Here is a 57,671-nt window from a genome sequence, read left to right as displayed (position 1 = left end):
GAAACGGGTATCGGACTGTACGACTCGGGCAACAGGCCCGGGTCCTTTTCGATGACGTCGGCGAAAAATCGCTGCGAACAGATGAACGCGATCATCCGGCCGGATTCCGCGAACGCGTCCTTCGCCTGTTGCGCGTCCAGAATGCGGAAAGCGATGTCGACCGCTTCCCCGACCCATCCGTTGCCGTCGTCGATCACCTCGCCGGAGTTGAAGCTCACCCGGAGCCGCATCTGCGCCTGCGGCGTCCGCGTGTGGTTGTACCGGCGGAGGGCGACCGCGATGCGATCCGGGAACAGGTCGGCGACCAGGCTTTTGGTCGTTCCGGGCGGCAGAAGGACCAGCACACCGTCGCCGCGGTCCTCGTGCGCGCAGGAATCGAAATCGATACCGCTTTCGGCGAAGGCCGTCTTCAGCACCTCGTACATGCCTTGGTGGACGGCGAGTCTGTCGAGCCGGTTGCGGTCCGGCGCGGTGAACCCCACGACGTCCACCACGACGATCGTGCGGTCGAGAGCCCGCGTCGGTCGCGCCACTGGCCCCCTCCCAAGGTCCACGGCGCCGCCCCACCGGCGCCGACCGCCACATTATCGCGTCGATCGGCCCTGAGGGTGAGTGTCAATTGACAAATAGGGGGCGGCGGGAGCGTGCTAGGGCTCGTGAGCGGTAAGGACGGTTCTAACCGTCCTTACCGCTCACGAGGCGGTCAGACGCCGGCGACCTGCTGGATCCAGCTGCGGTAACGGGTGATGTTGGTGTAGGCGGTGTTGTTCGACCGGTCGCTGGTCGAGGCGACGCCGACCTGGCGGCCGCCGGAGAACATCGGGCCGCCCGAGTCACCGCCGGCGGTGATGCCGTCGACGCGGTTCGCGCAGACCGCGACCCCGCCGTGGTAGTCACCGCAGTTGACCGAGTTGACCCGGACGGTGGCGACTTTCAGGTAGCGGGACTGGCAGTTGATCTCCGAACCGCACTGGCTGGTCGCGCCCCAGCCGTAGACCTGGACGTTCTGGCCGACCGCGACGTTGCTCGTGGTGCCGAGCGGCGCGTAGGTGGCGTTGACCGAACTCGTCAGCCGGACGATGGCGAGGTCCGCGCCCGAGTGGCGGGTGATGCTCGCCGCCGTGGCCATCGTGCCGCCGCTCTGCTGGTCGAGGCTGCCGATCCGGAACGTGTAGCTGCCACTGCTGGCGACACAGTGCTTCGCGGTGAGGATGTACTGCGGCGCGATGATCGTCGCGCTGCAGTTCTGCTGGCCGTTCACGAACAGCCGGGCCGCCCAGGGAGCGTTCTGCGCGTACTGACCACCGATGATCATCGGCTGCACGCCCGAGGGCTCGGCGGCGGTCGCGGTGGGGGCGGTCGAGCCGAGCAACGCCATGAAGGCGGTACCGGCCAGCAGGACAAGAGAGCGCAGTCGCATGTTCCGACTCATTTCTGCGGCGGGTTCCGGCCGCTTCAGTGGGGACGAACGCGCTGATTCTGTGTCGTGCCAAGGGAACCCGGAAACCGACGAAAGTTCGCGTCGGCTACCTATTTATTTCCATGACGCGCGGCGAAGGTTTTTGAGTATGCGCCGAAGATCATTAGGTAGTCACTCGCCGAGCAGCCGCCACGCGGTGAGGGCGAGCCTCGCCCTGGTCAGCCCGAACGGGTCGGTCAGGTCGACGGCCAGGCTCTTGCCGATCTGGGTCAGCCGTCGCGCGACGCTGCTGTGGTGCAGGTGCAGGGAATCGGCGGCCTGGCGTACCGAACCCGTGGCGCAGTAGGCGTCCAGCGTCCGCAGATCCTCGGGATCCGCCGCCAGCTTCGTGATCGCGACGACGTCGGCGTTGGCCCGCGTGTCCTCCTCCGGGATCCGCGCGAGCAGGGCCAGCGCTCCGAGGTCGTCGTAGTGGATCACCGGACGGCGCGCGGTCGTGAAACGCAAGGCCGTCTTGGCGTCCTGCCAGGACCGATGCGGGCAGCCGGTCTCCCCGATCCCCGCCCGGACGTCCTCCGGAAAGCGGTCCGGGTCCACCGCGGTGGCGAGGATGATGCCGACGTCGGTGAGCGACGCGGCCTTGACCGGGCGGCCGGGGCAGATCAGGTTCCCGATCTTCTCGAGCGGGAGCCCCGACCGGACGGCGACCACCCTGATCGACGCGTCGGCGGGGAAACCCAGCAGCCGCAGGGCCCGGCTCCTCGCGGCGTCGTCGCCGGCGGCACTGATCACGAGCTCCACCAGCGCCGGATCGGCCATGGTGGTACGGGCCGGTCCGTACCTTTCGACGACCGTCGCCACGGCGATCGCGAGCCGGTCCAGCACCGCTTCGTCGAGGGCGACGGGCGTTCCCTCGCGTTCCAGCCACACCGTGCCGATCTCCTCGTCGTCGAGGGTGACCGCCTCCGTGATGGGCGCGGGCGCGGCGGTCGGCGCGGCTTCGCGGCCGTCGGGTGCCATGCGGATGGTGCGTCCCGTGCTGTGGAGCCGGATGCCCGCCACGCATTCCGCCAAGCCCGCGGTGGCGCGAGCGAGCGCGGGGAGGTCGACCCGCCGCCGCATCAGGGTGTCGTAGAACATCACGACCCGGATCGCGCCTTCGACGTCGGGATCCAGATGCGACAACCGCGCGGCCAGTGCCTCCATGTCCGCGAGCGTACGCGGCGATCGTCGCACGAAGGGGCGATCACACGCGACGGATGGCGGCCGCCCTCCGGCCCCGGAGCCGGAAGGATCGTGGTCATGGATCCCGAACTCGAAGCCTTCATCGCCCTGTTCCCGCAGGCGAAACTCGACGACCCGGTCGCGGACCGCGTGAGCTTCGCGAAACTCGCCACGTCCGTGCCGCAGCCCGACACGTCGGACCTGGAGGTCGAAGACCGGACGGTGCCCGGTGAACCCGGCGTCCCGATCCGGATCTACCGGCCGCGTGAGGCACAGGGCGCCATCATCTGGCTGCACGGCGGCGGCTGGGTCATGGGCAACCTGGAGACCGAACATCCTTGGGCGGCGCGGCTCGCCGAAGCCTCCGACGCGACAGTGATCTCGGTCGAGTACCGGCTGGCACCGGAAAATCCGTTCCCGGCCGCGTTCGACGACGTCTACGCGGTGCTGAACTGGACGGCCGAGCACGCGGCCGAACTCGGCGTCGACCCCGACCGGATCGCGGTCGGCGGGCACAGCGCGGGCGGCGGGCTCGCGGCCGCGACGGCACTGCGAGCTCGCGACGAAGGCGGCCCCCGGATCTGCTTCCAGCTGCTCAACCAGCCGGGGCTCGACGACCGGCAGGAGTCCTGGTCGGCGCGGAACTTCACCGACACGCCATGGATGAACCGCGCCAAGATCACCGCAGCGTGGGGGCACTACCTGGACGGAAAGCCCGCGCCTTCGCCGTATGCCGCCCCTTCGCGGGCCACCGATCTCTCCGGGCTGCCACCCGCGTACGTGGCCTCCGCCGAGTTTTGCCCCAATCGCGACGAGAACATCGAGTACGCGCTCCGTCTGCTGCAGGCGGGGGTTTCGGTCGAGCTGCACCAGTGGGCGGGCACCTTCCACGGGTCGCAGGCCATCCTGTCCGCCGAGGTGTCCCGCCGTCAGATCGACGAACTCGGCGGCGTCCTGCGCCGCGCGCTGGCCTCGTCATGACCGCACCCACCGCGACACCCACGACGGCCGGGCTGCTGCGTCCGTTCGCCGGGAGTTTCGCCGCTGTCGTCGTCCTGCAGATCATCGGTGCCATCTCGGGGTTGGCGCCGCTGCTGGCGGTCGTCGAACTGGGCAGGGCGCTGCTGGTGCCCGGCCCGGCCGACGAGAGCCGGGTGTGGACGGCGGTGGCCGTCGGCGCGGCCGGGCTGTTCGTCCGGCTGGTGCTCACGGCCGCGTCGTCCGGGATCGGGCATCTGCTCGACGGCCGGGTCCAGCTCACGTTCCGCCGTCTGCTGGCCGCACGTCTGGGACGGGTGCCGATCGGCTGGTTCTCGAACCGCCGCACCGGTGAACTGGCCAAGGTCGTCGGCGAGGACGTCGGCGCCGTGCACCCGTTCATCGCCCACACCCCCGGCGAACTCGTGTCGGCCTTCGTCGTCCCGCTGGTGTCGCTGGTCTACCTGCTCACCATCGACTGGCGGCTCACCTTGATCACGCTGATCCCGGTGGTGCTGGCGGTGGCGCTGGTCCCGCTGATGATGACGCCCTCCCGCCTGCGCGAGCAGGAGGAGTTCGACCGGGGAATGGCGGGGATCTCGGATTCGGTCGTCGAGTTCGTCCAGGGCATCGCCGTGGTCAAGGCGTTCGGCGGCGCGGGCCGTGCCCATCGCAGGTTCCGCACCGCCGCGGACGCCTTCGTCGCCACCTTCACCCGGTGGGTGCACGGTATGGCCGGGCCGGCGGCGGGGATGCAACTGGCGCTGTCGCCGCCGTTCGTCCTGCTGGTGGTCCTGATCGGCGGCACGCTCCTGATCACCGGTGGCGGCCTCGCCCCGGTCGATCTCCTGCCGTTCCTGGTGCTCGGCCTGGGCTTGACCGCGCCTGTGGCCGCGCTCGGCCACGGCTTCGACGAACTCCAGGCCGCCCGTCGCGCCACCGGCCGGATCCGCGAAGTGCTCGCGGTGCCGTCGCTGCCGGAGCCGTCGAAGCCGGTCGCGCCGCGAGGCCATCGGGTGGAACTGCGCGGCGTCCGCTTCGGCTACGAGGCGGAGCGCGAGGTCCTGCGCGGGATCGATCTGGTGCTCGAACCGGGGACGGTCACCGCGCTCGTCGGGCCGTCGGGCGGCGGGAAGTCCACTTTGGTCACTCTGCTGCCGCGGTTCTTCGACCCGGCGGACGGTTCCGTGCTGCTGGGCGGCGTCGATCTGCGCGAGATCGGCAGCCGGGAGCTGTACCGCAAGGTCTCCTTCGTGTTCCAGGACGTCCGCCTGCTGCGCGCGTCGGTCGCGGACAACATCGCGCTCGCCGTGCCACACGCCGAGCTCGACGACATCGTGCGCGCGGCCCGGCTCGCGCAGATCCACGACCGCGTCCTCGAACTACCGCACGGCTACGAAACGGTGCTGCACGAGGAAACCGGGTTGTCGGGCGGCGAAGCGCAGCGGATCTCGCTGGCTCGTGCGCTGCTCGCCGACACTCCCGTCCTGGTGCTCGACGAGGCCACCGCGTTCGCCGACCCGCGGACCGAACTGGCCGTGCGCCGGGCACTGACGGCGGGGCGCGCCGACCGGACGGTCCTGGTCATCGCCCATCGCCTGGAGACGGTCGTCGACGCCGACACCGTCGTACTGCTGGAGAACGGCACCATCACCGAACGCGGGAAACCCGCGGAGCTGCTGGCGCGGAACGGGAGGTTCGCCGCCTTCTGGCGTTCCCACCGCTCCGCCGAACCACTGGGGGAACCTCGATGATCCGGATGTTGCTGAGCGTCCTCGGCCCCGACCACGCCCCGCCGGTGCGGCGCACCGTGGCGCTGATGACGGCGACCGCGATCGTCGAGGGCCTGTCGTACGCGCTGCTGGTCCCCCTGCTGCGGGCGCTGCTCGGGAGCACTCCGGGCGACGCCGTCCCGTGGCTGATCGCGTTCGGCGCGGCCTTCTCGGTGTTCGCGATCCTGCGTTACCGCGCCGATCTTTCCGGATTCCGCGCCGGGACGACGTTGCTGCGCGGGATGTACCACCGGCTCGGCGACCATCTCGCCCGGCTGCCGATGGGCTGGTACAGCGGGAAACGGGTCGGTGAGGTGTCGTCGCTGGCCGGACCCGGTGTCCTGCGGGCGATGGGCGTGATCGCGCATCTGCTGGCGCCGTTCATCGCCGCGTGTGTCACCCCGCTGACGATCGTGTTCGTGATCCTCGTCTTCGACTGGCGGCTGGGGCTGGCCGCGCTGATCGCGGCTCCGGTCGTGGCGGCCATCCAGGTCTGGACGGGTCGTTCGATGGCCGCCGCCGACGAGGAGACCGCGGAACGCGGGAACGAGGCCACCGGGCGGGTCATCGAGTATCTGCAGGCGCAGCCGGTGCTGCGCGCGGGTGGCCGAGCCGCGGAACGATTCCGGTTGCTCGACGACTCGCTGCGAGACCTTCAGCGAGCGAACCACCGGTCCACGCTGTCGGCGCTGCCCGGTGTCGTGGGGCTGACGTTCACGGTGCAGGCGATGTTCACCGGCCTCCTGGTACTGGGCGCGTTCCTCGCGCTCGGCGGGGGCATCGGGGCACCCGAGGTGCTGACGATCCTCGTCCTGGCCGCGCGCTGCGCGGATCCGCTGCTCTCGCTGACCGACATCGGCGGCAAGCTCCGCGGCGCGCGTACGGTGCTGACGAGGCTCGACGCGCTGCTGCGGACCGAACCGCTGCCGGAGCCGCCGGACCCCGTCCGGCCGGAGCGGCACGACCTCGAATTCGAGTCCGTCGTCTTCACCCGCGGCGGCCGCACGGTGCTCGACGGCCTCTCGCTGACCGTCCACGAAGGACAGAAGCTGGCCGTCGCCGGGCCTTCGGGCGCCGGGAAGAGCACGGTGCTGCAGCTGCTCGCCCGGTTCCACGACGTGGATTCGGGAGCGGTGCGCGTCGGCGGGGTGGACGTCCGCGCGATGAGCACCGAGGACCTGATGGCGCGGATCGCGATCGTCTTCCAGGACGTCCACCTCTTCGACGGCACGATCGAGGAGAACATCCGGCTCGGCCGCCCGGACGCCGGCGACGCCGAGGTGCGCGCCGCCGCGACGGCGGCCCGGCTGGACGAGGTGATCGAACGGCTGCCCGGCGGCTGGTCCGCGAACGTCGGCGAAGGCGGGGCGCTGCTGTCCGGCGGGGAACGCCAGCGGGTCTCGATCGCGCGTGCCCTGCTGAAGGACGCGCCGATCGTGGTGCTCGACGAGGTGACGTCGGCTCTGGATCCGGTCAACGAAACGGCCGTCCACGAAGGGATCGAGCGCCTCATGGCGGGCCGGACCGTGGTGATGGTGGCGCATCGGCTGCGGACCGTCGAACGTGCCGATCACGTGGTCTTCCTGGACGGCGGCCGGATCGTGGAGGAGGGAAGCCACGACGAGCTGGCCCGGCTCGGTGGCCGGTACGCCGGGTTCCTCGAACTGCAAATCGCTTGACGCCACGCGCGAACGGCAATGCACTGTGGCGATGAAGATCCGTTCCACGACCGCCGAGGACCGCGACGTCTTCGTCGACACGATGTTCACCGCGTTCGCGCGTTTCCCGGACACCGCGGGCGAGACCTGGTCCGCGCTCGAACTGGACCGCGGCCTGCTCGCGGTGACGGAGGACGGGCGGCCCGTCGGCACGGCCGCCGCGTATTCCTTCGAGCTCACCCTGCCCGGTGAGGTCGTCGTCCCGGCCGCCGGGGTGACCGCCGTCGGTGTCCTGCCCTCGCACCGGCGGCGGGGTGTGCTCAGCGCGATGATGCGGCATCAGCTCGCCGAGTTCCGGGAGCGGGGCGAGTTCCTCTCCGTCCTGCTGGCGTCGGAGGCGCTGATCTACCGGCGGTTCGGCTACGGCCCGGCGACCTACACCCGGCGTCTGACGGTGCAGCGCCATCGGGCCGCCTTCGCCGGCGGGACGGCCGGTGGCTCGATCGAGGTGCTGCGCCGGGCCGAGTGCGGCGAGCTCCTGGAGGAGGTCTACGACCGGTATCGCCGTGCCCGGCCCGGCGCGCTGTCGCGGCCGCACCGCTGGTGGTCCTTGGGCGCCGGGCAGCCGCCGATCTCCCGGGCATCGCGCCACATCGCCGTCCACCGCGACGCCGACGGTGTCCCGGACGGGTACGCCTCGTACTCGCTCACCGAACCGAGCACCTTGACCGTCGACGAGACCGTCGCCGTCGACGACGAGGTGTCCACGGCGCTGGCCCGGTTCGTGCTCGAACACGACCTGATCACCGAGGTCGTGTTCGAGCACTGCCCGCCCGACCATCCGCTGCGGTGGCAGCTCGAGGACTTCCGCGCCGGCGAAGTCGGCGGTGACACGGACTGGCTCTGGGTGCGGCTGCTGGACGTGCCCCGCGCGCTCACCGCACGCGGCTGGTCCACCGACGGCGAGCTCGTCCTCGACGTCGACGACCCGGCGCTCGGCGAGCACGGCCGGTACCTGCTCACCGTCCGGGGCGGTGAGGCGGACTGCGTGCCGACCGACAGCGAACCCGACCTCTCCTTGGACGTGAGCGACCTGGGCTCGATCTATCTCGGCGGCACCACCCCGAGCCTGCTCGTGCGGGCCGGACGCGTCCGAGCCCATCACCCGGGTGCGGCCGCGCTCGCCGACGCTCTCTTCCGTACCGAGCGTTCGCCGCACTGCCTGCACTGGTTCTGATCAGGTCCGGCGGGTGCCGACCGTGAACAGCAGCGACGCCGCGGTCAGCACCACGCCGAACCACACCACGCTGGTGATCCCGGCGTGGTCCGCGAGCAATCCCGCGAACAACGCGCCCAGTGCGATGGAAGTGTTGTACGCCAAGGTGTTGAGCGACATGGCGGCCTCGAACGTGTCGGGTGCGGACCGCTGCGTCATGGTGAGCTGGCTCAGCTGCACCACGCCGTAGGACAGTCCCCAGAGCACGAGCGCGATCATCGCCCCCGCCTGCCCGTGGCCGATCGCGAGTAGCAGCAACAGTGACGCCACGAGCCCGGCCGCTCCGACCGCGAAGCTGACGAGCACGTTCTTCGCCACGAAATACCCGGCGACGAAGTTCCCCGCGGCTCCCCCGGCACCGAAGACGATCAGGCACACCGTGACGAAGGCGGGCGACGCCGACGAAGTGCCTTCCAGGAAAGGCCGGATGAAGGTGTAGACACCGAAGTGCCCGAGCACGAACAGGACCACCGTGATCAGGACCGATCGCAGGCGCGCGTTCACCCGCGGCAGGCCGAAGACCTCACGGACCGGGACCGCGTTCGCCGACGGCAGGGACGGGACCAGGACGAGCACGGCGAGGAAGACCAGGACGCTGAGCCCGCTCCAGATCAGGAACGTGGCCTGCCAGCCGACGAGACGCTCCAGGACGGTGCCCAGCGGCATCCCCAGCACGGTGGCGACGGAGATACCGGACATCACGACCGCCGCCGCCCGGTTCGCGTGGCGGCCGGGGACGATCCGCATCGCCATCCCCACGCCGATGGCCCAGAACGCGCCGTTGGCGAAGCCCATGACGAGCCGGGTCGCCAGTACCAGCGGATAGCCGGGCGCGAGGGCGGTGATCAGGTTGCCCGCGGTCAGGATCGCGAGCAACGCGGAGAGCAGGACGCGCCGGTTGATCCGCCGCGTCCACGCGACCACGAACGGCACGCCGAGCCCGGCCGAGACGCCGTAGAGCGTGACCATCAGGCCGGCGGCGCCCACCGAGATGTCCAGGCTGGAACTCACCGGGGTGAGCAGGCCGACGGGCATCAGTTCGGTGGTGAGGAAGACGAACAGGCTGGCGGTGATGGCGGCGACCCCGGCCCAGCCTTTCAGGGTCGAGTGCGCGTTTTCGGTTCGGGTGACCATTTCTTCTCTCTCGATTCACGAGCATGACGAAGAAACCCCTGCGGGCACGGCGATTCCGCCCTGGGGTGCTTCGCTCCAGAAGGATCGACGGCGCGCGGGACGACCCGCGAACCTCTTAGCACTAAGCTATTCGATGCTTAGCGCTAAGTCAAACTAGTACCCGAGAAGGTTCGCGCGTCAGTCGTCGAGGGCGACATCTCCCAGTGACCGCAACAGGTTTCGCAGCAAGGCGGCCAACTCGTCCCGTTCCTCGGCGCTGACCGCGCTCAGGAGCCGGTGCTCGGTGTCCACGTGATCGGGCAGGGCACGGTCGATGAGCTCGCGCCCTTCCTCCGTGAGGTCGACCAGCACGCGGCGGCCGTTCGTCTCGTCGGGCGCGCGGACCACCAGTCCGCGTTGTTCGAGCCGGTCGAGCCGCTGGGTGACCGCGCCGGAGGTGATCATCGCCGAACGCATCAGGTCGGCGGGGGTCAGCGTGCCCGCCCGGCGCAGGGTCGCCAGGACGTCGAACGACGACCGGTCGAGGTCGTGGCGGGCGAACGTCTTGCGCAGTTCGCCTTCCAGGACCCGGGTCAGCCTGGTCAGCCGCCCGATGACCGCCATCGGGGAGACGTCCAGGTCGGGACGGGCTTCGGCCCACTGGCGAAGAATGTGATCAACGTGATCCGGCACGACCGGAGATTACCCCGGTCCCAGAGCGCGGACGTTCGTTGACACCCCCGTAGTGCCACTGCTCTACTCGGACGCATGCTCCGTACGGCCTGAATCAGTGTCCGCCCAATTCGGTGAAGACCCGGGAATTCCGGGCGCTCCGTCCTGCCCGGAAACCCCGTTCGCCCTCGCACAGAACGGAATTCGCCCATGACCACGACCGAGAACCGGATCCGATCAGCCAGTGAATGGCTGGCGGCCGCGAAAGACGTCGCCGCCGAACTCGCGGTGGACGCCGCCGAGCGGGACCGTGAGAACGAGACGCCCTACGCGGAAGTACGACTACTCAAGGATTCCGGCCTGGTGACCCTGCTCGGCCCGGTCGAACACGGCGGTGGCGGCCAGAGCTGGGAGATCGCCTACCGCGTGATCCGCGAGGTCGCGCGCGGCGACGGCTCGATCGGCCAGCTGCTCGGCTACCACTACCTCTGGGCGTGGGCCGCCCGGCTGGTGGCGACCGACGAGCAGATCGCCGCGGTCGAAGAACTGTACACGCGGAACAACTTCGTCTTCGGCGGCGCGGTCAATCCCCGTGACTCCGATCTGAAGATCACCGAAGACGGCGACGAGATCGTCTACAACGGACACAAGTCGTTCTCCACCGGCAGCAAGGTCTCCGACCTGACCGTGCTCGAAGGTGTCCTCGAAGGCACCGAGGACCATGTCTTCGCCATCGTTCCGTCCGAACAGGACGGTATCGTCTTCCACGACGACTGGGACAACATCGGCCAGCGGCTCACCGAATCGGGCAGCGTGACCATCTCCGGCGTGCGCGTCCCGTGGGCGAGCGCGGCGGGCTACGTCGACAAGAAGTTCCGTCCCTTGACCTACAACACGCTCAACGTCCCGGCGATCCAGCTGGTGTTCACCAACTTCTACCTGGGCATCGCGCAAGGGGCGCTGGAAACCGCGCTGGCGTACACGCGCGAACACACCCGCGCGTGGCCGTACGGCGGCGACAACAAGACCTCCGCCGGCGAGGAGTGGTACATCCTCGACGGCTACGGCGATCTCCAGTCGAAGCTGTGGGCGGCCGAGGCACTGGCGGACAAGGCCGGAACCGCGATTTCCGCCGTGCTGCACGCACCGCGCGAAGACCTGACACCCGGGGCCCGCGGCGAGGTCGCGGTCCTCGTCGCGGCCGCCAAACAGCGCGCGATCGAAACCGGCCTCGAAATCGGCACGAAGATCTTCGAGCTGACCGGCGCGCGGGCGAGCGCCACGAAATACGGCCTGGACCGCTTCTGGCGGAACCTGCGCACGCACTCGCTGCACGATCCGGTGGCCTACAAGCGCCGCGAAGTCGGTGCGTACGCGCTGCTGAACGAACTCCCGGAACCCACCTGGTACACCTGACCCCGGGCGGCCGGCTAACGCGCGACGGCGTAGGTGAGCAGCAGCGCGCCCGAAGCGAACCGTCGGTCATCGACGAGCGTGAGCGCCGTCTCGGCGTACTCGCCATCGAACAGCCGCGTCCCGCCGCCGAGGAGCACCGGGTTCATCACGAGCCGCACTTCGTCGAACAGCCCGAGCCCGGCGGCGGACGTCGCGGCCCCTCCCCCGGCGAAGAGCGCGATGTCACCTTCGAGACCGGCGAGCGCCGAGGCGTCTTCGATCACGTGGGAGTTGTGCCAGTTCGTGGCTCGGAGAGTGCGCGAGAGGACATACTTCGGCAGTTCGTGCATCCGGCGCCGCTGCGTGGCCGAGACCTCGTCCCCGGCGGCCGGCCAATAGCCGGCGAGTTCCTCATAGGCCTTGCGACCGAAGGCCATGCCGTCGATCGACTCCAGCAGCTCGTCGATATGCCCCTGGAACTCGTCGTCGGCGAACCGCCAGTCGATGTCGCCCGCGGCGTCGGCGATGTACCCGTCGAGCGAAACGTTGATGTGCAGGAAGAGCCGCCCCATGTGAACTCCTCGGTTGACTTCTTGAACGCATGAACAAGAAGTCAAGGTACACTTCTTGAACGCACTGTCAAGAAGTCGTACGATGACGCCATGCCACGCACGGGACGGCCGCGCTCCTTCGACGAAGACCAGGTGATCGGGGATGCGCTCGACGTCTTCTGGCGGCGGGGTTACGCGGCCACGTCGATGCGCGACCTGAAGGAGGACCTCGGCATCCTGCCGGGAAGCCTGTACGCCGCGTATGGCGACAAGCACGCCCTCTTCCTGCGAGCACTGGAACGCTACGCGGGCGGCGCCGCGAACCAGGCGGACACTCTCGCCGAAGGACCGGTCCTCGCGCATCTGCGTGAGCTTCTGCTCAGCGTCCTCGAAGCGGCGCGGGAAACCCCGGGACGCGGATGCCTGCTGGGCAACACCGCCGCCGAACTGCTACCCGCAGACGAAGCCGCGGGAAAGATCGTCCACAGTGGATTCGAAGCACTGGAAACCGGTATCACGCAAGGACTCGAAGCCGCCCAGCGGTCCGGCGAGGTCCGCGCGGACATCGACTGCGGGGCGCAGGCACGGCTCCTGCTCATCGTCATGCAGGGCCTGCACGTGGTGGCCAGGGCGGAGGCCGATCCGCGCCGGCTCACCGACGCGGTCGACGCCGCTTTGGCGCCCTTGACCGCGAAGTGACCCCTGGGCACACCGGCGCCGGCGTGCCCAGGAGCCGGATCACTCCTCGAAGCCTTCGTCGCCGCCGTCGAAGGCGTCCTCCATGACCTCGCCGAGGATCATGCCGCCGACCACGCCTGCCGCGGCACCGGCGACCACGCCGCCCATCCCCGGTCCACGCCTGCCGTGGTGCCCGTGGTGGTCGTAGTCGTGGCCGTAGTGCTCCTGGTGCCCGCCGAACATGGCGTGCCCGCCGCCGGACTCGGCGACCTTGGCCAGCCAGCCGTCGATGGCCGCCGCCCAGTCGGTGCGCAGGGCCTCCTCGTGCGAAACGTGGAAGCGGCCGAAGGAGTCGCCGCCGGAGCGGAACATGCCACCGCGCCGATCGGCCTCCAGCACCACCACGAGGTCGTCCGGGCCGGCGACGAAGGTCAGCTCCACCTGGCTGACGCGGCCCGCGTAGCGCGACGGCGGGAAGAACTCGATCTCCTGGAAGAACCCGAGCTCCTGCCGGACGCCGTGCAGCCGGCCGGCTTCGACGTCGGCGCTGCGGAACGAGAAGCCCAGCTCGCCGAACGCCTCCAGCACCCGATCCTGCGATTCCAGCGGCCCGACCAGCACCGGGTCGAGGTCGCCCTTGTCCGGCGCTCCGGCGATGACCAGTTCGGTCCGCACACCGACGACCATACCCGGCAGTTCACGTCCGCCGACCGCGCTGATCGGCGTCTCCCAAGGCAGCGCGATCTGGAACGGAACGGTGGTCAGCTGTCCCGCCGTCACCTTCACCTTGCGGCCCGCGCTGACCCGCAGGAACTCCGCGGTTCCGGCGCGCTCGTGGTCGCCACGCTCGACCTCGACCCGGGTGACCAGCGAAAGCAGGATCTCCTCGATCTGGGCGTCGCTCGAACCGCCCTGGATGCGGACCTGGCCGGTGATCACCTCGCCGGGAACGGCGTGCGGTGAGTCGAGCACGGTGTCGACGGACGGACCGCCGACCCCGAAGGCGCTGAGCATCCGTTTGAACATCAGGGATTTCCTCCGCTGGGTACTGGAACAGGGGGTACCGGAACACTTCGACTACTACCGAGATCCGTCGCGGCACGCCAGGTAAACCGGGTTAAAACCCCCTAAACGGGCGCAACGTCACTACCTTCTCAGATCGGCCTGGCGGACGTCGTGCAGGTGGATGACGACGTCGTAGGACCGCCCGAGCGAGATGGCCGCGGGGTCGACGGGGAACAGCGTGCCGATGGTGCGGGTGGGCCGGGCGGTGTCCAGCCAGGCGCGGGCGGCGGGCGGCGCGGTGCGGAGGTCCAGGTAGAAGTCCTCGAACCGGACCTGGTCGAGGGTGTCCTCGTTCGTCCCGGACGGCGCGGCCGGGACGGAGAACCGCTTCCACTCCCCGCCCACCGCGGTGTCCTTGGACAAGAAGGAACCCTCGTCGAAGCTGAACCCGATCGGCAGATAGCCGCGGCCCAACGTCTCGCTCAGGAAGGCGCCTTGGGTCTTCGGGTAGATCGCCGGCATGTCGGGGATGTACGCGACGTGGGCGTTGTGCGCGGAGAGCAGGATCTTGTGCCCGGTCCGCCGCTGCCACCAGGCGACGTTCTGCGCCATCGCCTGGTCGCGCAGGATCTGTGCCGCGGGCAGGCTCTCCGGATCCGCGAGGTCGACGGCGAGGAAGCGGGCGGTCTGCGCGACGAACCGGGCGTGCTGCTCGGTCCAGCCGTGGGCGTCCGCGCCGGTCAGGCCCTTGACCAGCTCGAAGGCCTGCTCCGCCTGCGTGGCGAGCCGCTGTCGCTCGTCGACGGGTTTGCGCAAGTAAGCGAACGCGTCGTCGATCGGGCGCAGCCCGGTGTACAGCTCGTTGAGCCGGGGCAGCGCCTCCGGGTGATGGCGGCCGATATAGTCGGTGATCCGCGCGAAGAACACGTCGTTCACCGATGGCGCGCCGAGGTCGTCACCGACGAAGTGCACCGTGCGGTCGGGGTGCGCGCGGTTGTGATCGCGCATCCACCGGATCAGGCTGACGAACTCCTCGCGGTCCCACGGGGAGCCGGCCAGCGTGCGCTTCGCGATCTCACGGGCGTCGCCGCGCCCGCTCTGGACGTACTCGTCGATCTCCAGGCCGGCTGACCAGCTGAGCTCCAGCGCGAAGGCCCGGAACCCCTTTTCCTCGACGAGGTAGCGGAACACCCGCTCCTTCATGGTGAAGAACTCGTGGGAGCCGTGCGTCGCCTCGCCGAGGCCCACCACCTTCGCGCCGCCGATCATCCCGCCCAGCGCCCGTAGATCGGCGGTGCTCCGGCCGGGCTCGGTCGAGCGCAACGGATGTGCCGCCCGGTCCAGCGACCGCACCGGATCCCGCCAGGCGGAGGTCGTCTCCGCCGCGAGAGCCGGACTCGCCGCGGGAGCGAGCACCGCCCCCGTCACCACCACCGCCGCGGCCACCAATCCGCGTCTCCCCCACCGTTTCCGGCGCTGTGTCATTACCGTCCACCCCTTCGCTCCGATGTCGAAGACGATCATCGTCCGCGGACCGGAGCGGCGCACTGAAGCAAAGCTCCCACTTGGGGTGAGGAAAACCCCACCCCACGAGGAAGCGGGTGGACCCCGCCGCCGGGGTGTGGGTCCCGGCGGCGGGAGTCCACCCGCGTTTATCTCCCTCCGCAGCGGCTGTCCGTCACTCCGCGCGCCACAACGCGGGTGTGGACGGCGGCTCCCAGCCTGGCTGGGCCGTGTGCGCCTGCAAGCACACGTAACCGCGACCGCTGTAGGTGACCCGGGCGCCCGCGGAATAGCCGGTTCCCGCCGCCCAGGTCGTCCCGCCGGGCGGGTTGGAGGTCGAAGTCGACGTCGTCGGCGTCGTACTGGTCGGCCGTGAGGTCGACGTCGGCGTCTGCGGCACGTTCAGCACGAAGTCGAACGCGGCCTGCTTGCCGGAAGGCTGATCGCGCACGGTCATCAGCAGCCGCGGGTCGAAGATCGAGTCGGTGTTGTTGCGCGGCTCGTTGGGGAAGTAGAGCTGCGTGGTCAGCACCGGCCTGCCGGGCGCCTGGACCTTGACGTGGATGTGCCGCGTACGGCCGGGGTACAGGCCGGGCACGATCGTGCTCAGCGAGAACGCGCCCTGGTCGTTGGTGAACTGGTGACCGCGGAAGGTGTACCCCACGTTGTCGTAGGCGCCGTTGACGTCCGCCTGCCAGAAGTCCAGCAGCACCCGCGAGATCGGAAGGCACCCGAGACCGAAGACGTAGCCGGAGACGGTGAGCCTCGTCCCTTGCGTGTTCGGCGTGACAAGCGACGTCCGCTGCGGGGAATTCGGCTTGAAGTAAGGACCTTCGGTCTGCGGCGGGGTCGGGTCGTCACCGTCGTCACAGGCGGGGGTCAGCTCGGGTGCCTGGCCGCTCTCGACGGTGGTGCGCGCGAGAGCCGGGCCGCCGATCAACGCGACCGGAGCCGCCACACCCGCGGCGAGCGCGGCCTTCAGCACGGTCTTCCGGCTGAGCTTGTTCTCTTCGTCCATACCTGCTCCTCGTGGGGGCTTCGGGAATCACCCTCGACGGTATGGAGAAGATCAGCTGCGGACGATGGACTGAGGTGGTCAGTCGTGGTGAATCTCCGGGGGCGCGTCACCGGTCCTGCGGTAATCGCCGGGGCTCAACCCCGTTTCCCGCCGGAAGAACCGGCAGAAATAGGCGGGATCCGCGAATCCGACCCGGCTGGCGACCTGCCGCACGGTGAGATCCGTGCCGCGCAGGAATCGTTTCGCCTCCCTCGTCCTCGCCTCGCGCATCAGTTGTGCCGCCGTCCGGCCGGTCGCCGTTTTCACCGCGTCGGTGAGATATCCCGGCGTGACCCCGATTCGCTCCGCGAGTGCACCGACCGACCACAGCCCCAGATCCGGCCTGCCGAGCAGCCGGGCGAATTCCGTGCCCACCGCCTGTGCCCTGGCGGGCGGGCGCGGGTCCGCCAATCCCGGAAGGCGTCCCGCCCGCACGATCAGCACGTGCATCAGGGCCCGCAGCACCGAATCGGTACCCTGGCCGCCACAACGGAATTCCTCGTCCAGTTCGGCGACCATCCGGGCCGTCTCCTCGGCCGCGCGCTCGTCGAGCCGCCACGGCTGCTGGCTGAGCCTTCGCAGGGTTTCGCGATCCGACGGATGTTCGAGCAGGAAATCGTCGGTGAACAACACGACGAATCCACTGAGATCGCGGGCATCCCAATGGTGCACCTGCCCCGGTGTTATGACCGCGAGCTGCGGCGGCCCCAATTCCCAGCGGGTGAAATCGATGACGTGGTCGCCGGTACCGCCGGTGACATGGACGATTTCGTAGAAAGTGTGCCGATGCGGGAACGCCGCCCGCGACATCGGCCCGATCGTGTCGAATGTGCCGACCGTGAACGGCAGAGCGTCCGGCGCGCGGACCTCCAGCCGATGCAGTGGCAATTCCCCCGCCTTCGGTTCGAGGCAAGGCGTCCTCGGCAACACCGTCGTTCCGCGCATGGACCGGTCCCTTTCACCACACTGGGAATGAAAAGTCTAGACCAATGACGGATCGCTGACTGCCGACGGAAGTCGCTTGTCGCCGTCGGGGTACAGTCAGGAGCATCGACGCACGTCCGAAGGGTCACCACGCGATGTCTCCCACCAAGTCGCGCGGTCGGACCTGGTGGCCGGTCGGCGCGTTCGCCGCACTGGTACTGGCGTGCGCCGTGGCCTGGGCGACGACGGGCGCTTCCCACAGCGACCTCGAGATCTACCGCTTCGGCGTCGACACCCTGTGGAACGGCGGCGACCTCTACGGCGCGTTGCCGCTTTCCGACGCGGGCATCCCCCTGCTGTTCATCTATCCGCCGTTCGCCGCACTGGTGCTCACCCCGCTGGCGCTGGTGCCCTGGACCGGCGCGGTGCTCCTGTTGTTCGCGCTCAGCCTGGCCGCGCTGGGGATCACCTTCTACGGGATCACCCGCACGCTGTGGCCGTCCGGCGACCGGCGGAAGGCGCTGCTCGTCGCGTCGCTGGCGATCACGCCGGCGCTCTTCCTCGAACCGGTCCGCCAGACGCTCGGCTTCGGCCAGATCAATCTGTTGCTGATGGGTCTCGTCGCGGCCGACTGCCTGCTGACTCGGGGCCGCTACCGGGGAATCGGCGTCGGTCTCGCGGCCGCGATCAAGTTGACGCCCATGGCGTTCTTGTTGTTCTTCCTGGTGCGCAAGGACTTCCGTGGCGCGTTGACCTCGTCGGGCACGTTCGTGGCCGCGTCCGCCGTCGCGTTCGCGGTCGCCCCGGAGGCTTCCGCGCGGTATTGGTTCGGCGGACTCGCGGGGGCGTCCGGGATCAGCGGTACCTCGTTCCACACCAACCAGACCTTGCAGGCCGTGCTGGCGCGATTCGGCGTCGAGGGCGCCGCGAAGCCGCTGTGGATCGTCCTCACCGGCGTTCTGCTGATTCTGGTGACCCTGACCATGTACCGCTCGGCCGCGGTGCCGGCGCTGCTGCTGAACGCGACGTTCGCCCTGCTCATCTCGCCGACGTCGTGGTCACACCACTGGGTGTGGATCGCCCCGGCGCTGTTCACCACCGCCGCCTGCGCGGTACTCCATCGCCGAGATCGCCGCCGGGCCGCGGCCTGGCTCGCCGTCACCGGGGTCGCCGCCACGATCTTCGTCGGGGCACCGTTCCGGTACTTCCCCGCCTTCGACCGGCCGGGCCAGACGTGGACGACCGCCCAGCAGTGGCTGGGAAACTGCTACGTCGCCGCGGGCCTGGTCTTCCTCGTCGTCGCGGCCGTTCTCGCGCTGCGGAAAGGACCTCGATGCTCGACCTGAGCGGCACCACGACCCTCGTCACCGGGGCCAGCGGCGGCATCGGCCACGGCATCGCCCTGCGCTTCGCCGGAGCGGGCAGCGCCGTCGCCGTGCACTACCACCGCGATGAAGCTTCCGCGCTCGCCGTCGTCGAGCGGATCGAGGAAGCGGGCGGCACCGCCAAGGCGTTCTCCGCCGACCTCACCGACGACGGCGAATGCCGCCGTCTCGTGGCCGCCGCCGCGGCATGGACCGGACGGCTGGACACGTTGGTCAACAACGCCGGCGTGCAGCCGATAGACCCCTTGCCGGAGATGTCGGCGGAAAGCTGGCGCGCCGTCCTCGACGCGAACCTCACCAGCGCCTTCTCGTGCACGCAGGCCGCCGCCGACGTGATGGACGGCGGCAGCGTCATCCACATCGCCTCGATCGAAGCGGCCCACCCCGCGCCGGGACACGCGCACTACAGCAGCGCCAAGGCCGCCCTGGTCATGCACGCCCGCGCCGCCGCGCTCGAATACGGACCGCGAGGCCTGCGCGTCAACGCGGTCTCCCCCGGCCTGATCGACCGCCCCGGCCTCGGCGACGCTTGGCCGGAGGGCGTCCGCCGCTGGGAGCAGGCCGCACCCCTTGGCAGGCTCGGCACCCCCGGCGACGTCGCGAACGCCTGCCTGTTCCTCGCGTCGCCGCTCGCGGCGTGGATCACCGGGCACAACCTGACCGTGGACGGAGGCGTCTCCGCACGTCCCACCTGGTGATCACGGACGCCCGCCCTGCTATGACCTCCGCCACATGCCGCGGAATGGCTTGCTCTCACTTCGAATCAGCCCGACACACCATCGGGTGGGAATTCCGGCGGGCTTCATCAGATCTGATTGCCTTCACCGTGACGGATTGTCGATCGCCGTGGCGGTAAACGATTTCCGCACTCGCTCGTGCGTACAGCAGGCTGCGGCATACACCCCAAGACGCTCCGTCACCACGCTGCTACAGTCCGCGCTAGTCCGGTTTCCGTAGAGTTTCCGGGCTTCTCCCACGATTATTTCGCCGATTTCCGGCGATTTCTCCAGAAAAGGCATCACTTGACGGATCTCAACCACCCGTGGATCGTGACCGCGTTCCTCGGGGCCGACACCTGCCTGCTCGGATCCGTACGCGAACTCCGCGCGCGGATCCTGTTCGACCGCGGCCGCCGCCCGTCCTTTCGCCGGGCGGACGGTGCGCACATCGACGACCAGGACCTCGACTTCGGGGCCTGGCACTTCATCGCACGGCAGCGTCCGGACGGTCCGCCGCTCGGCTACATCCGGCTCTCCACCCCCGCCACCGGCGAAAACTTTCAGTCACGGACCTACCTCGGCGTCGAGCGGTACGAGGAATTGCTTGCCGCACAAGGCGTCGAACCGGGCCGGGTCTTCGAACACAGCAGGCTCGTCGTCGAGCACCGGTCCCGGAAGCTCGGACTCGGGCAGTACCTCAACGCGCTCGCGATCGGCGCCGCGCACCACCTCGGCGCCCACGCCATGATCGGCACTTCGGGCACGAAGGACGGCCAGGACCGGTTCCACGCGCAGTTCGGTTTCCGCGCGATGCCGGGCACCCGCCGCTATGTCGAGCAGTACACCGAAGACGTCGTGATCATGTTCCACCGCACCGCCGACGGCGCCGGGCGGCACCACGATCTCGTCACCCGGCTGCGGGACGAATTCCCCCGGATCGCCGCTTCCACGCCTGCGCTCGCCACCACCGAGGCGCCGTCGGGCAGGCCCGCGCCCGCCGGGCTCACCACTGCCCCCGGACCCGACCGCGACCTGTGGCGCCCGACCCTGCTCACACCCCGCAACGCGATGGATTTCCAAGCCCTGACGGCGTTGCTGGCCTACGGCGACGTCCGCGAGATCCACGACACCATCGACGAGCAACTGACCGAACTGGTCCGAAGCCGTGAACCGTCGTGCCGGGAAGAGACCGAAATCGAGGTCAGGAAACGGGAACAGCTCGCCGGGATGGCGACCTGGGAGTACGGCACCTGGGTCTGGTACCCGTGGTCGCGGCGGCTCGTGCACGTCCTGCCGCGCGACGAGTTCCGGCTCGTGCGCACGGATCGCAACCGCGGCAAGATCGACCGGCCCGAACAGCGCCGCCTGCTCGGCAAGCGGATCGGGATCATCGGCCTTTCGGTCGGCAACAGCGCGGCGCTCACCTTCGCCCTCGAAGGCATCGGCGGCGCCTTCAAACTGGCGGATTTCGACGACTTCAGCCTCTCGAACCTCAACCGGCTGCGCGCCGGCGTGCACGAACTCGGTGTCAACAAAGCGGTCCTGTCGGCGCGCCAGATGTTCGAGATCGATCCGTACCTCGACATCGAGATCCACCGCGGCGGCCTGACCGAGGACAACATCGAGGCGTTCTTCACCGGCGGGCAGGGCGCGATCGACCTCCTGATCGAGGAGTGCGACACCCCGTGGGGCAAGGTCGCGGCCCGCGAGTACGCGCGCGATCTGCGCGTCCCGGTCGTCATGGACTGCAACGACCGCGGCATGCTCGACGTCGAACGCTTCGACCTCGAGCCGGACCGGCCGCTGCTGCACGGCCTGCTCGGCGACATCAAGTCCGTGGACGTCACCGACCTGAGCCGGCAGGAAAAGGTCGACCTGATCCTGGCCATGGTCGACGCCGACCGGATCAGCCCGGAACTGGCCGCCTCCTTCGGCGAACTCGGCCGCACCCTGAGCAGCTGGCCGCAACTGGCCTCCGGGGTCGCGCTGGGCGGCGCGTTGTGCGGCGAGGCAGCGCGGCGCATCCTGCTCGGCCTGCCGTGCGCGTCCGGCCGGTTCTACACCGACCTCGACCGGCAGATCGCCCCGGAGCGGAGCACCGTCGCGTGACCCCGCTGCCCGTGCGGATCGCCGGCACCGGCCTCCACCTGCCCTCGGACGTCGTCACCAACCGGCGGCTCGCCGAAACGCTCGACACCTCCGACGAGTGGATCGTCCACCGCACCGGGATCCGGGAACGCCGTTGGCTCGCCCCGGATCTCGCCACTTCGGACATGTGCGTGGCCGCCGCTCTTCCCGCGCTCGCGGCGGCGAACTGTACCGCGAGGGACGTCGACGCGATCATCGTCGCGACCTACACCTACGACCAGCCCTTGCCGTCGACGGCTCTGATCGTCAAGGACGCGCTCGGCGCGTTCCGAGCGCTCACCTTCGACATCACGCAGGCCGCCTGCGCCAACGGTGTCCAGGCGCTGTTCCTCGGTTCCTTGCTGGTGCGAACCGGTGCGGCGAAACGGGTCCTGGTGATCGCGGGTGACTGCGCGTCCCGCGTGACCGATCCGGAGGACCGCACCACCCGGGTCTTCTTCGGCGATGCCGCGGGTGCCGCCGTCCTGACCGAGGCGACGACACCGGGCACCGGCCTGCTCGGCTGGGACTTCGGCGCCGAATTGTCCTACGACGTCGAGATCCCGGCCGGCGGCTCACGGCAGCCCGCCGGGACGACGACGTTCGCGGACCGGCGGCACTACCTCAAGATGAACGGCCGGGCCGTCTGGGACACCGCCACCCGATGCCTGCCCGACAGCGTCCTGAACGCCACCGCCCAGGCCGGGCTGACCGTGGACGAGGTAAGCCATTTCTTTCTCCACCAAGCGAATCTGAACATCGTGCGGGCGGCGATGGACAAACTCGGCGTGCGGCGTGACCGTGCTCCGATCACCGTCGACAAGCTCGGCAACACCGGTTCGGCCGGCGTTTTCACCGTTCTGCACAAGGGTTTCTCGGCGGGCATGGTGCGGCCGGGCGACGCCTTCGTCGTGTCGGCGATCGGGGCGGGATTCCAGTGGGGCACTTTGTGTTTCAGGGCTTAGGCACCGGTTGGTCGTGAGTGGCGATTCGGGTTATTGAGGGGTAGGGCAATCGTGACGTGTCCTGGTGGCGAGCCTCGTGAGTGGTAAGGACGGTTCTAACCGTCCTTACCACTCACGAGCCCCACCACGTTCCGCCGCTCAGGTGGCCACCTATTCGCTTCGCGCCCTCTATCGAAGGGAATAGCACATGTAGGTGCCACATAAACGTGTGATGGCACAGATGTTCGAATGCGGGTAGCGTTGTGTTCGTGGCCAGCGACAACGCATCCCAGAAGACGCCCACTGAGTGGTGGCGCGGTACCGACGATCGCGTGGGTACCACACTCCCCGAGACCAACCACGCGCACCAGCCGGAAAGCGCTCACCCCACGGCCGCCTGACGAGTGATCGAATTCCTTGTTGTTCTCCGAAGTTTCCGGAACGTCCAGGATCACACCGTCGATGGCCATGACACGCCAGGAGTCGAACTAGGCGCCACGAGTTCCTCACCGCCCCATTGGCCTGGCCGCCCGATGAAAGAGTTCCTCCAGCGGCTCCGACCCTAATCGCTGACGAGCTTGCGAAATAGCGCTTGTGGTTGGCACATTCCAATCACCTGACCAGTTCCTCAGGAATCGGAGCGCGCCAACCAGTCGCCGCATCACCTCCTCGTATGCTTCCCCGAAGAACAGTCCCATTGCCAGCACGTAATAGACCACAACATGCGCTGACAGCAATCGCGAACGCTTCTCTCTGCAACCAGTTTCGGCAATGATCTAATCCATCAGATCGCGCGGAAACAATCGCGTCAGAACGCCGATCGAGATCCGATCTATCAGCTTCACATCATGGGCATCACGAGCAGCCATGCAGAAATAATAGACCCATTCATGGCCTATTTCATGCAGCGACAACAACGACACACTGGCCGAAATCCACGAGAAAGAGATAGGTGTACTTTTCACCTTAACTTAGCGGCATTGCACCACATCGCTTTCTGGCGCCACCACGGCGAAACGAAGATCGACAACCTGGTCCTGCTCTGCGCTCGGCACCACCAGCTCATCCACCACAGCGAATGAAAAGTCCAAATCGCCCAAGACGGACTCCCCGAATTCACCGCCCCCGCCTACCTCGACCCACAGGAGAACCCAGACGCAACACGATGCACCTCAGGACATAGCCGAACCGCGTGAACCTCCGAAACCCTTGGTTGAGGCATTCGACTGGGTCCCGATCGCCGAACCGCTGTCTCTGCCCATGATCAGATCGCCTTTCCCGTGCCTTGGGATCGCTCGGTCGTCGGCTTCGGCCGGGCGTTCGGAGATCGGGACCGTCGGGAAGCCTCAGGACATAGGCCGACTCACCGGCTCCGGATCTCGGTCCCGTGTCTCAGATTCGTCACCAGCGCCGTCGACTTGCCCGTGACGGCGGTCGCGAGTGTCCGTTCCAGTCCCGGAAGCCTTGCAACACGCAGGAAAATCCGGCGCGCCTGGAGCAGGAGCCGGTTCGCGGGCAGGAACCATCGCGCACCTCGGCGAGCGACCTGCTGCTTCTCGGTCACCACCGGCCGGACCAGCTTCTCGTACTCGGCGAACGCGGCTTCGATCGAGGGCGCCTGGGTGAGTTGTTCGGCCAGTACGAAAGCGCCCGCGATCCCGAGCGAAGCGCCCTGACCGGCGAGAAGTGAGACGGCGTAGCAGGAATCACCGGCCAGGACGACCCGGCCGCGGCTCCACGACGACATCTCGATCTGCGCGACCTGGTCGTAGTACACCTCACCGGGTGGCGGGCAGCGATCGAGTGCTTTGGGAACCGCCCAGCCGAGCAAACCATAGGTCGCGCGCAGTGCCGCCCGTGCGTCGCCCGGCAGAGCCGGGTCTGTCGCGCGGTGCACGGCGAACGCCGCGAGCTTGCCGTCGCGGAGACCGTAGAAACCCATCTGCATCCCGACGGTGTCGGTCAGGCAGAACCGCTCCCCCACCCGTGCGCGGATCTCCTCGTCCTCGAAGACGAACGCCGCCGTGTGAAAGCCAAGGTAATGCAGGAACCTTTTCTCTTCACCGAAGACCAGCCGCCGTACGGTCGAATGGATCCCGTCGGCACCGACCAGCAGATCGGCTTCGACCATCTCGCCATCGGTCAGGGTGATCCGCACGCGGTCGCCGAGATCCTCGGCTCCCGTGACCCCGGCGCCGAACCGGACGTCCACTGTGGACGGAAGGCTCGTACGCAGGACGCGTTCCAGGTCGGGCCGCATGATGCTGCACAGCCTGCCCCGAAACGACTTCGCGAACTGGACGTAGTCGATCGCCGCCCGTCGGCGGCCGCGGTCGTCCAGCAAACTCGCCTCGTCCACCTGGTACGCCACGTCTTCGACCCGAGGGAGCAGACCCATCTCCTCGATCGCGTCGAACCCAGGGCCGAAGAAGTCGATCATGTAGCCCTGTTCTCGCGGCCCCGCCGCACGTTCCAGCATCACGACCTCGACGTCCAGCGTCGCGAGCCGGTGCGCCAGCGCCAGTCCGGTGATCCCGGCACCGCAGATCGCCACCTTCATCAGGGTTCCTCCCTTTCGGTTCAGCCGACCAGCCTGCACAGGACCGCGAAGGGCACCTCGCTGCCAGATTCCGGTTCGAGCGCGCGATGCAGCAGCAACCCGTCCACCGTGGCGAAAAGCACCGCGGCCGTGCCCTCTGCGTCGGCAACGCCACGTTCCGCCAGCCAACCGCCGAACCGGGCGCGCAGATCGGCGAGAAGCTCGCGGATGCCCTGGCGCAAGTTGTCGTCGCGGGTCGCGGCCAGGTAGGCCTCGGCGAACAGCAACGACATCGGATCGGTGCCGGAATATTCGCCGACCGACGCCAGCAGCGCGTCCACCGCTTCCGCCGGGGTCTCGACGGTTTCCAGCGCCGGTTCGAAAGCGCCCGCGACCTCGCGCATCGCACCCAGCACGGCCTCGATCATCAAGGCCTGCAACGAGGGAAAGTGGTAGTGCACGACGCTCGGCGTGACACCCGCGCGTTCGGCCAGGATCCGGGTACTGACCGCGGACCAGCCGAGCTCGGGCACCAACGCGACCGCGGCTTCGAGCAACCGCCGCCGGGCGACCTGACCACGTTCCGCAGCCGGAGAACCTGCCACCGTCGCCTCCTAGGGCGTTCGTCCTGTACGACTGCCCTGATCTTATGCCCTGGTCCGTTCGGCGCGCAAACTCGGTGGTCACGGCGTCGTCCGCTCCCTACAGTTCCGTTTCCGACGAGAAGAGAACGCACCACGGTGAAACTGGACGGGTACAGATGGCGCACGCTGATCAGTCAGGTCCACCTCGGCAAGGACACCTACCGCGTCATCCGTCCGGCACGCCCTGTCCTCTCGTCCAAAGCCGGCACGGCGCGGAGCCCGACGTGTACACGGCGTCGGCACACGAACTGGCCGCCGCCTGGTGGCTGGCCACACGCTCCCGCGCAGTCTGGTGTATCTGCCCTATCGCGCGTGCCGGACAGCCCGCCAACAGGACCACGAAGGCTGCCGCAGAACGCCTTCCCGGTCTTCAGCAACGAAGAACACCTGAGCTACCGAGGCGACCGCGGTCAGCTTCGCCCGGGCATCGCCGCGGACACCCTTTCCTCGTGGCAGCCGCCGTGCCTTCGAACTCGAGGGCACCCAGCTTCGTGACCTCGCCGAGGACGGCTCAGCAGAGATCGGTGACCCACCGGCCAGGCACGACGCCGCGGAGATCGGCCTCGGCCCGAGGTTCGTCGTCCACGCGACGAGTCGCCTGCCCGGCGGCACGCTGCATGCCGTACTCCGCTGAACCCCCTGAAATTCCGGACGCGGCAAAAATGACCTCTCTCCGCGTCAATGCCGTCGCCAGGCTTGCTCTTCCGAACCCCTTGGAGGACACATGGTCTCGAAACCCCGCGTCGCACTGGGAATGCTCGTCTTGGCCGCGCTGTCTGGCGGGCTCCTCGCGTTGCTCATCTCGCTCGAAGTAGGCACCTTCTGGGCCAAGACGCTGCCACTCGTCTTCCTGGTCGGCGGTGCGACCTTCGCCCAGTCTCTCGGCTTGTTCACCAAGAAGCCGAAGGACTAGGGACCGGTCCCCTCGGCCGCCACCAGGGTCCTGCCCGTGACCGAGCCGGGTGCGTACGTCGAGCGCTTCGAGACGAATTCGCGCAGGCGCGCGCTCCGGGGCGTGACCGCGATAGTGAACGTGGAAAGAGCCCACCACGATCGTGCCGTGGACCGCGGTCGTGGTGGCCATCGACCACACCAGGAAGAACATCCTCGCCAAGGCGTTCGGCGGCGATGTCGGCTGTCTCGTCAAACTCACCGACGGCAGGAAGATCCTCATCAACGGATTCACCGAAGGCGCCGACCTGTTGGCACACGACATCTTCGAGGCCGTCGGACGGCGTTCCGCCTGAAGGAAGGTCAAACTCGCCGCGGCGCGAAGGTCCGGCGATAGTCCTGCGGGGAAACGCCGACGACCTTGTGGAAATGGTGCCGTAGCAAGGCTCCCGAACCGAAACCGCAGCGGCGCGCGACCTCGTCGATGCTCATCGTCGTCTCCTCCAGCAGGGACCGCGCGTGCAGAACCCGTTGTGTCGAAAGCCATCGGTGCGGCGTGGTTCCCGTCTCCGCGACGAACTTGCGCGCGAAGGTGCGCTCGGACATCCGGGCCCGGCGGGCGAGATCGGCGACCGGATGTTCGTGGGCGATGGTGTCGAGCATCCAGGTGAGCACCGGCTGCAGGCTGTCCCCGGTGCACTCCGGGATCGGCACCTCGACGAACTGGCGCTGCCCGCCTTCCCGTTGCGGCGGCACCACCATGCGCCGCGCGATCGCGGTGGCCGCGGCGGAGCCGAGTTCGCGCCGGACCAGATGCAGGCAGGCGTCGATGCCGGCGGCCGTGCCCGCGCTGGTGACGATGTCGCCGTCGTCGACGAAGAGGACGTCCGGATCCAGCTGGGCCTGCGGGAACCGCTTCCGGAACGCCGCGCTGTGGCGCCAGTGGTTCGTGCACCGCCGTCCGTCGAGCAAGCCGGCGGCGCCCAGCACGAACGCGCCCGTGCAGACCGAAAGCAGCGTGGCGCCGCGCTCCGAAGCCGCCCGGAGCGCCTCGAGCACCGCGGGCGGGTACTCGTCGCGTACGTCGCAGGCGGGGACGACGACGAGATCCGCGTCCTCCGTCGCTTCGAGACCGTGCTCCGGGGTCACTTTGACGCCGTGGCCGAGGCTGAGCGGTTCTCCCGCCCGCTCCCCGCACACGCGGAAGTCGAGTAGTGGCACTCCGTCATCGGTGCGGTCGTAACCGAGCACCTCGCAGACGACACCGAACTCGAAGGCGGCGAAATCGTCCAGCAGCACCACGGCGACGCTCTTCAGCATGGCCGGAGCATAGCTGGCAGGATATTGTCGCACAACGACAGAACTGCCACTTTTGGCAGGATCTCTGGCGGCGCAAACTTACTGCCATGACCGCAATCCTCGTCACCCTCGCCCTGATCGCCCTCGTCGGCTACCTCCTGGAGCGCAACCACACGCGCCAGGGTCGCCCCGGCACCGCCGGCGGAGACCCGCTCGTCCGCCCCTTCTGGAGAGGCGGCGACACGGCCTGAGGGCACCGGGCCGCGAAGGCCCGGTGTCACGAGCGCCACGTTCCCCGCCCGGACCGCGAACCCGACCGTCATCCGCCGAGGTCAAACCCACAATCACGGCTTTGAACCACTTCGCCCGTATTTTCTGCCGGTTACCAGTTTTCTGGTTAGGGTGCAGTGGTGCAAACGGGTTAACATCGGGCGGAAGGAGAGCGCGCCGCAGTCGGCGCGTCACTGAACATGAGTTCGCAGGACGGTAAACAAGCGGAAGAAGAGGTCGTCGCGGAGACCGCGGCCGACCTTGCCCACGCACCGGACACGACGGGCCCGGGCCACCCGCCCGATGAGCACGTCCCCCTCGACCTCGCCTCAGAACGACCCGCCGCGACCGACCGGACCGTTTTCGGTGTGGCGGCGGTACTCGCGCTCGCGATCATCGTCTGGGGCGTGCTGGCCCCGGAAAACCTGGCGAGTGTCGCGTCGACCCTGTTGAACGACGCCGTGATCCCTTACGGCGGTTGGGCTTTCGTGCTGACCGCGAGCGGTTTCGTGCTCTTCGCGGTCTGTCTGGCCATAAGCCGCTACGGCCGGATCCCGCTGGGCGGGGACAAGGAACTGCCCGAATTCCGGACGTCGTCGTGGATCGCGATGATGTTCAGCGCCGGCATGGGCATCGGCCTGATGTTCTTCGGGGTGTACGAACCGGTCTCCCACCTCGCGAGCCCGCCCCCGGGCACCGCGGCCCCGAATTCCGACGAAGCCGTCCACACCGCGATGGCGACGACGTTGTTCCACTGGACCGTGCACCCGTGGGCGATCTACGCCGTCGTCGGTCTCGCGATCGCCTACAGCACCTTTCGCAAGGGTCGCAGCCAGCTGATCAGTTCGGTGTTCGCGCCGCTGATCGGCAAGCGGCGCACCGAAGGCCCACTGGGCAAGGCGATCGACATCATGGCGATCTTCGCCACTCTGTTCGGTTCCGCCGCTTCCCTCGGCCTCGGCGCGCTCCAGGTCGGTGGCGGCATGGGCGCCGTCGGCTGGATCGACGACCCAGGCAAGGGCCTGCTGGTCGCGATCATCGCGATCCTCACCATCGCGTTCATCGCTTCGGCGGTTTCCGGTGTGGCCAAGGGCATCCAGTGGCTGTCCAACATCAACATGGTGCTCGCCGCGGTACTCGCGGTGTTCGTCCTGGTGGTCGGGCCGACCGTGCTGATCCTCAACATCGTGCCGGGCGCCATCGGCGACTACTTCCGCGAGCTGGCCGAGATGTCCGGCCGCACCGGGATGACCGGCGGCGAGGAGATGCAGACCTGGCTCGGCGGATGGACGGTCTTCTACTGGGCCTGGTGGATCTCGTGGACCCCCTTCGTCGGCATGTTCATCGCGCGGATCTCGCGCGGCCGCACGATCCGGCAGTTCATCTTCGGGGTCATCGCGATCCCGAGCATCGTGAGCCTCATCTGGTTCGCGATCTTCGGCGGCGCGGCGATCAGCAGGCAGCGAGCGGGGACGGACATCGCGGGCGCGGGCAGTGCCCAGTCGGCGACGTTCGAACTGCTCGAGACGCTGCCGTGGTTCCTCCCGATCGCCATCCTGGTGATGATCCTGGTGTCCATCTTCTTCGTCTCCGGTGCGGACGCGGCGTCGGTGGTGATGGGTACCTTGTCCCAGCGCGGAAGCGTGCATCCGAAGAAGACCGTCGTGATCTTCTGGGGCGTGCTGATGGGTGCCGTCGCGGCGGTGATGCTGCTGGTCGGCGGGGACAAGGCGCTGACCGGTCTGCAGAACCTCACGATCCTGATCGCGGTGCCGTTCGTGTTCGTGATGGTCGGGTTGTGCGTCTCGGTCTGGAAGGACCTGCGCAACGACCCGCTGATGAAGCAGGAAGACGCGATGATGTTGTCGCTGAAGGAACTCCACGAGGAACGCACGAACGGCCACGGCCGCCGTCGCATCCTCGGACGATCGAAACAGCGCACCTGATCTCGTAAGTACATGAAGGCCCCCATCCCCAGGCGCCTGGGGATGGGGGCCTTCATGTACTTCAGGCGCGCCCGATGGCGACGAAAGCGCACAGCGCGAGGTAGCCCAGGTCCAGCAGCGCGACCAGGGGCTCCCGGCGACGCAGCCGGACGACCACGGCGCCCGCCATGACCAGCGCCAGCCCGAGGGCGGCCAGCGGCACGAGTTCCGGCGCGATGTCGAGCAAGGCCGGAAGGATCAAGCCGACCGCGCCCAGGATCTCGACCAGCCCGATGAACTTCACCGTGCCGGGGCCGAAATCCAGTACCCAGCCCGCGGCCGACGCCACGCCGGCGATCTTTTCCCTTTGCAGGAACAGTTTCCCGACGCCGGACACGACATACATGACGGCCAGCAGCCAGGCGACGATCCATAGTGCGGTGTCCATCAATGCCCCGCGAACTGGCCTGGCGTGTAGTCGCCCGCCGGCTGCCGGGTGATGACGTTGAGCCGGTTGAAGGCGTTGATGAGCGCGATCTGGGTCACCAGCGCCACGAGCTGCTCGTCGTCGTAATGCTTGGCGGCGGCCGCCCACGCCTCGTCGGTGACACCGCTGCCGTCGGCGAGGCGGCAGCCCTGCTCGGTGAGCTCCAGCGCGGCGCGTTCGGCCTCGGTGAAGACCGTCGCCTCGCGCCAGCACGCGACCAGGTTCAGCCGGGTCGTGGTCTCCCCCGCGTGCGCCGCGTCCTTGGTGTGCATGTCGAGGCAGCCCGAGCAGCCGTTGATCTGGCTGGCCCGGATGTTCACCAGTTCCCTTGTCGCCAAAGGAAGTTCGCTGCCGTCGAGCACCTTCGCGGCCGAGACGAGGTGCTTCACCAGCTTCGGCGCGAGAGCGGTCTTGAGATAATCGATCCTTGCCTGCACGGGATTTCTCCTTCTCGTCGGTGTTCACTTACTTCGACGAGGAGGACTCCCGGGAGGTAACACCCATGGCCGCGAGGCGACGGGGGTCACTCACGGAATCGATTTCGACGATACGGCCGTCGACGATGGTGCAGGACATCACGCCCAGCAGCTTGCCGGTCCGGCTCCACGACACGATTCCCGGTTTGCCGTTGACCAGCGCGGGACGAGTGGTGACGACGGCGCGCGCCCCGCGCTGGACCCGCGTGGCCACCTCGGCCGCGCCGAGCCGCACGACCTCGCCGTGCCTGCTCCGCGAACGCCACGTCACGCCGGGGTCGAGCATCTCGACCAGTCCTTCGAGGTCTCCTTCGCGCGCGGCGGCGAGGAACGCCTCGACGACCGCGTGCTGCCGAGGCTCGTCGGCTGGACGCCGTCCTTGCACCTTCCGGCGGGCCCGGCTGGCGAGCATCTTGGCCGCGTCGGCGGATTTGCCGAGGATCTCGCCGACCTCGGCGAACGGGACCGCGAACAGGTCGTGCAAGACGAACGCCAGCCGCTCCGCCGGGCCGAGGGCGTCGAGCACCACGACCAGCGCCACCCCGACCGATTCGGCGAGCAGCGCGTCCTCTTCCGGCGAGTCCTCCAGCACCAGCAGCTCGGGCGGCTCGTCGTAGGAATCCTCTGGGCGGGTCTTGCGGGAGCGCAGGACGTCGATGCAGACGCGGCCGACGACCGTGGTCAGCCAGCCGGAGAGGTTGTCGATCGTGTCGGCGTCCTGGCGGGCCAGCCGCAGCCAGGCCTCCTGGACGGCGTCCTCGGCGTCCGCGCGCGAGCCGAGCATCCGCTGGGCCACGGCCACCAGACGCCCGCGCTGTTCCTCGAACGCGCTGGCCAGGGCTTCGCCGGTCATGTCGATACCTTTCTCGCGCCGAACCCGTCATGTCCATGACGAGCGCGACGCGAGAAAGGTAACCGATGGCCGGTCGAGTGCGCAGGTCCGTGAAGGCCTCCTTGCCTACCCTGAAGGTAGGGAAGGAGGCCTTCACGGACTACGTGATCGCCATCCGCGGCCTCAGCAACACCACCAGCTCCAGCAGTCTCAGTGGCGGCGCGGGAAGCGAGCAAGGGCGGCGGTGGCAGGGTGGGGCACGTCTCGTGAGTGGCAAGGACGGTTAGAACCCGAATCGCCACTCACGACACACGTGACCGACCCGGTTACCGAAGGTGGCAGGCACAGGCGTGTGAAGCCCCTTCCCTCGGCTGGGCAGAGAGAAGGGGCCTTCCGCGCTACGAGGAGCCGCTCAGACGTCCCGGATCGGCGTCTTCACGGTCTTCTTCATGCCGGGGTTCTTCGTCTCCGGCTTCTTCTTACCGGGCTCCGGTTCCGGCTCGGCGGTTGAGCCGCCGATACCGGAGTCGATCGCCGCCGTGACGATCAGGTTCCGCTCGTCGGACGAGATGACCTCGCCGTCGAGGAGCTCCTGCGTCACGGCCCGCACGTAGGTCACGAACTGCTCGTTCGACGAGTAGTCCGACTCGTCGTCGATCACGTCGTTGATCGTGCAGCCGTTGCCGATGTCGCGGTTCTCGACCTGGCTGTCCGCCGTGCCGAGGATCACGGTGTCCCGGACGTCGGAATCCGGGCAGGCGTCCGGGCCCGGCGGCGCGGCGACGATGGTGAACGCGCCGCCCTGTTCCGCCGAGACGTTGCCCGCCTTGTCCGACGCGCGGTAGGCCAGCGTGTGCGTGCCGAGCTCGGTCACCTTCACCGGCGCGGTGTAGACCGTCCAGGCCCCACCGTCCAGTTTGTACTCGATCTTGTCGACGCCGGATCCGGTGTCCGTCGCGGTCAGGTTGATGGTCGCGTCCTCGATGTACGACCAGCTTCCGTCCAGATCGCCGCTCACCACCACCGAAACGGCGGGCGCGGTGCTGTCGTCGCCCTCGACGATGGTGAACGTCGCCGTGCCTTCGGCCGAGACGTTGCCCGCCTTGTCGGTGGCGCGGTACTTCACCGTGTGCGCGCCGACGACGGTGAGCGCGAGCGGCGCCGAGTACGCCAGCCACGGACCGCCGTTCAACTGGTACTCGACCTTGCCGACACCGGAACCGGCGTCGGTGGCCGTGAGGGTCACGGTGGCCTTGCCGACGTAGTTCCCGGCGGTGTCCTTGGTCCCGGTCACCTCGGAGGTCACCGTCGGCGCGGTGGTGTCACTGCTGACGATCGTGAAGTGCGCCATGCCCTCCGGCGAGACGTTGCCCGCCTTGTCCGACGCGCGGTACGAGACCATGTGCATCCCCGGCGCGGTGACCGCGACCGGAGCGGTGTACGCGGTCCACGCGCCTTCGTCCACTTTGTACTCGACCTTGTCGACGCCGGTGCCGGCGTCGGTCGCGGTGAGCTTCACGGTGGCGGTGTCGAGGTAGTTGCCCGCGGTGTCCTTGGTCCCCGTCACCTCGGAAGTCACCGTCGGCGGAGTCGTGTCGCCGGGCTGCCCGGTGACGACGGTGAACGACGACATCCCTTCCGGCGAAACGTTGCCCGCTTTGTCGGAAGCGCGATAGTGGACCATGTGCGAACCGGCCGCGGTGACCGCCACGGGTGCGGTGTACGCGGTCCACGCGCCGCCGTCGAGCTGGTACTCGACCTTGTCCACTCCGGACTGGCTGTCCGACGCGGTCAGGTTCACCGTCGCGGAACCGACGTAGTTCCCGGCGGTGTCCTTGGTGCCGGTCACGTTCGCGGTCACGGTCGGCGGAGTGGTGTCGGCGCCGCCGCCGTCGGTGACGACGAACTCGCCCATCATCTTGGTGTGGCCCTGGATCGTGCAGTAGTACCGGTACTTGCCCGGGGTCAGCGTCACCGTGGCCTGGTGCACGCCGTTCTTGTCGTCATAGGGGTTGGCGAGGATGTTCAGGTTCACGTCGTGGTTGTAGCCCGGGGTCGCCGTGTCGAACGTCAGCGTGTGCGACATCGTCGAGCCGAGCTCTTCGGTGTTCTTGAAGACGATCGTGGTCTCGCCCGCCACCGCGGTGGACGGCGCGCTGAGGTAGTGGTCGGTGCTGTCGCCCGCGGTCCATTCCAGGGTCTGGACGGGTGCGGCGGAGGCGGGAGCGGACGAGCCCGGTAACACCAGGCCCGCCAGCGCGAGCGTCGCGGCCACCAGGGCCACGACGAGGGTTCTTGGGGACATCGCAGGGAAACCTTCCGTACAAGGGACACCGGCCGGGCACGCGAACCCGCGCCCGGCCGGCTTTCGCGCTACAGCTGCCGCACCCGGATGTTGCGGAACTCCATCAGGTCGTTGTCACCGTGGTTCTGCAGACCGATGAACCCGCTGACGAACTGCCGGAAGTCGGTGGACGGATCGCCCGCCCGCGACGACTGGATCCCCGGCGCGTTCTCGAACTCGTTGATCACCACACCGTTGCGGATGATCGTGTACTTCTGCCCGACGACCTTGACCTCGTACTCGTTCCAGGTCCCCTTCGGCTTCACTCCCGCCTGGTCCAGCGGCCGCGGGTCGAAGTTGTAGATCGACCCGGTCTTCTGCGGTTCACCGGTGGCCCCGTCGTACAGCTGGACCTCGTGGCCGCAGTAGATCGCGACCCAGGCCTGCGACGTCCTCGCCGAACCGACCGTGCCGCAGCTGCCCGGCGGACGCTGCTCCAGCGGGGTGCGCGGGTCCGGGAACCGGACGAACACACCGCTGTTGGCGCTGCCGGTCGGCGCGATGTCCTTGAACTGCAGCTTCACCGAGAAGTTGCCGAACTGCCGTGCCGAGTACCACAGCATGCCCAGCCCGCCCGACGGTCGCAGTGACCCGTCCGGCTGGATGGCGAACTGCCCGGACGGCGCCTGTGACCAGTTGCGGAACGATTCGGGCGTGCCGTCGTAGATCGCGTCGTAGCCGGTGACGCCCTTGTTGCCGATGGGCGACGCGGCGGCCGCGGCGTTGATCTTGTCCGACTCGGCCGCGTTCAGCACGCCGAGGTCGCCGAGCCGGTCCACGGCCTGGGTGACGTGGTTGACGAAACCGGCGTGGGAGGTCCACGTGCTCTCGTCGTCGATCATGTCGTCGACCGTGCAGCCGCCACCGGCGTTGCGGTTGGTCACCCCGGTGTCGGTGTCTCCGATGGTCACCGTGGCACTGGGATCCGCCACGAGACACCCGACGTTCACCGAGTTCCGCGTGGTCACCGTCTCGCCGTTCGCGTAGGTCACGGTCAGCTTGGCGGTGTACAGGCCCGTGCGCGGGTAGGTGTGCCGCGGGTCGGGCTGCGTCGAGATCGTGCCGTCGCCGAACTCCCACTTGTAGGAGACGCCGCCGGACTTCGACCCGGTGAAGGCCGCGGTGAGCGGCTTGTTCTGCACCATGGTCGAAGACGCCGCCGCGGCCGGCGTGGCCTCGCCGCCGGTGTAGCTGATCTTCAGCAGCTTCTGGTTGTTGGTCAGGGTGAAGAAGCCGCCGCCGTAGTCGAGCGCGTACAACGCGCCGTCCGGCCCGAACTTGGCGTCCATCCACTGGTTCAGCTTGGTGTCGCCACCGCCGGTCGGGATGATCTGCCGCACGGTCTCGGCGAACACCGGCGGATCCTGCTTCGCGACGCCGTTCGGGTCGAGGGTGACCGCGATCCGGTTCTGCCCGTTGCTCTGGTCACCGATGAACCACTTGTCGTTCCAGTAGGCGGGCCACGCGACGCCGCTGTTGGTGTTGACCAGTTCGCGGTGGTACGTCGGCCCGGTCATGACCGCCTGGCCGCCGCCCTTGAGGTAGGGCTGCGTGTAGGTTGCCTCGGCCGCGTTGTACGTCGGGACGGAGCTGTTGGGACGGTTGGGGAACACCGGCCCTCCGCCGTCCGGCGCGTACCAGATCATGTTCTTCTTGATCGGCGGAAGGTTCACCAGACCGGTGTTGCGCGGCGAGGTGTTGACCGGGTTGTCGCAGTCGTACCAGCCGGTGAGCACCGCGGCGTCGGTACTGCTGCGGTCGCGGTACGGCTGCTTGTTACCCATGCAGTACGGCCAGCCGTGGTTGCCCGCCTCGGTGATGACCGTGGCGGTCTCGTACTTGGCCGGGCCGAGTTCCGGGCTCGGCGAGGACGCGTCCGGGCCGACCCACGCGGCGGTCAGCCAGTTGGTCTTCTTGTCGACTTGCAGACGCGAGATGTTCCGCACGCCCATCACGTAGATCTCGGGCCTGGTCTTGTCCCCGGGATCGTTCGCCTCGGGGAACAGGTTGCCCGCCGGGTTGGTGTAGGTACCGTCCGGCTCCGGGTGGATCCGCAGGATCTTGCCGTTGAGGTCGTTGGTGTTGCCGGCGGTGCGGCGCGCGTCCTGGAACGAGACGCCCTTGTAGTCCTTGGTCCAGTTGTTGCCGGAGTACCCGTTGGAGCCCTGCGACGAGTTGCTGTCACCGGACCCGATGTAGAGGTTCCCGTCGGAGTCGAAGTCCATCCCGCCGCCGGCGTGGCAGCAGCTGTGGATCTGGACGTCCCACGACAGCAGGTCCTTGCGGGTCGCCTGGTCCAGCGTCTGGTTCTTCAGGTCGTAGGTGAACCGCGAGACCGTGCGCTTGCCGATCCGCTTGTCGAGGTCGATCGACGCGTGCGGCATCCAGTAGGCGTACATGAAGCCGTTCTCGCTGAACTTCGGGTCCAGCACGAGACCGAGGAGGCCTTCCTCGTTCTTGACCAGTTCGTCGCCGCTGCCGCGGTTGCCCATCACCTTCAGCGTGGTGAGCAGCTTCGGCTTCTTGGTGACCGGGTCCCACTGGTGGATCGTGCCGCAGCCGGCGCCGATCTCGGGGTTGGTCCAGTCGTTCGGCGCGGGCACCACGTTGCCGGCGCAGGCCGCGCGGCCGATGTAGAAGACCCGGCCGTTCGGCGCGATGGTGAGCCCGTGCGGCTCGCCCATCTGGTCCAGCTGACCGGGCTGGTTGATCCCGGTCAGGCGTTCGACCTTGTAGTTGGCCGCGATCCCCGCCTTGCAGTCACCGCGCACCATGCCGGTGGTCCACTTCAGCGCGCCGAGGATGTGGCTGCGGAACTGGGCTTCGCCGTAGCTCGCCTCGGTCCGGCCCATGCCGGTGTAGAAGGAGCGGCCGCCGTCGTAGTCACGGCACCACGAGATCGGGTGGAAGGCGCCGTTCGCGCCGACTCCCGGCTTGTAGGTCGATTCCTCGACCTGCGCGACCGTGTGCACGGTACCGACCGGGTTGACCTCCCAGTTGAGCCACCGGTCGGTGCGGACCCACTTCTGCGGCAGGCCGGCGGTGGCCGGGTTCGCCTTGTCGAGGACGTCGACCGTGGCCTGCGCCGGGTCGCTCTCCGGCGGCGGCGGGGTCGTCGAGTTGTCCTTGAACAGCTTGAAGTCGGCCAGCTGGGTGGCCGATTCACCGGCGTTGGCGGTGATGTTCAGCCGGTAGTTCGAGTACGCCGTGGTGTTGGCGAAGGTGAAGGTCCGGCTCTGGAACCGGTCGGCGAACACCTCGTTGGTACGGGTGTCCAGATCGGTCCACGCGGTCCCGTCGTTGGAGCCCTGCAGGGTCCAGCTCTTGGGGTCACGCCCGGCGAAGTCGTTCGCCGAAACGAGCGCGTAGCTGCTCACGGCGACCGGGGCGGCCAGCTTGTAGGCGATCCAGCCGCTGTTCGCGAAGGCCAGCCACTTGGTGTTCTCGTTGTTGTCGGCGAGCTTTTCCTTGGTCTCGTTGGGCGGGTTCTCCGCGCTCGCGGTGATCGAGGCGACAGCCTCCGGAGTGGGACGCGCCCCCACCGGGCGCGCGCCGATCAGCCCGGAGAACCACTGCGAGCCGTCCTGCGCCCGCGCGGCGTCGGAGAGGCCGAGGAAGCCGCCGCCCGCCTTCATGTAGTTCTGCAGCGAGGTTTCCTGGTCACGGTTCAGCGTGATGCCCTGTGCGGACAGGAAAACGACGCCGCGGTACTTCGCGAGGTTCGCCTGCGTGAACACCGCGGGGTCCGAAGAGGACGAAACGGAGATGCCGTTCGCCTGCCCCAGGCTCGCGATCGCGTCCGTGGCGCGCAGGACGGGGTCCTTCTGGTCCGCGGCGGTGCCGTGGAAGACCAGGACGTTGATCGGGACGTTCGTCGCGGCTTCGGCGGTCACCGGTGCGATGGCCAGCGGAAGCCCGGAGGTGACGACGGCGCCGACCGCCAGCGCGGCCAGTGACCGTCTGCGGAGCCGACGTTGCGAAAACACTCGTCTCAAGTTCTCGCTCCTTTCAAGACTGGTGGTGGGTATGGGCGGAAGCGCCGGTGGCGTCCGGAGTGGACGTCGGGTGCTGATGTCCCTTGAAGCGGTCGATCGCCTCCTGGGCGCCCGCGGGCATCCCGCCGTCGGCGTTGCGGACCAGGAACACCCCGGACATGCCGTCGTCCGAGTGCTGCTGGACGTGGCAGTGGTACATCCACGCGCCGGGCCCGACGCCGTCACCGGCGATCACCTGGAAGCCGAAGGAGTTACCGGGGTCCAGGGTCTTGTTGTCGAGGATCGGCGCGTTGTCGGTCGCGCTGGTGAGCATGCCGGTGCGGGTGTCCGCCCAGCGGTGCGCGTGCAGATGGAAGGTGTGCATCAGGTTGCCGTGCCCGATGCAGATGAACTCGACGCGTTCGCCGAGGTTCGCCTCGAAGATCGGCGTGTTCGGGGCGACCTGGTGGTTGATCCACATTTCGGTGAACACCACGGTGAACTGCTTGCTGGGCAGCAGATCCCCGCGTTTGCGCACGATCAGTCCGCCGTACAGGCCCTTCATCAGGCCGACGGTGCCGTGGTCACCGCCGAACGCGTGGTCGTGATAGTGCCAGTACCCCGCGCTGCCGGGCATCCAGAAGCCGTTGGCCGCCTGGTAGGCCGTCCGGGTCTTCCAGGTGTAGGTCTTGGTCTCGTACGGCTTGTTGAAGGAATCGTTGAACGGCGAACCGTCCGACTTGGTGTCGTAGTTGACGCCGTGCGGGTGGATCGAAAGCCGCTGGTCGGTGTTGTTGACCAGCTCGATCACCAGCGTGTCGCCCTCGTAGCACTCCAGGAGCGGCCCGGGGATCGTCGGTTTCCCGGGCTCCAGCCCGTAACCGACCCGGGTCGAGCCGGGAACGTAGTCGGCGTAGACGGTGATGTTGCGGGTCATCCCGGCCGCGGCGGCCGGTGCCGAACCCGCGCTGGCCGACACCACGACCGGGGCGATGACCCCGGCCGCGGTGCCCGCGAGCATCGATCTGCGGGACAGCCCGCGTTTCTTCATGTCCATTGTGGATTCCCCAGTCAGAATCGGACGTTGCGGAGATAGGTGAATCCGGTCTGGGCGGTGCTCAGGGGATCCGTGGGGTTGTCGTGCTCGACGATGTACTCGGCGAGGTGGGGACGGGTGTGCCGGAAGATGCGGGGGAAGTCGATGACGCCCTTGCCCGGGTCGACCATCTTGCCGTCCGCGGTCCGGTCCTTGACGTGGTACTGCACCACGCGCGGGCAGTGCCGCCGGTACAGCGAAACCGGGTCCATCCCGCCTTCCACCGCCCAGAACAGGTCGATCTCCAGGTGCACGTAACGCGGGTTCGTGTTCCTGGTGAGCACGTCGTACGGGCGCACGCCGTCGATGGGCGCGAACTCGTGCGCGTGGTTGTGGTAGCCGAGTGGGATACCGGCCTGGCGGAACTTCCGGGCCGCCGTGTCCATCCGGCCGGCGAACTGCTTCCAGCCGTCGATGGTGTCGAAGTTCGCCCACGGCACGTTGGCGCGGGTGTTCCCGAGGATCTTCGCGTCCGCGATGGTCTTGTCGAGGTCACCGTCGATGCCGACGTGCGTGGACGTCGCCTTGATGTGGTTCTTGTCCAGCAGCCCGCGGAACTCCTCGGCCGTGCGGCCGTAGGTGCCCGCCAGTTCGACCTTCCGGTAGCCGATGTCCGCCAGCGCGGACAGGGTTCCCGGCAGATCGGCCTGCAGCGCGGTGCGCAGGGAGTAGAGCTGGATGCTGATCTTGTCCACCGGGACCCGGCCCCGACCGTGGTGGCCGGATCCCTCGGTGGCCGCACTGGCCACGCTCGGCAGGGCTACCGCCGCGCCGACCGCGACGGCCGCCGTCGCCGCGCCTCGGAGGAGCGTCCGTCGAGAGTGGAATTGCTCAGCTTCTTCACCGCACATGAAACCGCCCTCACTTCTGGTTGCTGAAAGCCGCGTCGAAGGCCGCCGACGGCTTGTCGAACAGGAGCCCCCGCAGAAAGGTCACGGCTTCCGCCGCGCCCCGGAGCCGGTCCATGCCGGCGTCCTCCCACTCCACCGAGATCGGACCGGCGTAGCCGATCGAATTCAGTGCGCGGAAACAGTCCTCCCAGGGCACGTCGCCGTGCCCGGTCGAAACGAAGTCCCAGCCGCGTCGGGGATCTCCCCAGGGGAGATGCGAGCCGAGCCGTCCGTTCCGCCCGTCGAACCGCTTCCTGGTGTCCTTGCAGTCCACGTGGTAGATCCGGTCGGCGAAGTCGAGGATGAAGCCGACCGGGTCGAGGTCCTGCCAGATGAAATGCGAAGGATCCCAATTCAGCCCGAATGCCGGACGGTCGCCGACAGCTTCGAGCGCTCGTTTCGTGGTCCAGTAGTCGTAAGCGATCTCCGACGGGTGGACCTCGTGGGCGAACCGCACGCCCACCTCGTCGAAGACGTCGAGGATCGGGTTCCACCGGTCGGCGAAGTCCTGGTAGCCGTCGTCGATGACCGCCTGCGAGACGGGCGGGAACATCGCGACGTACTTCCAGGTCTTCGAACCCGTGAAGCCGATCACCGTCTCCACGCCGAGTTTCGCCGCCGCGCGGGCGGTGTCGGCCATCTCGTTCGCCGCCCGCTGCCGGACGCCTTCCGGTTCACCGTCACCCCACACCCTGGACGGGATGATGGCCTGGTGGCGTTCGTCGATCGGGTCGTCACAGACGGCCTGGCCGACGAGGTGGTTGGAGATCGCCCACACCTTCAGGCCGTGGTCGGCGAGCAGTTTCAGGCGGCCGGGCACATAGTCCTCTTCGGACAGTGCGCGGTCGACCTCGAAATGGTCACCGGAACACGCGATTTCGAGGCCGTCGTAGCCCCATTCGCTGGCCAGCCTGCACACCTCGGTGAACGGGAGATCCGCCCACTGGCCGGTGAACAGGGTGATCGGACGGCTCATGCTTGCTCCTCGAAGGTGATCGCGTCTACGTCGAACAAGCCGCCGGAACCGCCCTTGAACACAAGGAACAACGGGCCGGTGCCGCCGGGGTCGGTGAGGGCGGACGCCGGGATGTCGGCATAGGTGTCCCAGCCGCCGGTGTTGGCGACGGTGACCGTCTGGACCAGGGGTCCGTCCAGCGCGCCCGAGCGGACCTCGATCGTGCCGCCCGCGCCGCCGGAGGACACTCGGTAGCCGATGCCGCTGACACCCACGAGGTTCACCGGGTCGAATTTGATCCAGTCACCGGATTCGATGTGGCCGACGCGTTTGCCGCCACTGGCGCCGGCGTGCACGACGACCTCGATCCCGCTGGACTGGGTGAAGAACTCCGCCTGCTTCAACTTCGGCTGCAGGATGGACTCGGCCTCGCCGGTGAGCGCGGGCACGCCGTTTCCGCCGTTGTCGGTGTAGCTGGCGTTGATGACGCCGAAGACGTTGGCGTCCGCCCCGTGTCCTTCGTCGGCGGGCGTGGCGATGGTGCCTTCACAGCCGGTCGCACGGCTCAGCGGATGTCCGTGGCCCTCGTGGCCGAGGATGTATTCGACGGTCACCTTCGAGCAGTCGATCGGGTCGTCCTCGGCGTCGGTCACCTCGACCTTGAACGGAACCATGTCGCCGAAGCTGAACACGCTGCCGTTGACCGGCGTTTTCAGCGTGACCACCGGCGCGGTGTTGCCGACGGTGACCACCACGCTCGCCGAGCCGGTCAGCCCGGTGGAGTCGGTGACCGAGAGCTTCGCGGTGTACTGGCCGTTCGCGGCGTAGGTGTGGGAAACCGGGGTGGCCTCGGTGGAATCGGTCGTGCCGTTCCCGTCGAAGTCCCACGCGTAGGTGAGCGCGCCGCCGTCGGGATCGTTCGTCCCGACCGGGTCGAACTTGACGGTCAGCGGCGCCTGGCCGGACGTCTTGTCCGCGGCCACCTTGGCGACCGGCGTGCGGCGGCCCTTGGTGTAGTCGATGCGGTAGACGGCGGATTCCTTGGAGCCGCCGAAGTAGCCGGTGCCGTAGTCGAGGACGTAGAGCGCGCCGTCCGGGCCGAACTCGAGGTTCATCGGGCGGACGAGGTCCATCGAGTCGAAGAACGGCTTGATGGCGCCGCGTTCACCGTTCGCACCGACGGTGATCTCCTTGATCCAGCCGCGTTCCCATTCGTAGGCGAAGGTCTTGCCGTTGAAGTACTCCGGGAACTTGGTCTGCGACGGGTTCTTCGCGTCGAACTGGTAGACCGGGCCGCCCATCGGCGACTCGGGGCCGGTGCCGAACTCGGGCAGCGAACCGCCGTCGTAGGCGATCCACGCCTTCTCGACCGGCGGCAGATCGGTCAGGCCGGTGTTGCGCGGGCTGGTGTTCTTCGGTTTGGCGCAGTCGAAAGCGGCGCCGGACTGCTTGGTGGCGAAGTCGTAGTCGATGAACGGCTGGTTGTCCCCGACGCAGTACGGCCAGCCGAAGTTGCCGGGCTTCTTGATCAGGTTGAACTCGACCGTGCCGCCGGGACCGCGCTTCGGGTCGGCCGCGCCGGCGTCGGGACCGTAGTCGGCCAGGTGGATCCAGCCGGTCTTACGGTCGACGGCGAACCGGAACGGGTTGCGGAAGCCCATCGCGTAGATCTCGGGCTTGGTCTTGGCCGTGCCACGCGGGAACAGGTTGCCCTTCGGGATCGTGTACTTGCCATTCGCGCCGACCTTGATCCGCAGCACCTTCCCGCGCAGGTCGTTGGTGTTGGCCGAGGTGCGCTGCGCGTCGTAGACCGGGTTGCGGTCGGCGCGTTCGTCGATCGGGGTGAAGCCGTCGGAGGCGAACGGGTTGGAGTCGTCCCCTGTGGACAGATACAGGTTGCCCCGCGCGTCGAAGTCGATCTCACCGCCGGCGTGGCAGCAGATACCGCGTTCGGCGGGGACCTGCAGGATCTTCTGCTCGCTCGCGAGATCGAGTTTGTTGTCGGTGCCCAGCTTGAACCGCGAGAGCTGGTTGTAGCCCTTGAACGGCTCGAAGTCGGCCGGGGTGCCGTTCTCCGGCGCGTCACCGGCCGGGGTGTTCAGCTTGGGCGCGTAGTACAGGTAGACCCAGCGGTTCTTGGCGAAGTCCGGGTCGATGGCGACCCCCTGGAGGCCGTCCTCGTCGTGGTTGTAGACGGGGATCTGCCCGGCCAGCGACGTCGTCGCCGACGAGCTGGTGTACCAGACGCGGCCGTCACGCGAGGTGTGCAGCACGTCGCGATTGGGCAGTACGGAAAGCGCGATCGGCTCGCCGGTCTTCTCCTCGCCCTTGGCCAGGGTGATCTGGTCGAAGTCCGCGTCGACCGGGTCTTCCTGGGTCTTGGCGCAGCCCGCCTCGCTCAGCTTGGTGGCGTACTTGATGCCGCCCGCCAGATGCTTGAGGAAGGCAGGCTCGGCGTAGGAGGCCTTGGTGTGCCCGCCGCCGGTGTACCAGGAGCGGCCGCCGGAGTTCTCGTGGCACCAGGCGATCGGGTGATCGCCCATCGCGCCGTCGCCGGGCTGGTAGCTCTTCTCGTCCAGGCTCGCGAGCACGTGGACGTCGCTGCGCGGGTTCTCGCGGTAGTTGTACCACTCGTCGGTGCGCGGCCAGGTCTCCGGCAGGGCATGAGTGGACACGTGCTCGTGGTCTTCGACCTTGACGTTCGCCTGCTGGATCTGCGGGTGGGACTTGAAGTACGCCCCGACCAGCTCGCCGTACCAGGGCCAGTCGTACTCGGTGTCGGAGGCGGCGTGCACGCCCACGTACCCGCCGCCTCCCTTCACGTACCGCTCGAACGCGGCCTGCTGGTCCGCGTTCAGCACGTCACCGGTGGTGGAAAGCCAGACCACCGCGTTGAAGCGCTTGAGGTTCGCGTCGGTGAAGGCCGCCGCGTCCTCGGTGGCCTCCACCGCGAAGTGGTTCTGCGCCCCCAGTTCCTTGATCGCCTTGATGCCGTCGGGGATCGAATCGTGCCGGAAGCCCGCGGTCTTGGAGAACACGAGCACCGTGGCCGCTTCGTGCGCCGATGCGGTCTGCGTCGGTAGCGCGACGCCTGTCAGAGCCGTGACCATGGATGTGACGAGCACACCCAATCGTCGTTTCAAAGACATAGCAGTGGCGATCCTTTCGATGAGCGGCGGCGATCAAGGAAGGACTTGCGGGTGGAGCGTTCCTTTCGTGAGGTGGGGAGGGAGGGCGGCGTGTGGGGATGGGTCGGGTTGGTCGTGAGTGGCGATTCGGGTTCTAACCCGAATCGCCACTCACGACCCCCTGTACCGAAGCCCTACTGTCACTTCAGGCCTTGCAGGGACAACAGCAGCGGATGCACGTCGGTCGCCCCGACGCGACCGGACGGCTGGAAGGCCGGATCCGAACACAACAACACCGGACCGTCCTCAGTGGAATCGGGCAGCCGTCCGTGCGAACCGCGCACCCAGCGCGGATCGGTCGGAACGACGTCCATCGCGTACCGGAGCCCGGCGAACTTCTTCGCCAGGTTGAGCCCGGCCCGCGCCTTGGCGAACTTGTCCTCCGGATCGAAGAACAGCTCGGCGGGGTCGTAGCCCGGCTTGCGGTGGATTTCGACGCCGCGCGCGAAGTCGGGCTTCCGCTCGTCGTCGAGCCAGTAGTAGTAGGTGAACCACGCGTCCGGCTCGGCGACCGCGACGAGCTCGCCTGCGCGCTCGTGATCCAATCCATAGCGAGCCTGCGCCTCGCGGTCGAGCACCTCGTCGACGCCGGTCAGTTCACCGACGATCGACCGCACTCGCTCGATATCGGCGGAGTCGCGGACGTAGACGTGCGCGACCTGGTGGTCGGCGACGGCGAACGCGCGCGACGCCCACGGGTCGAGGTACTCCATGCCCGCCTGGGTGTAGACCTCCAGCAGACCCTCGCGCCGCAGCGCCCGGTTGATGTCGACCGGGCGGTGCACGTTGGTGATCCCGTATTCGCTGAGCGCGACCACGGTCGCCCCGGCGTTGCGGGCGTCGTCGAGCAGCGGCGCGAGCGCGTTGTCCAGCTCCCGCGCCGCCCTGGCCGCCTGCGGAGCGTCGGGGCCGAAGCGCTGCAGGTCGTAGTCCAGATGCGGCACGTAGGTCAGCAGCAGATCCGGCCGCTTCTCCCGCAGGATCTGCCGGGACGCGCCGATGACCCACTTGCTCGACTTGAGCGACGCCGTCGGGCCCCAGTACTGGAAGAGCGGGAACTCCCCCAGCGCGCCGGTCAGCTGATCGTGCAGCTCGGGCGGCCGAACGTAGGCGTCCGGCGACTTGCGGCCGTCGGCGTGGTAGATCGGCCGCGGGGTCACCGTGACGTCGGTGCTCATCCCCATCGCGTACCACCAGCAGACGTTCGCCGACGTGTAGCCGGGGTGCGCCGCCCGCGCGGTCTCCCACAGCTTCTCGCCGCCGACGAGGCGGTTGTGCTGGCGCCACAGGAAGATCTCGCCGAGTTCGCGGAAGTACCAGCCGTTGCCGACGATCCCGTGCCGCGCGGGCATGAGCCCGGTGAGGAACGTCGACTGCGCGCTGCAGGTGACGGCGGGCAGCACCGTGCCCAGTTCGGCCTGCCAGCCGTCGCGGGCGACGGCGGACAGTTTCGGCATGTCCCGCAACGCCTTCGGGGTCAGCCCGACGACGTCGATGACGACCAAGGGTTTCACGCGGACACCCCTTCCTTGACGAGGTTGGCCTGTGCCCATTCGAGTTCGGCGGCGATCCCCCCGACGAGGTCACCCGCGTCCGGGAGCACGCTCCAGGTGTAGGTCTCGACCTCGATATGCGGTTCGCCGGGCAGTCCCGCGGCGATGGTGCGCAGCACGTCCGTCGTGGTGGACAGCGGTGTGGCCGGCGCCTGGTGCAGCGGCATGTGGAAGTGCACGCGCCACGGCCCCTCCCCCGGCAGCTCGGTCCACGCCTCGGGCAGGTCGTCGGCCTTGCGCACGACACCGCCCGAAAACTCGCGGACCTGGTGCAGGTACCGCGGTTCGGCGAACGCCGCCAACGCTTCACGCGCATCGGCGGGCTTCTCGACATGCAGCGCGGCGGAAGCCTGCACCTTGACGATGTCCACATCGGACTCCGCGATCGCCTTGAGAGTCTCCGCCGGGTCGGCGAACGACACCGCGAGGTGACAGGTGTCCAGGCACAGCCCGACGTACTCCGGGTCGACGCGACCGGACAGCCAGCCCAGCGCGTCGGCCACCGTGTCGAGCACACAACCTGGCTCCGGCTCGACGGCCAGCTTGATCGGCCGGTCTCCGATCGCCCGGACGACCTGACCGAACGCCTCGGTGGCGCGACGATCGTCCTGTTCGGCCCACGGTTCACGCCAAGCCAACGGCAGCGTGGATATGCTGCCGTAAGAAGCGTCCTCGGCGAGCAGATCGGACAGCACGTTCACGCAGTCGATCGTGTACACGACCCGGTCCGGGTTCGTCCACTCAGGACGATAGACCGCGTGCTTGACGACGTCGTCGTGGAAACCGCCGTACGGGAACGCGTTCAGCGTGTACACCAAAAGCCCGCGAGCGTCGAGTTCGGCGCGGAAACGCTTGCGGGCTCCGGCGTCTTCGGCGAGTCCGCGCGCGACCGGCGCGGAGAGCCACAGCCCCACGCCGAGCCGATCGGCGCCCAGCCGCTCACGCACGGGCAGCGCGTACCGCTCCAGCTGCGCGACGATGCCGTCGACGTCTTCGGCCGGATGGACGTTCGTACAGTAGGAGATCATTTGCGGGCACCTCGCAGGACCGAGTTGCCCTCGAAGGTCACGGCCTCGCCGGTGAACCCGGGCAGCGGATCGAGGGTGAGCCTGCCGCTGAGGCCGTAGAAGTCGACGGGGTTCTGCCAGAGCACCTTGTCGACGTCGGCCTCGGTGAAACCGCCGTCGAGCATCGCCTGTCCGGTCTTGGCGGTCTTCAGCGGATCGGACCGGCCCCAGTCGGCGGCCGAGTTGACGATCATGTTGTCCAGCCCGTACTGGCGCAGGATCTCGACCATCCGGTGTTCGTCCATCTTGGTGTCCGGGTAGATGGAGAAGCCCATCCAGGCACCGGAATCCTTGACCAGCTTGACGGTGACCTCGTTGAGGTGGTCGACGACCACGCGCTCCGGCGCGACACCGGCTTCCCGCACGACGTCGAGGGTGCGCTTGGTGCCTTCCAGCTTGTCGCGGTGCGGGGTGTGCACCAGTACCGGGAGATCGTGCTCCAGCGCCATGGCGAGCTGCTGCGAGAAGACCTCGTCCTCTTCCTTGGTCATCGAGTCGTAGCCGACCTCGCCGACCGCGACCACGCCGTCCTTGGCCAGGTACCTCGGGAGCACGTCGAGCACCTCGCGGCAGCGGGGGTCGTTGGCCTCCTTGGGGTTCAGCGCGATCGTGCAGTGGTGCCGGATGCCGAACTGGGCGGCACGGAACCGTTCCCAGCCGATGAGCGCGTCGAAGTAGTCGGTGTACGAGCCGACGCTCGTACGCGGCTGCCCCAGCCAGAACGCGGGCTCGACCAGCGCGCGGACACCGGCCGCGTACATGGCTTCGTAGTCGTCGGTGGTCCGGGAGGACATGTGGATGTGGGGATCGAAGATACGCACTGGCTCAGTTCTCCTTGAGGAGTTCGAGGGCGTCGGCGGGTACGTCACGTCCGGCCGCCCTGCGTTCGTCGGCGAAGTCGGCGAGCATGCGCCTCAGCTCGTCGTCCGCGCGGGAAGGGAGATCCGCGACGGCGGCCAGCGGCACACCGACGAAGACGCATTTGAGGACGCCGTGGCGCCACGTGTGGTCGTCCAGGAACCGGGCGAAGGCACCCATGGCGGCGGCGACCAGCCTGATGTCGTTGGCGCGCAAGGCGTCTTCGACCAGCCTGATCCCGGCATCGGTGACTTCGGCGCCCGGGGACTTCAGCGCGTTGAGCGCCCGCAGGACCCCACGCCGCTCGGCGTCGTCGCCGTAGCGATAGAGGTCGCGCAGTTCCGTGGCCAGCGCGGCGTCGTCGAGGACGTCGGCCAAGACCGCCACGAGCCGGACCCGCGCCCGGTCGTCGACGGTGCCGTGGACCAGCCCTTGCGGATCGGTGTCCGGCCGCAGCGCCGCACGCCCGACCTCGCGGCCGACGGCCGGGAAGAGCGAGCCGATCACCGACGGCTTCTCCCGGATCCGGCGTTCCGCCTTGGCCTGCCACGTCTGCGGCATCGCCGCGGTCAGCGCTTCGAAGGCCCGCCGCGCGGTGTCCGGCGCGGCGTGGCTGTGCCGGGGCAGTTCGACCGCGGCCAGTCCGGTATAGCCGATCTCCGCCAGCGCGGCGAGCGTCCCCGGCAGATCCAGGTGCCCGTCACCGAACTCCAGATGCTCGTGGACCCTCGGCAGCATGTCGTCCAGCTGCACGTTCCACAGCAGCGGGCCGGCGAGGCGGACGCATTCGGCCGCGTTGACCGGCTCGACGGCGACACAGTGCCCGACGTCGAGCGTGACGCCGAACAGCTCCGGCTCGCCGAGTTCCTTGCGCAGGTCCAAGACCTGGCCGAGATGCTGCACGAGATGCCCGGGCTCGGGTTCCATCGCCAGCCGCACGTTCAGCCGCGCGGCGTGCTCCAGGACCGCCGCGACTCCCTCGCGCAATCGAGACCAGGCGATCTCCGTGTCCACAGTGGACACGCCGGACCAGAACGAAACGCAGTCGGCACCGAGATCCCCGGCGATCCGCAAAGCCCGTTCCAGGAAGTCGATCCGAAGCGCGGGGTCGTCCGACAGCAGCGTCGGCGAGTGCTTGCGCCACGGGTCGAGCAGATAACGCGCGCCGGTTTCGACGACGACGCGGTTCAGGCCGAGCGCCGAAAGCCGGGAAGCCACGTGGTCGACCTGCCGTGCCAGATCGTCGGCGAACGGGTCGAGGTGGTCGTGGTCCAGGGTCAGCGCCACCCCGGTGTAGCCGAGGTCGGCGATGATCGCGAGCGCGTCGTCGAGGCGGTGATTGGAGAAGCCGTTGGTGCCGTATCCCAAAGAAAACGTCATGTGGGGCTCACCTTCCGCGACAGCTTGCGGGCGATCGGCAGCGCGGCCGCGACCAGCGCCGCCCCCAGTACCGAGCCCTTCGCCGTGACCGCCGCCTGCAGCGGGACCATGCCGTGGATGCCGTTCTTGGTCGCCGAACGCACGGACTTCGCCGACGGGTCGCGGACGGCGTCCGCCTGAGCCCGGCCGACCAGGCCCGCGTAGCCCGAACCGGCGGCCATCGAGGCGGCGCGATGCCAGCCCCCACGGGCCGGTCCGGTCAATGCCAACGTTGTCGCCGCGCAGCTGGTGGCCAGTGCGGCGCGGGCCGTGCCTGGTTTCGCGCCGTGCACTTCCCCGGTGGACAACGCCGTGACGCCGAGTGTGTGCACACCCACCGCCGCGGCGGCGGTGGCCGCCTTCTTCGGAGAGTCGCCCGCGCCCAGCAGGACGTCGAGCGTGCGGCAGGCCGCCATCGCCACCGGCCCGGCCGGGGTCGGCTTGAGCACGGTGTCGTAAGCCCACACCGACGCCGCGAGCGGGACCGCGACACGCATCGCCCGGCGGCCGCCACCGAGCGCTGCCAGGCCAAGTCCGGCAGCGGTCAGCGCGGTCCCGGTGGTGAGCGCCGCGCCGGCACTCACCCGCCCGGACGGGATCGGCCGCTCGGGACGCTCCACGGCGTCGAGCTTCCGATCCGCCCAGTCGTTGAGGGCCATCCCGGCCCAGTAGAAGGCGACCGAAGACAGCGGCAGCAGCAGCCGCCGCCCGGTCATCTTGAGCCCCGCCGCGGCGGATCCGGCGACCGTGTCGCCGAGCACCGTCAGCGCGGCGGGCGCCCGCACGAGTTCCACGTAAGCCTTCACAGGGTTCCCGCCCAGGTGATCAGGCGGGCGGTCTGCTCGGCGAACCGGTGTTCGTCGCTGCCCAGCGGATCCTTGAAGAAGAACCCGAGTTCGGTCAGCGCGCCGCTCTGGCCACCGGCGTGCGCCGCGGTCACCAGCCTCGCGAGGTCGAGGATCAGCGGCGCCGCGAGCGCGGAGTCGTAACCGGTCCAGGTGAACTGCAGGCTCATGCGCGCGCCGAGGAAACCCTCGAACGACACGTGGTCCCACGCGGTCTTGATCTCGCCGAGGTCGGGCACGTTGTCGATGTGCAGCGGCGCGGTGACGTCCTCGCCGAGCAGCGCCGCGAGCCCGCGGGCCTTGGATTCCAGCTTGCTGTTCGCCGTCACCGGGTCGGCCAGGGTCTCGCCGTCGCCGCCGCCCAGCAGGTTGGTGCCCGCCCAGGAGCGGACCTTCAACGCCCGCGCGCTGAACATCGGCGCGAGGACCGTGCGCAGCAGCGTCTCACCGGTCTTGCCGTCACAACCCGCGTACGGCAGGCCTTCCCGCTCGGCCAGCTCCCGCAGCGCGGGCAGGGTGATCCCGGCGGACGGCGTGAACTCGACGTACGGGCTTCCCGCCTTCAGCGCCGCGTAAGCCGACAGGGAACTCGACGGGAGCACTGCCCGCGCCGGGTCGGCGAGCGCCACTTCCAGCGCGGCGAGGTCGTCGTGTTCGGGCAGGTGGGGACACGGGGCCTCGGTGGAGGACACGTTGACCACGACGACCCGCGCGAGGTCGTGCCGGTCGGCGAAAGCTCGGATGTCCGCCGTGAGCCGGGCGGCCGCGTCGGCCTGGGCACCGGTGTGGGACGCCGGGTGGTAGCCGTCGCGGATCTCGGCGTCCACCTCGGCCAGCCCGGACCGGACCGCGGCGAACACCGCGTGCCCGAACACACCGGCGTGCGCCAGCTGCTCGGCCCGCTTCTCCAGCGGCGTATGCGCGATGTCGTGCCCGCCGAGGACCAGATCGTCCCAGCCCGGCAACGGAACCCCGGCGAACGCGGGCAGCTCGGTGACGCAGCCGCCACCGCCCGTCACCCCCGCGCGCAGCGCGAGGAGCCCCACCGCGGCCGTGGTGGCCACCGACCCCCTCGCCCCGATCAACCAGATGCCCGTACGCTCGTGAGCAGGCATTTCCTCCACCTTTCCCAGCCCGAGAACACCAACCTCCGATGGTCGGATGTTTCGGATCGAACCAAGTCGCAGTGATAGCCGTCATGCGACTTTCGGCTGGATCTACACAGCCGTTACCACTCCGCCTCGTCCTCGGTCTTCTCCATGTCCTCAGCTACTTCCCTTCGTGGTGACGCCGGGCACAGTGGTCCATCGCGCCTCGTCGGACGCGCTGCGCTCGACCGCGGCCAAGACCTGCTGAACCCTCAACCCGTCCTCGAAGGACGGTGCGGGATCCGTGCCGTCGCCGATCGCGGTGAGCAGATCGGCGACCTCGTTGGTGAAGGTGTGCTCGTAGCCGAGGAGATGCCCCGGCGGCCACCACACCCCGACGTACGGGTGCTCGGGTTCGGTGACCAGGATCCGGCGGAACCCCGCCTCCGTGGCGGGCTGGCCGCCGTCGAAGAAGGACAGTTCGTTCATCGACTCGAAGTCGAACGCGAGGCTCGCCTTCGACCCGTTGATCTCCAGCCGCATCGCGTTCTTGCGGCCCAGCGCGAACCGGGTCGCCTCGAAACTCGCCACCGCGCCGCCGGTGAACCGGCCGAGGAACAGCGCGGTGTCGTCGACCGTGACCTGTCCGGTGCCGCCGTCGCCGTCCGGCCGCTCCTTGACGAAGGTGTTGGTCAGCGCGGAAACCCCGGTGATCGTCTCGCCGGTGACGAACTGGGCGGCGTCGACGATGTGCGCGCCGAGGTCGCCCAGCGCGCCGGAACCCGCCTTGTCCTTGTGCAGCCGCCAAGTCATCGGCGCCCGCGCGTCGGACAGCCAATCCTGCAGGTAGACCGACCGCACGTGGCGGATCTCGCCGAGCGCCCCGCTCGCGACCAGCTTCCTGGCGTGCGCGAGCGCGGGCACCCGGCGGTAGTTGAACGCCACCATCGACCGGATGCCGCCGGCCCGCGCCTTCGCCGCGGCCTCGGCCATCGCTTCGGCCTCGGCGAGGGTGTTGGCCAGCGGCTTCTCGCACAGCACGTGCTTGCCCGCTTCGAGCGCGGCGATCGCGATCTCGGCGTGGCTGTCGCCCGGCGTGCAGATGTCGACCAGGTCGACGTCGTCACGGGCGATCAGCGCGCGCCAGTCCGTCTCGACGTCTTCCCAGCCGAACCGTTCCGCCGCGGCCTTCGTCCGCACCTCGTCACGGCCGCCGAGCACGGCGAGTCTCGGGATCAGCGGTGGGCTGAAGAACCGGTGCACACTGCGCCACGCGTGCGAATGCACCGCACCCATGAACGCGTGGCCGACCATGCCGATCCCGATCGTTTCCTTTGCCGTGCTCATGCCCCTCCTAGGCTGTGTCTTTCAAGCGCGCGTGTCGGGTACGCGGGTTTACGAGTCGAAGCCGACGTCCATGTACTTGTCGACGTTCTCCTTGGTGACCACCGCGGAGTACGTGGTGATCTCGGCGGGGATCTCGTGCTCGGCGAAGTCGCCGGCCCCCTTGCCCTGACCGAGAAGCCGCGCGAGCGAGATCGCCGAAGACGCCATCGACGGGCTGTAGAGCACGGTCGCCTTCAGCGGCTCGGCGTCGGACTTGATCAGGTTCATCGCGTTCTTCGAGCCCGCGCCGCCGACCATCAGGAAGTCCTTGCGGTTGGCGTTGTTGATCGCCGCGATGACGCCGACACCCTGGTCGTCGTCGTGGTTCCAGAGAGCGTCCAATTTGGACGCCGACTGGAGCAGGTTCGAGGTCTGCTGCTCGCCGGACTCCGGCGTGAACTGTGCCGAGACCCGCGGTCCCACCTGGAAACCCTGACGCGCCAAGGCGTCCTTGAAACCCTTGCTGCGTTCCTGGGTCAGCGGCAGTGAGTCGATACCCGCGACCTCGCCGATCACCGGGCTGGCGATGTTCTTCGCCTTCATCTGCTGGGCGATGTAGTTCCCGGCGTTGACGCCCATGCGGTAGTTGTCGCCGCCGATCCAGGTGCGGTACGCGAGCGGGGTGTCGAAGACGCGGTCCAGGTTGATCACCTGGATACCGGCGTCCATCGCCTGCTGGCCGACCGCGGTCAGCGCCTTGCCGTCGAACGGCAGGATCACCAGCACGTTGACCTTGGCGTTGATCAAGGTCTCCACCTGGGAGATCTGCTGGTTGACGTCGTTGGTGCCCTCGGTCGCGTTGAGCGTGACCTCACTGAACTTCTGCGCCTGCGCGCGGGCGTTCTTGGTGATGGCCGCCATCCAGCCGTGGTCCGCGGCCGGAGCTGAAAACCCGATTGTCACTGGACTTCCGGGCTGCGAGTTCGCCCCGGCGTTGGCCACGTTGGCCGCGTTGTTCTGCGCCGGCGCCTCGTTCGAGGTGCACGCGGTCAGCAGCGCACCCGCTCCGACGGCCGCGCCTCCCAGCAGGAAGCGGCGGCGATGCAGGGATTGTTCGGTCATGACGACTCTCCATCCACGGTGACGGCGGTGGTCCAGGTGGTCGTGAGTGGCGTTTCGGGTTCTCACCCGAAACGCCACTCACGACCCCGCTAAGTACTCGTCTTTGTCTTTTTCACGGAGCGGAACTGCAGTAGCGCGGCCAGGACGATGATCACGCCCTTGGCGATGTTCTGGATGTCGGTGTCCAGGTTGTTGAGCGTGAAGATGTTGGACAGCACGGTGAAGATCAGCACGCCGATCAGGGTGCCGATGAGCGAGCCGCGGCCACCGGTGAGCAGCGTGCCGCCGATGACGACCGCCGCGATGGCGTCGAGTTCGTAGAGCATGCCGTTGGTCGAGGCGCCCGCGGTGGTGCGGGCGACGACCATCAGCGCCGCGATACCGCAGCACAGCCCGGCGACGCCGTAGACGAGCGCGGTGTGCCGCTTGACGTTGATACCCGCCAGCCGCGAAGCCTCGGCGTTGCCGCCGACGGCGAAGGTGCGGCGGCCGAACGTGGTGCGGTTCAGCACCACCCAGCCGATCGCGAACACCAGCGCGAACATCCAGATCAGCACCGGGACGCCGAGCAGGTCACCGCGGAAGAAGTCGAGGAAACCCGCCTCCGACACCACCTGCGTGCGGCGGCCACTGATGCGTTCCGCGAGCCCGCGGGCCGAGACGTACATCGCCAGTGTCGCGATGAACGGCACGATCTTCCCGTAGGAGACCAGGATCCCGTTGATCAGCCCGCAGCCGAGGCCGACCAGGAGTCCACAAAGGATCATCACCCACGGGCCGTAGGACTGGGTGGCCAAGGTGGTCAGCCAGACACTGGAGAGCGCCACGATCGACCCGACCGAAAGGTCGATGCCGCCGGCGATGATCACGAACGTCATCCCGACGCTGACCACCCCGATGGCCGCGGCGAGCCGCAGGATCGTCGAGATGTTGCCGTCGGTGAAGAACTGGTCGGGCCTCGTGATCTGGCCGACTATGCACAGGATGACCAGTACCCCGGCCAGCCCGAGCAGCCGGGTGTCGAGCGAGAAGTTCCGCTTTTCTTTGGGTGGTACAGGTTCCACGGCGGGTTCCGTACGCACCGATTCGGCTTGGTCGGTCACGCCGCACTCCCCTCGAGAATCACGTCGAGCACATCCGCCTCTGTCAGCTCCGCAGACGGCTTTTCAGCCAGGACACGTCCTTCACGCAGCACCAGCACCCGGTCGGACAAGCCGAGTACTTCGGGGATCTCGCTGCTGACCAGCACGATCGCGACGCCGGTCGCGGCCAGTTCCTCGATCAGCCGGTACAGCTCCGCCCGCGCGCCGACGTCGACCCCGCGCGTCGGCTCGTCCAGCAGCAGGACCCGGCAGCCGCGGACCAGCCAGCGGGCGAGCACCGCCTTCTGCTGGTTGCCGCCGGACAGCGTGCGGATGATGCGGTGCGGATCGGCGGGCCGCAGATCGAGGCGCCGCAGGCTTTCCCCGGCGTCGTCAAGCTCCCTGCCCCGCTCGGTGAAACCGAACGTCGCGTATTTGCCCAGGCTCGCCAGGGTCACGTTGTGCACGACGGGCAAGTCCAGCAGCAGCCCCTGGCTCTTGCGTTCCTCCGGTGCCAGCCCGATCCCGGCCTTGACCGCCGCGGACACGCTGCCCGGCCGGACCGGCTCGCCGTCGACCGACACCGAACCCGCGTCCTGTTTGCGCGCGCCGAAGATCGTCTCCAGCAGTTCGCTGCGTCCCGAGCCGACGAGGCCCGCGATCCCGACGACCTCACCGGCGTGCACGGTGAAGGTCACGTTCTCGAATTCGCCGACGGTGGTCAGGTTCTCCACCTTGAGGACCTCGTTGTCCGGGTCCACGTGTTCCTGGTGGCGCGGGCCGAACACGGTTTCGACCTTGCGGCCCGCCATCAGCGCGACGAGGTCGGAGGTCGGCGTCTCCTTGGCGTCGAGGCCGGTGGAGACGGTCTTGCCGTCCTTGAGCACAGTGACGCGGTGCCCGATCCGGCGCAGTTCTTCGAGCCGGTGGGAGATGTAGATGATCGCGACACCCTCGGCGGTCAGCTCGCCGACGATACGGAACAGGTTGTCGACCTCTTCGCCGGCCAGCGCCGCGGTGGGCTCGTCCATCACCAGCAGCTTCGCGTCGTACGCGAGCGCCCGCGCCATCGAGACCAGCTGCTGACCCGCGGCGGACAACTTGCCGACCTCGGTCGACGGCGCGATCTCGGGGTGCCCGAGCCGCGCCATCAGTCTCGCGGCCTTGTTCCGGGACTCGCTGATCCGCGTGAACCCGAACGACGCGCGCTCGCGGCCGAGGAAGATGTTGTCCGCCACGGAAAGCCCGGGTACCAGGTCGAGTTCCTGGTACATGGTCGCGATGCCGATCTTCAGCGCGGCGACCGGCGAGGGCAGCGTGACCGGCTCGCCCTGCCAGAAGATCTCGCCGCCGTCGGGGCGATGCGCACCGGCGAGCGTTTTGATCAGCGTGGACTTGCCCGCGCCGTTCTGGCCGAGGAGACAGTGCACCTCACCGGGTTCGACGTCGAAGTCGACCCCGTCGAGCGCACGGACCCCGGGGAAGGTCTTCACGATCCCCCGGACGGATAGCAGCGTCATGCCGGAGCCTCCTCGGTCACGAAGGGAACTAGCGTCGGGTCGGCGAAAAGCCGTTCGGTGGCGAGATGCGCGGCGCCGCGCAGCGGGGCGGTGGTGCCCAGCGGCGACGGCTCGACGCGACAGGTGGGCTCATGCCCTAGCGGACGCGCGGACAGTTCGCGGCGCACCGGCTCGACCAGCCATTCGCCCAGTTCGGCGAAGTAGCCGCCGAGCACGACGACGTCCGGGTCGAGCACGTCGACCACAGTGGACACCGCGATGCCGAGCGCGACCCCGAGTTCCGAAACCGCGGCGACCGCGCGCTGGTCACCGCGCTGCACGCGGTGCTTGAGCAGCCCGACCCGGCCGTCGACACCCAGCGCGGGATCGTGCAGCGGGTCGCCGGGCGACGCCGCGCCGCGCAGGACGGCGTTGAGGCCGGCCTTGGTCTCCAGGCAGCCGACCCGGCCGCACTGGCACTGCTCGCCGGACGGGTCGACGGTGATATGCCCGACCTCGCCCGCGAAACCCCTGGCACCACGCAGGATCATGCCGCCGGACACGAGTCCGCCGCCGACGCCCGTGCCGCCGCTGAGGTAGAAGAGCTCCCGCACACCTTGGCCGACTCCGGCGACGGCCTCGCCGATCGCGCCGAGGTTGGCCTCGTTGTCGACCGCGATGGCGTCGGCGGGAAGACCGAGCCGGGCGGCGAGGAGATCGGCGATCTCGGCGTCGCGCCAGCGCAGGGTCGGCGCGAACCGCAGCACGGCGGCGGCCGAATCGACCAGCCCCGGCACCGAGACGGTGACCCCGACCGGCTGATCGTCGAGCAGCATGTTCCGGGCGAGGAAGGCGAGTTCGTCCATGCTCCGGTGCAGCCCGAGCGCGGCGACGTCGGCGGTCTCGATGCGTTCGGCGACGACGCGGCCGTCGAGGTTCGTGACGACGGCGGCGAAACGATCGGCCTCGACGCTGAGCGCGAGCCCGCAGGCGCTGGCGCCGTTCAGCTCGACGAGCTGGCTGGGCCTGCCGTTGCCGCCCCCCTGGAGTCCGGCGGAGCGGACGAGACCGCGTTCGGACAGCTCGGTGATCAACCCGGAGACGGCCGCCTTGGTGAGCCCGCAGCGCGCCGCGAGCTGGGTACGCGAAAGCGGCCCCGCACGCAACGCCCGCAGAAGCACGGCGAGGTTCGAGGTACGTGGGCTGACCGGGTCGAGCTGCCCGGATTCAGTCGCGGCCACACTGCCCTCACTTACGAATCGGCCGTAACAAACTTTGTTACTTAGCCAGCGAAAGTAGGGTGGTCCGTGTCACTCGTCAAGGTGACAACAGGACAGAAATGCCCGCCGTCACCCGAATAGCCGTCCAGAACCGCGCAGACTTTCGCATAGTTTGAGCGAAAGTCTGTACGATCTTGACGTTACTAATCGGAATCAGGTGAGTGCTCAACGTGCCGTGAGGCATGGGTCAGGTGGGTCGTGAGTGGCGATTCGGGTTCTAACCCGATGTCTGAGTTCAGGACATGTCGGACAGTTGATGTTTCAGGACCTCACGGACACTGACCGGCCTGTCGGCGTGGTGACCAGGGCTTGTGTGGTGAT

General features: G+C 68.4%; 48 protein-coding genes and 2 pseudogenes (1 of these 50 running past the window's edge). 15 read left to right on the top strand and 35 right to left on the bottom strand.

Going from position 1 to position 57,671, the window contains the following annotated elements:
- The 3 genes from AC069I_RS43215 to AC069I_RS43205 all read right to left on the bottom strand — a co-directional run.
- Nucleotides 1-533 carry the 5' end (the start) of a VMAP-C domain-containing protein gene (locus AC069I_RS43215; RefSeq protein WP_478267993.1) on the bottom strand. 1,279 nt of this gene lie to the left of the window's left edge, so 533 of the gene's 1,812 nt are visible here — the first part of the coding sequence; it begins with the start codon at nt 531-533; its stop codon lies off the left edge, out of view.
- Nucleotides 534-703: 170 nt separating this feature from the next.
- Nucleotides 704-1,420 carry a S1 family peptidase gene (locus AC069I_RS43210; RefSeq protein WP_478226900.1) on the bottom strand — a complete coding sequence of 239 codons (717 nt, stop codon included), beginning with the start codon at nt 1,418-1,420 and terminating at the stop codon, nt 704-706.
- Nucleotides 1,421-1,591: 171 nt separating this feature from the next.
- Nucleotides 1,592-2,626 (bottom strand): PucR family transcriptional regulator, encoded by a 1,035-nt coding sequence (locus tag AC069I_RS43205; RefSeq protein ID WP_478226899.1) that lies wholly within the window; start codon nt 2,624-2,626, stop codon nt 1,592-1,594.
- Nucleotides 2,627-2,722: 96 nt separating this feature from the next.
- On the opposite strand from AC069I_RS43205, the gene AC069I_RS43200 reads away from it, so the two are divergent.
- The 4 genes from AC069I_RS43200 to AC069I_RS43185 are packed head-to-tail and all read left to right on the top strand — an operon-like array spanning nt 2,723 to nt 8,289.
- Entirely contained in the window at nt 2,723-3,625 is a 903-nt protein-coding gene (locus AC069I_RS43200) for an alpha/beta hydrolase (RefSeq protein WP_478226898.1), read from the top strand.
- Complete coding sequence (locus AC069I_RS43195; RefSeq protein ID WP_478226897.1) at nt 3,622-5,376, top strand: ABC transporter ATP-binding protein; 1,755 nt, start codon at nt 3,622-3,624, stop codon at nt 5,374-5,376. Before AC069I_RS43200 ends, AC069I_RS43195 begins: the two co-directional genes overlap by 4 nt.
- Nucleotides 5,373-7,073: an ABC transporter ATP-binding protein gene (locus tag AC069I_RS43190; RefSeq protein WP_478267992.1), complete on the top strand. Its 1,701-nt coding sequence runs from the start codon at nt 5,373-5,375 to the stop codon at nt 7,071-7,073. The genes AC069I_RS43195 and AC069I_RS43190 overlap by 4 nt, the downstream gene beginning before the upstream one ends.
- A 31-nt stretch (nt 7,074-7,104) precedes the next feature.
- A complete protein-coding gene (locus tag AC069I_RS43185) occupies nt 7,105-8,289 on the top strand; it encodes a GNAT family N-acetyltransferase (RefSeq protein ID WP_478267991.1) in 1,185 nt (394 codons plus the stop codon).
- Here the strand turns inward: AC069I_RS43185 and AC069I_RS43180 are convergent, their stop codons facing one another.
- Together AC069I_RS43180 and AC069I_RS43175 are read right to left on the bottom strand one after the other, a co-directional pair.
- A complete protein-coding gene (locus AC069I_RS43180; RefSeq protein ID WP_478267990.1) occupies nt 8,290-9,462 on the bottom strand; it encodes an MFS transporter in 1,173 nt (390 codons plus the stop codon). It lies immediately after the preceding gene.
- A 177-nt stretch (nt 9,463-9,639) separates the two neighbouring features.
- Nucleotides 9,640-10,134, bottom strand: coding sequence for a MarR family winged helix-turn-helix transcriptional regulator (locus tag AC069I_RS43175; RefSeq protein ID WP_478226893.1), 495 nt, complete (start codon nt 10,132-10,134; stop codon nt 9,640-9,642).
- A 189-nt stretch (nt 10,135-10,323) separates the two neighbouring features.
- Between AC069I_RS43175 and AC069I_RS43170 the strand changes: the two genes are divergently transcribed.
- Nucleotides 10,324-11,529, top strand: coding sequence for an acyl-CoA dehydrogenase family protein (locus tag AC069I_RS43170; protein WP_478267989.1), 1,206 nt, complete (start codon nt 10,324-10,326; stop codon nt 11,527-11,529).
- Nucleotides 11,530-11,543: 14 nt separating this feature from the next.
- Here AC069I_RS43170 and AC069I_RS43165 read toward each other — a convergent pair whose 3' ends face one another.
- Nucleotides 11,544-12,080: a dihydrofolate reductase family protein gene (locus AC069I_RS43165; protein ID WP_478226891.1), complete on the bottom strand. Its 537-nt coding sequence runs from the start codon at nt 12,078-12,080 to the stop codon at nt 11,544-11,546.
- Between the two features lie 90 nt (nt 12,081-12,170).
- Between AC069I_RS43165 and AC069I_RS43160 the strand changes: the two genes are divergently transcribed.
- Nucleotides 12,171-12,758 (top strand): TetR/AcrR family transcriptional regulator, encoded by a 588-nt coding sequence (locus tag AC069I_RS43160; RefSeq protein WP_478267988.1) that lies wholly within the window; start codon nt 12,171-12,173, stop codon nt 12,756-12,758.
- 39 nt (nt 12,759-12,797) lie between these two features.
- On the opposite strand, the gene AC069I_RS43155 is transcribed toward AC069I_RS43160, so the two are convergent.
- The 4 genes from AC069I_RS43155 to AC069I_RS43140 all read right to left on the bottom strand — a co-directional run bounded on the left by AC069I_RS43155 (nt 12,798) and on the right by AC069I_RS43140 (nt 17,247).
- Nucleotides 12,798-13,763 (bottom strand): sporulation protein, encoded by a 966-nt coding sequence (locus AC069I_RS43155; RefSeq protein ID WP_340685847.1) that lies wholly within the window; start codon nt 13,761-13,763, stop codon nt 12,798-12,800.
- Nucleotides 13,764-13,883: 120 nt separating this feature from the next.
- Nucleotides 13,884-15,227: an erythromycin esterase family protein gene (locus tag AC069I_RS43150; protein WP_478267987.1), complete on the bottom strand. Its 1,344-nt coding sequence runs from the start codon at nt 15,225-15,227 to the stop codon at nt 13,884-13,886.
- A gap of 193 nt (nt 15,228-15,420) precedes the next feature.
- Complete coding sequence (locus tag AC069I_RS43145) at nt 15,421-16,263, bottom strand: dioxygenase family protein (protein ID WP_478226888.1); 843 nt, start codon at nt 16,261-16,263, stop codon at nt 15,421-15,423.
- Nucleotides 16,264-16,341: 78 nt separating this feature from the next.
- Entirely contained in the window at nt 16,342-17,247 is a 906-nt protein-coding gene (locus tag AC069I_RS43140; protein ID WP_340685844.1) for a helix-turn-helix transcriptional regulator, read from the bottom strand.
- Between the two features lie 134 nt (nt 17,248-17,381).
- On the opposite strand from AC069I_RS43140, the gene AC069I_RS43135 reads away from it, so the two are divergent.
- The 4 genes from AC069I_RS43135 (at nt 17,382) to AC069I_RS43120 (ending at nt 22,422) form a co-directional block, all read left to right on the top strand.
- A complete protein-coding gene (locus tag AC069I_RS43135; RefSeq protein WP_478267986.1) occupies nt 17,382-18,572 on the top strand; it encodes a glycosyltransferase 87 family protein in 1,191 nt (396 codons plus the stop codon).
- Complete coding sequence (locus AC069I_RS43130) at nt 18,560-19,309, top strand: SDR family NAD(P)-dependent oxidoreductase (RefSeq protein ID WP_478267985.1); 750 nt, start codon at nt 18,560-18,562, stop codon at nt 19,307-19,309. Before AC069I_RS43135 ends, AC069I_RS43130 begins: the two co-directional genes overlap by 13 nt.
- A gap of 324 nt (nt 19,310-19,633) precedes the next feature.
- The gene (locus AC069I_RS43125) at nt 19,634-21,439 is read left to right on the top strand and encodes a ThiF family adenylyltransferase (RefSeq protein ID WP_478267984.1); all 1,806 of its coding nucleotides are present in this window, start codon (nt 19,634-19,636) and stop codon (nt 21,437-21,439) included.
- Nucleotides 21,436-22,422 carry a 3-oxoacyl-ACP synthase III family protein gene (locus AC069I_RS43120; protein ID WP_478226884.1) on the top strand — a complete coding sequence of 329 codons (987 nt, stop codon included), beginning with the start codon at nt 21,436-21,438 and terminating at the stop codon, nt 22,420-22,422. Before AC069I_RS43125 ends, AC069I_RS43120 begins: the two co-directional genes overlap by 4 nt.
- Nucleotides 22,423-22,907: 485 nt before the next feature.
- Here the strand turns inward: AC069I_RS43120 and AC069I_RS43115 are convergent, their stop codons facing one another.
- Nucleotides 22,908-23,174, bottom strand: a complete 267-nt coding sequence (locus tag AC069I_RS43115; RefSeq protein ID WP_478226914.1) for a transposase domain-containing protein — start codon at nt 23,172-23,174, stop codon at nt 22,908-22,910.
- 207 nt (nt 23,175-23,381) lie between these two features.
- Between AC069I_RS43115 and AC069I_RS43110 the strand changes: the two are divergent.
- Nucleotides 23,382-23,584: pseudogene (locus tag AC069I_RS43110) on the top strand (HNH endonuclease signature motif containing protein); the annotation flags it as partial.
- Between the two features lie 25 nt (nt 23,585-23,609).
- Here the strand turns inward: AC069I_RS43110 and AC069I_RS43105 are convergent.
- The 3 genes and pseudogenes from AC069I_RS43105 to AC069I_RS43095 all read right to left on the bottom strand — a co-directional run.
- Nucleotides 23,610-23,735 (bottom strand): annotated as a pseudogene (locus AC069I_RS43105) (IS30 family transposase); the annotation flags it as partial.
- 29 nt (nt 23,736-23,764) lie between these two features.
- Nucleotides 23,765-24,961 carry an FAD-dependent monooxygenase gene (locus tag AC069I_RS43100; protein WP_478226883.1) on the bottom strand — a complete coding sequence of 399 codons (1,197 nt, stop codon included), beginning with the start codon at nt 24,959-24,961 and terminating at the stop codon, nt 23,765-23,767.
- 20 nt (nt 24,962-24,981) lie between these two features.
- Nucleotides 24,982-25,545: a TetR/AcrR family transcriptional regulator gene (locus AC069I_RS43095; RefSeq protein ID WP_478226882.1), complete on the bottom strand. Its 564-nt coding sequence runs from the start codon at nt 25,543-25,545 to the stop codon at nt 24,982-24,984.
- A gap of 763 nt (nt 25,546-26,308) precedes the next feature.
- Here AC069I_RS43095 and AC069I_RS43090 point away from each other — a divergent pair.
- Together AC069I_RS43090 and AC069I_RS43085 are read left to right on the top strand one after the other, a co-directional pair.
- Entirely contained in the window at nt 26,309-26,497 is a 189-nt protein-coding gene (locus AC069I_RS43090; protein WP_478226881.1) for a hypothetical protein, read from the top strand.
- 142 nt (nt 26,498-26,639) lie between these two features.
- Nucleotides 26,640-26,831 carry a hypothetical protein gene (locus tag AC069I_RS43085; protein ID WP_478226880.1) on the top strand — a complete coding sequence of 64 codons (192 nt, stop codon included), beginning with the start codon at nt 26,640-26,642 and terminating at the stop codon, nt 26,829-26,831.
- 7 nt (nt 26,832-26,838) lie between these two features.
- On the opposite strand, the gene AC069I_RS43080 is transcribed toward AC069I_RS43085, so the two are convergent.
- A complete protein-coding gene (locus AC069I_RS43080) occupies nt 26,839-27,795 on the bottom strand; it encodes a GlxA family transcriptional regulator (RefSeq protein ID WP_478226879.1) in 957 nt (318 codons plus the stop codon).
- Between the two features lie 86 nt (nt 27,796-27,881).
- On the opposite strand from AC069I_RS43080, the gene AC069I_RS43075 reads away from it, so the two are divergent.
- Nucleotides 27,882-28,025 (top strand): hypothetical protein, encoded by a 144-nt coding sequence (locus tag AC069I_RS43075; RefSeq protein ID WP_478226878.1) that lies wholly within the window; start codon nt 27,882-27,884, stop codon nt 28,023-28,025.
- A gap of 219 nt (nt 28,026-28,244) precedes the next feature.
- Nucleotides 28,245-29,990 (top strand): BCCT family transporter, encoded by a 1,746-nt coding sequence (locus AC069I_RS43070; RefSeq protein WP_478267983.1) that lies wholly within the window; start codon nt 28,245-28,247, stop codon nt 29,988-29,990.
- Nucleotides 29,991-30,051: 61 nt separating this feature from the next.
- On the opposite strand, the gene AC069I_RS43065 is transcribed toward AC069I_RS43070, so the two are convergent.
- The 20 genes from AC069I_RS43065 to AC069I_RS42970 form a co-directional block, all read right to left on the bottom strand.
- Nucleotides 30,052-30,417: a DoxX family protein gene (locus AC069I_RS43065; RefSeq protein WP_478267982.1), complete on the bottom strand. Its 366-nt coding sequence runs from the start codon at nt 30,415-30,417 to the stop codon at nt 30,052-30,054.
- A complete protein-coding gene (locus AC069I_RS43060) occupies nt 30,417-30,893 on the bottom strand; it encodes a carboxymuconolactone decarboxylase family protein (protein ID WP_340685831.1) in 477 nt (158 codons plus the stop codon). Before AC069I_RS43060 ends, AC069I_RS43065 begins: the two co-directional genes overlap by 1 nt.
- Before the next feature lie 28 nt (nt 30,894-30,921).
- Nucleotides 30,922-31,785, bottom strand: coding sequence for a sigma-70 family RNA polymerase sigma factor (locus tag AC069I_RS43055; protein ID WP_478267981.1), 864 nt, complete (start codon nt 31,783-31,785; stop codon nt 30,922-30,924).
- A 391-nt stretch (nt 31,786-32,176) separates the two neighbouring features.
- Nucleotides 32,177-34,069 carry an OmpL47-type beta-barrel domain-containing protein gene (locus AC069I_RS43050; protein ID WP_478267980.1) on the bottom strand — a complete coding sequence of 631 codons (1,893 nt, stop codon included), beginning with the start codon at nt 34,067-34,069 and terminating at the stop codon, nt 32,177-32,179.
- A 68-nt stretch (nt 34,070-34,137) separates the two neighbouring features.
- On the bottom strand, nt 34,138-38,103 hold the full coding sequence (locus AC069I_RS43045) for a ThuA domain-containing protein (RefSeq protein ID WP_478234927.1): 3,966 nt from the start codon (nt 38,101-38,103) through the stop codon (nt 34,138-34,140).
- Nucleotides 38,104-38,116: 13 nt separating this feature from the next.
- A complete protein-coding gene (locus AC069I_RS43040) occupies nt 38,117-39,139 on the bottom strand; it encodes a multicopper oxidase domain-containing protein (RefSeq protein WP_478226872.1) in 1,023 nt (340 codons plus the stop codon).
- Nucleotides 39,140-39,153: 14 nt separating this feature from the next.
- Nucleotides 39,154-40,029, bottom strand: coding sequence for a sugar phosphate isomerase/epimerase family protein (locus AC069I_RS43035; protein WP_478267979.1), 876 nt, complete (start codon nt 40,027-40,029; stop codon nt 39,154-39,156).
- A 10-nt stretch (nt 40,030-40,039) separates the two neighbouring features.
- A complete protein-coding gene (locus tag AC069I_RS43030; RefSeq protein WP_478267978.1) occupies nt 40,040-41,044 on the bottom strand; it encodes a sugar phosphate isomerase/epimerase family protein in 1,005 nt (334 codons plus the stop codon).
- Complete coding sequence (locus AC069I_RS43025) at nt 41,041-44,133, bottom strand: ThuA domain-containing protein (protein ID WP_478267977.1); 3,093 nt, start codon at nt 44,131-44,133, stop codon at nt 41,041-41,043. Before AC069I_RS43025 ends, AC069I_RS43030 begins: the two co-directional genes overlap by 4 nt.
- 218 nt (nt 44,134-44,351) lie before the next feature.
- Nucleotides 44,352-45,725 (bottom strand): alkaline phosphatase family protein, encoded by a 1,374-nt coding sequence (locus AC069I_RS43020; protein ID WP_478226868.1) that lies wholly within the window; start codon nt 45,723-45,725, stop codon nt 44,352-44,354.
- Nucleotides 45,722-46,792 carry a metabolite traffic protein EboE gene (gene eboE, locus AC069I_RS43015; protein WP_478267976.1) on the bottom strand — a complete coding sequence of 357 codons (1,071 nt, stop codon included), beginning with the start codon at nt 46,790-46,792 and terminating at the stop codon, nt 45,722-45,724. Before eboE ends, AC069I_RS43020 begins: the two co-directional genes overlap by 4 nt.
- The gene (locus tag AC069I_RS43010) at nt 46,789-47,652 is read right to left on the bottom strand and encodes a TatD family hydrolase (RefSeq protein ID WP_125680667.1); all 864 of its coding nucleotides are present in this window, start codon (nt 47,650-47,652) and stop codon (nt 46,789-46,791) included. The genes eboE and AC069I_RS43010 overlap by 4 nt, the downstream gene beginning before the upstream one ends.
- A gap of 4 nt (nt 47,653-47,656) precedes the next feature.
- Complete coding sequence (locus AC069I_RS43005; RefSeq protein ID WP_478267975.1) at nt 47,657-49,069, bottom strand: EboA domain-containing protein; 1,413 nt, start codon at nt 49,067-49,069, stop codon at nt 47,657-47,659.
- Entirely contained in the window at nt 49,066-49,914 is an 849-nt protein-coding gene (locus AC069I_RS43000) for an SCO3242 family prenyltransferase (protein ID WP_478267974.1), read from the bottom strand. The genes AC069I_RS43005 and AC069I_RS43000 overlap by 4 nt, the downstream gene beginning before the upstream one ends.
- Nucleotides 49,911-51,068: an inositol-3-phosphate synthase gene (locus AC069I_RS42995; RefSeq protein WP_478226864.1), complete on the bottom strand. Its 1,158-nt coding sequence runs from the start codon at nt 51,066-51,068 to the stop codon at nt 49,911-49,913. The genes AC069I_RS43000 and AC069I_RS42995 overlap by 4 nt, the downstream gene beginning before the upstream one ends.
- Nucleotides 51,069-51,218: 150 nt before the next feature.
- Entirely contained in the window at nt 51,219-52,388 is a 1,170-nt protein-coding gene (locus AC069I_RS42990; protein WP_478267973.1) for a Gfo/Idh/MocA family protein, read from the bottom strand.
- A 48-nt stretch (nt 52,389-52,436) separates the two neighbouring features.
- On the bottom strand, nt 52,437-53,489 hold the full coding sequence (locus AC069I_RS42985; RefSeq protein ID WP_478267972.1) for a substrate-binding domain-containing protein: 1,053 nt from the start codon (nt 53,487-53,489) through the stop codon (nt 52,437-52,439).
- 89 nt (nt 53,490-53,578) lie between these two features.
- Complete coding sequence (locus tag AC069I_RS42980; protein ID WP_478226862.1) at nt 53,579-54,592, bottom strand: ABC transporter permease; 1,014 nt, start codon at nt 54,590-54,592, stop codon at nt 53,579-53,581.
- A complete protein-coding gene (locus tag AC069I_RS42975) occupies nt 54,589-56,091 on the bottom strand; it encodes a sugar ABC transporter ATP-binding protein (RefSeq protein ID WP_478226861.1) in 1,503 nt (500 codons plus the stop codon). Before AC069I_RS42975 ends, AC069I_RS42980 begins: the two co-directional genes overlap by 4 nt.
- Complete coding sequence (locus AC069I_RS42970) at nt 56,088-57,311, bottom strand: ROK family protein (RefSeq protein ID WP_478226860.1); 1,224 nt, start codon at nt 57,309-57,311, stop codon at nt 56,088-56,090. Before AC069I_RS42970 ends, AC069I_RS42975 begins: the two co-directional genes overlap by 4 nt.
- Between the last annotated feature and the right edge of the window lie 360 nt (nt 57,312-57,671).

Source organism: Amycolatopsis sp. NPDC043885 (genome assembly GCF_056435685.1).
The sequence above is the reverse complement of the archived record's forward strand: the minus strand, read 5'-3'. Positions and strand labels throughout refer to the sequence as shown.

Bases quoted from the DNA above. Each gene is read 5' to 3' on its own strand.
- AC069I_RS43210 (WP_478226900.1), bottom strand. From the start codon at position 1,420: ATGCGACTGCGCTCTCTTGTCCTGCTGGCCGGTACCGCCTTCATGGCG.
- AC069I_RS43205 (WP_478226899.1), bottom strand. From the start codon at position 2,626: ATGGAGGCACTGGCCGCGCGGTTGTCGCATCTGGATCCCGACGTCGAA.
- AC069I_RS43200 (WP_478226898.1), top strand. From the start codon at position 2,723: ATGGATCCCGAACTCGAAGCCTTCATCGCCCTGTTCCCGCAGGCGAAA.
- AC069I_RS43195 (WP_478226897.1), top strand. From the start codon at position 3,622: ATGACCGCACCCACCGCGACACCCACGACGGCCGGGCTGCTGCGTCCG.
- AC069I_RS43190 (WP_478267992.1), top strand. From the start codon at position 5,373: ATGATCCGGATGTTGCTGAGCGTCCTCGGCCCCGACCACGCCCCGCCG.
- AC069I_RS43185 (WP_478267991.1), top strand. From the start codon at position 7,105: ATGAAGATCCGTTCCACGACCGCCGAGGACCGCGACGTCTTCGTCGAC.
- AC069I_RS43180 (WP_478267990.1), bottom strand. From the start codon at position 9,462: ATGGTCACCCGAACCGAAAACGCGCACTCGACCCTGAAAGGCTGGGCC.
- AC069I_RS43170 (WP_478267989.1), top strand. From the start codon at position 10,324: ATGACCACGACCGAGAACCGGATCCGATCAGCCAGTGAATGGCTGGCG.
- AC069I_RS43165 (WP_478226891.1), bottom strand. From the start codon at position 12,080: ATGGGGCGGCTCTTCCTGCACATCAACGTTTCGCTCGACGGGTACATC.
- AC069I_RS43160 (WP_478267988.1), top strand. From the start codon at position 12,171: ATGCCACGCACGGGACGGCCGCGCTCCTTCGACGAAGACCAGGTGATC.
- AC069I_RS43155 (WP_340685847.1), bottom strand. From the start codon at position 13,763: ATGTTCAAACGGATGCTCAGCGCCTTCGGGGTCGGCGGTCCGTCCGTC.
- AC069I_RS43150 (WP_478267987.1), bottom strand. From the start codon at position 15,227: ATGACACAGCGCCGGAAACGGTGGGGGAGACGCGGATTGGTGGCCGCG.
- AC069I_RS43145 (WP_478226888.1), bottom strand. From the start codon at position 16,263: ATGGACGAAGAGAACAAGCTCAGCCGGAAGACCGTGCTGAAGGCCGCG.
- AC069I_RS43140 (WP_340685844.1), bottom strand. From the start codon at position 17,247: ATGCGCGGAACGACGGTGTTGCCGAGGACGCCTTGCCTCGAACCGAAG.
- AC069I_RS43135 (WP_478267986.1), top strand. From the start codon at position 17,382: ATGTCTCCCACCAAGTCGCGCGGTCGGACCTGGTGGCCGGTCGGCGCG.
- AC069I_RS43130 (WP_478267985.1), top strand. From the start codon at position 18,560: ATGCTCGACCTGAGCGGCACCACGACCCTCGTCACCGGGGCCAGCGGC.
- AC069I_RS43100 (WP_478226883.1), bottom strand. From the start codon at position 24,961: ATGAAGGTGGCGATCTGCGGTGCCGGGATCACCGGACTGGCGCTGGCG.
- AC069I_RS43090 (WP_478226881.1), top strand. From the start codon at position 26,309: ATGGTCTCGAAACCCCGCGTCGCACTGGGAATGCTCGTCTTGGCCGCG.
- AC069I_RS43080 (WP_478226879.1), bottom strand. From the start codon at position 27,795: ATGCTGAAGAGCGTCGCCGTGGTGCTGCTGGACGATTTCGCCGCCTTC.
- AC069I_RS43075 (WP_478226878.1), top strand. From the start codon at position 27,882: ATGACCGCAATCCTCGTCACCCTCGCCCTGATCGCCCTCGTCGGCTAC.
- AC069I_RS43070 (WP_478267983.1), top strand. From the start codon at position 28,245: ATGAGTTCGCAGGACGGTAAACAAGCGGAAGAAGAGGTCGTCGCGGAG.
- AC069I_RS43065 (WP_478267982.1), bottom strand. From the start codon at position 30,417: ATGGACACCGCACTATGGATCGTCGCCTGGCTGCTGGCCGTCATGTAT.
- AC069I_RS43055 (WP_478267981.1), bottom strand. From the start codon at position 31,785: ATGACCGGCGAAGCCCTGGCCAGCGCGTTCGAGGAACAGCGCGGGCGT.
- AC069I_RS43050 (WP_478267980.1), bottom strand. From the start codon at position 34,069: ATGTCCCCAAGAACCCTCGTCGTGGCCCTGGTGGCCGCGACGCTCGCG.
- AC069I_RS43040 (WP_478226872.1), bottom strand. From the start codon at position 39,139: ATGGACATGAAGAAACGCGGGCTGTCCCGCAGATCGATGCTCGCGGGC.
- AC069I_RS43035 (WP_478267979.1), bottom strand. From the start codon at position 40,029: ATGTGCGGTGAAGAAGCTGAGCAATTCCACTCTCGACGGACGCTCCTC.
- AC069I_RS43030 (WP_478267978.1), bottom strand. From the start codon at position 41,044: ATGAGCCGTCCGATCACCCTGTTCACCGGCCAGTGGGCGGATCTCCCG.
- AC069I_RS43025 (WP_478267977.1), bottom strand. From the start codon at position 44,133: ATGGTCACGGCTCTGACAGGCGTCGCGCTACCGACGCAGACCGCATCG.
- eboE (WP_478267976.1), bottom strand. From the start codon at position 46,792: ATGATCTCCTACTGTACGAACGTCCATCCGGCCGAAGACGTCGACGGC.
- AC069I_RS43005 (WP_478267975.1), bottom strand. From the start codon at position 49,069: ATGACGTTTTCTTTGGGATACGGCACCAACGGCTTCTCCAATCACCGC.
- AC069I_RS42995 (WP_478226864.1), bottom strand. From the start codon at position 51,068: ATGCCTGCTCACGAGCGTACGGGCATCTGGTTGATCGGGGCGAGGGGG.
- AC069I_RS42990 (WP_478267973.1), bottom strand. From the start codon at position 52,388: ATGAGCACGGCAAAGGAAACGATCGGGATCGGCATGGTCGGCCACGCG.
- AC069I_RS42985 (WP_478267972.1), bottom strand. From the start codon at position 53,489: ATGACCGAACAATCCCTGCATCGCCGCCGCTTCCTGCTGGGAGGCGCG.
- AC069I_RS42975 (WP_478226861.1), bottom strand. From the start codon at position 56,091: ATGACGCTGCTATCCGTCCGGGGGATCGTGAAGACCTTCCCCGGGGTC.